Annotated in this window: 54 protein-coding genes, 1 tRNA gene and 1 riboswitch (2 of these 56 cut by a window edge); of the genes, 33 read left to right on the top strand and 22 right to left on the bottom strand. The window is 65.3% G+C overall.

Annotated elements, in window-relative coordinates; genetic code table 11:
- Window positions 1-221 carry the 5' portion of a TraB/GumN family protein gene (locus ACZ1I5_RS10975; protein ID WP_465173719.1) on the bottom strand. Its footprint begins 682 nt before the window's first position, so only the first 221 of its 903 coding nucleotides appear in the window; the start codon lies at window positions 219-221; its stop codon lies off the left edge, out of view.
- 230 nt (window positions 222-451) lie between these two features.
- On the opposite strand from ACZ1I5_RS10975, the gene ACZ1I5_RS10970 reads away from it, so the two are divergent.
- The 3 genes from ACZ1I5_RS10970 to ppdK all read left to right on the top strand — a co-directional run bounded on the left by ACZ1I5_RS10970 (window position 452) and on the right by ppdK (window position 6555).
- Complete coding sequence (locus tag ACZ1I5_RS10970) at window positions 452-1291, top strand: glycine--tRNA ligase subunit alpha (RefSeq protein WP_465173945.1); 840 nt, start codon at window positions 452-454, stop codon at window positions 1289-1291.
- Window positions 1292-1490: 199 nt separating this feature from the next.
- A complete protein-coding gene (glyS, locus tag ACZ1I5_RS10965; protein WP_465173718.1) occupies window positions 1491-3809 on the top strand; it encodes a glycine--tRNA ligase subunit beta in 2319 nt (772 codons plus the stop codon).
- Window positions 3810-3888: 79 nt separating this feature from the next.
- On the top strand, window positions 3889-6555 hold the full coding sequence (gene ppdK, locus ACZ1I5_RS10960) for a pyruvate, phosphate dikinase (RefSeq protein WP_465173717.1): 2667 nt from the start codon (window positions 3889-3891) through the stop codon (window positions 6553-6555).
- A 147-nt stretch (window positions 6556-6702) separates the two neighbouring features.
- Here the strand turns inward: ppdK and ACZ1I5_RS10955 are convergent, their stop codons facing one another.
- The 7 genes from ACZ1I5_RS10955 to ACZ1I5_RS10925 form a co-directional block, all read right to left on the bottom strand.
- Window positions 6703-7689 carry a type II secretion system F family protein gene (locus tag ACZ1I5_RS10955; RefSeq protein ID WP_465173716.1) on the bottom strand — a complete coding sequence of 329 codons (987 nt, stop codon included), beginning with the start codon at window positions 7687-7689 and terminating at the stop codon, window positions 6703-6705.
- Between the two features lie 22 nt (window positions 7690-7711).
- A complete protein-coding gene (locus ACZ1I5_RS10950; protein ID WP_465173715.1) occupies window positions 7712-8686 on the bottom strand; it encodes a type II secretion system F family protein in 975 nt (324 codons plus the stop codon).
- A gap of 102 nt (window positions 8687-8788) precedes the next feature.
- A complete protein-coding gene (locus tag ACZ1I5_RS10945) occupies window positions 8789-10075 on the bottom strand; it encodes a pilus assembly protein CpaE (RefSeq protein WP_465173714.1) in 1287 nt (428 codons plus the stop codon).
- A gap of 1 nt (window position 10076) precedes the next feature.
- Window positions 10077-10703 (bottom strand): CpaD family pilus assembly protein, encoded by a 627-nt coding sequence (locus ACZ1I5_RS10940; protein WP_465173713.1) that lies wholly within the window; start codon window positions 10701-10703, stop codon window positions 10077-10079.
- A 20-nt stretch (window positions 10704-10723) separates the two neighbouring features.
- Window positions 10724-12400: a type II and III secretion system protein family protein gene (locus ACZ1I5_RS10935; RefSeq protein ID WP_465173712.1), complete on the bottom strand. Its 1677-nt coding sequence runs from the start codon at window positions 12398-12400 to the stop codon at window positions 10724-10726.
- 1 nt (window position 12401) lies between these two features.
- Window positions 12402-13418: a Flp pilus assembly protein CpaB gene (gene cpaB, locus ACZ1I5_RS10930; protein ID WP_465173711.1), complete on the bottom strand. Its 1017-nt coding sequence runs from the start codon at window positions 13416-13418 to the stop codon at window positions 12402-12404.
- 49 nt (window positions 13419-13467) lie between these two features.
- Complete coding sequence (locus ACZ1I5_RS10925) at window positions 13468-13941, bottom strand: A24 family peptidase (RefSeq protein WP_465173710.1); 474 nt, start codon at window positions 13939-13941, stop codon at window positions 13468-13470.
- A 48-nt stretch (window positions 13942-13989) separates the two neighbouring features.
- Between ACZ1I5_RS10925 and ACZ1I5_RS10920 the strand changes: the two genes are divergently transcribed.
- Genes ACZ1I5_RS10920 through ACZ1I5_RS10910 form a run of 3 tightly spaced genes read left to right on the top strand, consistent with a single transcriptional unit; the run spans window position 13990 to window position 16263 of the window.
- A complete protein-coding gene (locus ACZ1I5_RS10920; protein ID WP_465173709.1) occupies window positions 13990-14931 on the top strand; it encodes an alpha/beta fold hydrolase in 942 nt (313 codons plus the stop codon).
- A gap of 19 nt (window positions 14932-14950) precedes the next feature.
- Window positions 14951-16042 (top strand): NAD(P)/FAD-dependent oxidoreductase, encoded by a 1092-nt coding sequence (locus ACZ1I5_RS10915; RefSeq protein ID WP_465173708.1) that lies wholly within the window; start codon window positions 14951-14953, stop codon window positions 16040-16042.
- Window positions 16043-16089: 47 nt separating this feature from the next.
- Complete coding sequence (locus ACZ1I5_RS10910) at window positions 16090-16263, top strand: YegP family protein (RefSeq protein WP_465173707.1); 174 nt, start codon at window positions 16090-16092, stop codon at window positions 16261-16263.
- Between the two features lie 418 nt (window positions 16264-16681).
- On the opposite strand, the gene rnhA is transcribed toward ACZ1I5_RS10910, so the two are convergent.
- Genes rnhA through ispH form a run of 3 tightly spaced genes read right to left on the bottom strand, consistent with a single transcriptional unit; the run spans window position 16682 to window position 19048 of the window.
- Window positions 16682-17134 (bottom strand): ribonuclease HI, encoded by a 453-nt coding sequence (gene rnhA / locus ACZ1I5_RS10905; protein WP_465173706.1) that lies wholly within the window; start codon window positions 17132-17134, stop codon window positions 16682-16684.
- A complete protein-coding gene (gene thrB / locus ACZ1I5_RS10900; protein WP_465173705.1) occupies window positions 17131-18087 on the bottom strand; it encodes a homoserine kinase in 957 nt (318 codons plus the stop codon). Before thrB ends, rnhA begins: the two co-directional genes overlap by 4 nt.
- Before the next feature lie 4 nt (window positions 18088-18091).
- Entirely contained in the window at window positions 18092-19048 is a 957-nt protein-coding gene (gene ispH, locus ACZ1I5_RS10895; protein ID WP_465173704.1) for a 4-hydroxy-3-methylbut-2-enyl diphosphate reductase, read from the bottom strand.
- A gap of 166 nt (window positions 19049-19214) precedes the next feature.
- On the opposite strand from ispH, the gene ACZ1I5_RS10890 reads away from it, so the two are divergent.
- The 8 genes from ACZ1I5_RS10890 to ACZ1I5_RS10855 all read left to right on the top strand — a co-directional run bounded on the left by ACZ1I5_RS10890 (window position 19215) and on the right by ACZ1I5_RS10855 (window position 26107).
- Window positions 19215-19820, top strand: coding sequence for a hypothetical protein (locus ACZ1I5_RS10890; RefSeq protein ID WP_465173944.1), 606 nt, complete (start codon window positions 19215-19217; stop codon window positions 19818-19820).
- The gene (locus ACZ1I5_RS10885) at window positions 19817-20464 is read left to right on the top strand and encodes an MOSC domain-containing protein (protein ID WP_465173703.1); all 648 of its coding nucleotides are present in this window, start codon (window positions 19817-19819) and stop codon (window positions 20462-20464) included. The genes ACZ1I5_RS10890 and ACZ1I5_RS10885 overlap by 4 nt, the downstream gene beginning before the upstream one ends.
- 78 nt (window positions 20465-20542) lie before the next feature.
- Window positions 20543-20675: riboswitch (glycine riboswitch) on the top strand.
- Window positions 20676-20845: 170 nt separating this feature from the next.
- Window positions 20846-21973, top strand: coding sequence for a glycine cleavage system aminomethyltransferase GcvT (gcvT, locus tag ACZ1I5_RS10880; RefSeq protein ID WP_465173702.1), 1128 nt, complete (start codon window positions 20846-20848; stop codon window positions 21971-21973).
- Between the two features lies 1 nt (window position 21974).
- On the top strand, window positions 21975-22346 hold the full coding sequence (gcvH, locus tag ACZ1I5_RS10875) for a glycine cleavage system protein GcvH (RefSeq protein WP_465173943.1): 372 nt from the start codon (window positions 21975-21977) through the stop codon (window positions 22344-22346).
- A gap of 132 nt (window positions 22347-22478) precedes the next feature.
- Window positions 22479-23837 (top strand): aminomethyl-transferring glycine dehydrogenase subunit GcvPA, encoded by a 1359-nt coding sequence (gene gcvPA, locus ACZ1I5_RS10870; protein WP_465173701.1) that lies wholly within the window; start codon window positions 22479-22481, stop codon window positions 23835-23837.
- The gene (locus tag ACZ1I5_RS10865; RefSeq protein WP_465173700.1) at window positions 23834-23962 is read left to right on the top strand and encodes a hypothetical protein; all 129 of its coding nucleotides are present in this window, start codon (window positions 23834-23836) and stop codon (window positions 23960-23962) included. Before gcvPA ends, ACZ1I5_RS10865 begins: the two co-directional genes overlap by 4 nt.
- Window positions 23959-25527, top strand: coding sequence for an aminomethyl-transferring glycine dehydrogenase subunit GcvPB (gene gcvPB / locus ACZ1I5_RS10860; protein WP_465173699.1), 1569 nt, complete (start codon window positions 23959-23961; stop codon window positions 25525-25527). Before ACZ1I5_RS10865 ends, gcvPB begins: the two co-directional genes overlap by 4 nt.
- Before the next feature lie 64 nt (window positions 25528-25591).
- A complete protein-coding gene (locus ACZ1I5_RS10855) occupies window positions 25592-26107 on the top strand; it encodes a CcdC protein domain-containing protein (protein ID WP_465173698.1) in 516 nt (171 codons plus the stop codon).
- Here ACZ1I5_RS10855 and ACZ1I5_RS10850 read toward each other — a convergent pair.
- Together ACZ1I5_RS10850 and ACZ1I5_RS10845 are read right to left on the bottom strand one after the other, a co-directional pair.
- Entirely contained in the window at window positions 26104-26571 is a 468-nt protein-coding gene (locus tag ACZ1I5_RS10850) for a methyltransferase family protein (RefSeq protein WP_465173697.1), read from the bottom strand. The two genes, ACZ1I5_RS10855 and ACZ1I5_RS10850, sit on opposite strands and share 4 nt — an antisense overlap.
- Before the next feature lie 64 nt (window positions 26572-26635).
- Window positions 26636-27529, bottom strand: coding sequence for a DMT family transporter (locus ACZ1I5_RS10845; RefSeq protein WP_465173696.1), 894 nt, complete (start codon window positions 27527-27529; stop codon window positions 26636-26638).
- A gap of 83 nt (window positions 27530-27612) precedes the next feature.
- Here ACZ1I5_RS10845 and proS point away from each other — a divergent pair, with 83 nt between their 5' ends.
- From proS to ACZ1I5_RS10825, 4 genes are all read left to right on the top strand, one after another.
- The gene (gene proS / locus ACZ1I5_RS10840; protein WP_465173695.1) at window positions 27613-29148 is read left to right on the top strand and encodes a proline--tRNA ligase; all 1536 of its coding nucleotides are present in this window, start codon (window positions 27613-27615) and stop codon (window positions 29146-29148) included.
- 924 nt (window positions 29149-30072) lie between these two features.
- On the top strand, window positions 30073-30303 hold the full coding sequence (locus ACZ1I5_RS10835) for a hypothetical protein (RefSeq protein ID WP_465173694.1): 231 nt from the start codon (window positions 30073-30075) through the stop codon (window positions 30301-30303).
- A gap of 161 nt (window positions 30304-30464) precedes the next feature.
- Complete coding sequence (locus ACZ1I5_RS10830) at window positions 30465-30737, top strand: hypothetical protein (RefSeq protein WP_465173693.1); 273 nt, start codon at window positions 30465-30467, stop codon at window positions 30735-30737.
- Between the two features lie 86 nt (window positions 30738-30823).
- The gene (locus ACZ1I5_RS10825) at window positions 30824-31543 is read left to right on the top strand and encodes a hypothetical protein (protein ID WP_465173692.1); all 720 of its coding nucleotides are present in this window, start codon (window positions 30824-30826) and stop codon (window positions 31541-31543) included.
- A gap of 57 nt (window positions 31544-31600) precedes the next feature.
- Here the strand turns inward: ACZ1I5_RS10825 and ACZ1I5_RS10820 are convergent, their stop codons facing one another.
- From ACZ1I5_RS10820 to ACZ1I5_RS10795, 6 genes are all read right to left on the bottom strand, one after another.
- Window positions 31601-32260: an ATP-binding cassette domain-containing protein gene (locus tag ACZ1I5_RS10820; RefSeq protein ID WP_465173691.1), complete on the bottom strand. Its 660-nt coding sequence runs from the start codon at window positions 32258-32260 to the stop codon at window positions 31601-31603.
- Window positions 32261-32676: 416 nt separating this feature from the next.
- Window positions 32677-33960 (bottom strand): homogentisate 1,2-dioxygenase, encoded by a 1284-nt coding sequence (gene hmgA / locus ACZ1I5_RS10815; RefSeq protein WP_465173690.1) that lies wholly within the window; start codon window positions 33958-33960, stop codon window positions 32677-32679.
- A 192-nt stretch (window positions 33961-34152) separates the two neighbouring features.
- Window positions 34153-35226, bottom strand: a complete 1074-nt coding sequence (gene hppD, locus ACZ1I5_RS10810; RefSeq protein ID WP_465173689.1) for a 4-hydroxyphenylpyruvate dioxygenase — start codon at window positions 35224-35226, stop codon at window positions 34153-34155.
- A 90-nt stretch (window positions 35227-35316) separates the two neighbouring features.
- Entirely contained in the window at window positions 35317-35697 is a 381-nt protein-coding gene (locus ACZ1I5_RS10805; protein ID WP_465173688.1) for a DUF427 domain-containing protein, read from the bottom strand.
- Between the two features lie 52 nt (window positions 35698-35749).
- The gene (locus tag ACZ1I5_RS10800; RefSeq protein WP_465173687.1) at window positions 35750-36499 is read right to left on the bottom strand and encodes an SDR family NAD(P)-dependent oxidoreductase; all 750 of its coding nucleotides are present in this window, start codon (window positions 36497-36499) and stop codon (window positions 35750-35752) included.
- A 159-nt stretch (window positions 36500-36658) separates the two neighbouring features.
- The gene (locus tag ACZ1I5_RS10795; RefSeq protein ID WP_465173686.1) at window positions 36659-37237 is read right to left on the bottom strand and encodes a TetR/AcrR family transcriptional regulator; all 579 of its coding nucleotides are present in this window, start codon (window positions 37235-37237) and stop codon (window positions 36659-36661) included.
- Between the two features lie 82 nt (window positions 37238-37319).
- Between ACZ1I5_RS10795 and ACZ1I5_RS10790 the strand changes: the two genes are divergently transcribed.
- The 6 genes from ACZ1I5_RS10790 (at window position 37320) to ACZ1I5_RS10765 (ending at window position 46388) form a co-directional block, all read left to right on the top strand.
- The gene (locus ACZ1I5_RS10790) at window positions 37320-37772 is read left to right on the top strand and encodes a MarR family winged helix-turn-helix transcriptional regulator (RefSeq protein WP_465173685.1); all 453 of its coding nucleotides are present in this window, start codon (window positions 37320-37322) and stop codon (window positions 37770-37772) included.
- Between the two features lie 72 nt (window positions 37773-37844).
- The gene (locus ACZ1I5_RS10785; RefSeq protein WP_465173684.1) at window positions 37845-39932 is read left to right on the top strand and encodes a malate synthase G; all 2088 of its coding nucleotides are present in this window, start codon (window positions 37845-37847) and stop codon (window positions 39930-39932) included.
- 81 nt (window positions 39933-40013) lie between these two features.
- Window positions 40014-41510: a flavin-containing monooxygenase gene (locus ACZ1I5_RS10780; RefSeq protein ID WP_465173683.1), complete on the top strand. Its 1497-nt coding sequence runs from the start codon at window positions 40014-40016 to the stop codon at window positions 41508-41510.
- 541 nt (window positions 41511-42051) lie between these two features.
- Entirely contained in the window at window positions 42052-43410 is a 1359-nt protein-coding gene (locus ACZ1I5_RS10775; protein WP_465173682.1) for an EAL domain-containing protein, read from the top strand.
- 62 nt (window positions 43411-43472) lie between these two features.
- Window positions 43473-45935: an ATP-binding protein gene (locus tag ACZ1I5_RS10770; protein ID WP_465173681.1), complete on the top strand. Its 2463-nt coding sequence runs from the start codon at window positions 43473-43475 to the stop codon at window positions 45933-45935.
- Between the two features lie 63 nt (window positions 45936-45998).
- Entirely contained in the window at window positions 45999-46388 is a 390-nt protein-coding gene (locus ACZ1I5_RS10765; RefSeq protein WP_465173680.1) for a response regulator, read from the top strand.
- Window positions 46389-46400: 12 nt separating this feature from the next.
- On the opposite strand, the gene ACZ1I5_RS10760 is transcribed toward ACZ1I5_RS10765, so the two are convergent.
- Window positions 46401-47243, bottom strand: coding sequence for a class I SAM-dependent methyltransferase (locus tag ACZ1I5_RS10760; protein WP_465173679.1), 843 nt, complete (start codon window positions 47241-47243; stop codon window positions 46401-46403).
- Window positions 47244-47287: 44 nt separating this feature from the next.
- Between ACZ1I5_RS10760 and ACZ1I5_RS10755 the strand changes: the two genes are divergently transcribed.
- The 5 genes from ACZ1I5_RS10755 (at window position 47288) to ACZ1I5_RS10735 (ending at window position 49881) form a co-directional block, all read left to right on the top strand.
- Window positions 47288-48022, top strand: coding sequence for a double zinc ribbon domain-containing protein (locus ACZ1I5_RS10755; RefSeq protein ID WP_465173678.1), 735 nt, complete (start codon window positions 47288-47290; stop codon window positions 48020-48022).
- Window positions 48023-48053: 31 nt separating this feature from the next.
- Window positions 48054-48311, top strand: coding sequence for a glutaredoxin 3 (grxC, locus tag ACZ1I5_RS10750; RefSeq protein ID WP_465173677.1), 258 nt, complete (start codon window positions 48054-48056; stop codon window positions 48309-48311).
- Entirely contained in the window at window positions 48308-49132 is an 825-nt protein-coding gene (locus tag ACZ1I5_RS10745; RefSeq protein ID WP_465173676.1) for a carbon-nitrogen hydrolase family protein, read from the top strand. Before grxC ends, ACZ1I5_RS10745 begins: the two co-directional genes overlap by 4 nt.
- Window positions 49129-49575, top strand: coding sequence for a DUF1178 family protein (locus ACZ1I5_RS10740; protein WP_465173675.1), 447 nt, complete (start codon window positions 49129-49131; stop codon window positions 49573-49575). Before ACZ1I5_RS10745 ends, ACZ1I5_RS10740 begins: the two co-directional genes overlap by 4 nt.
- 229 nt (window positions 49576-49804) lie before the next feature.
- Window positions 49805-49881 (top strand) — tRNA-Arg (locus ACZ1I5_RS10735).
- Window positions 49882-49927: 46 nt separating this feature from the next.
- Here ACZ1I5_RS10735 and ACZ1I5_RS10730 read toward each other — a convergent pair.
- Both ACZ1I5_RS10730 and ACZ1I5_RS10725 read right to left on the bottom strand, forming a co-directional pair.
- Window positions 49928-50200, bottom strand: a complete 273-nt coding sequence (locus ACZ1I5_RS10730) for an SWIB/MDM2 domain-containing protein (RefSeq protein WP_272627362.1) — start codon at window positions 50198-50200, stop codon at window positions 49928-49930.
- A 246-nt stretch (window positions 50201-50446) separates the two neighbouring features.
- Window positions 50447-52936: a TonB-dependent receptor gene (locus tag ACZ1I5_RS10725; RefSeq protein ID WP_465173674.1), complete on the bottom strand. Its 2490-nt coding sequence runs from the start codon at window positions 52934-52936 to the stop codon at window positions 50447-50449.
- Between the two features lie 230 nt (window positions 52937-53166).
- Between ACZ1I5_RS10725 and folE the strand changes: the two genes are divergently transcribed.
- The 4 genes from folE to ACZ1I5_RS10705 all read left to right on the top strand — a co-directional run.
- On the top strand, window positions 53167-53787 hold the full coding sequence (gene folE, locus ACZ1I5_RS10720) for a GTP cyclohydrolase I FolE (RefSeq protein ID WP_465173942.1): 621 nt from the start codon (window positions 53167-53169) through the stop codon (window positions 53785-53787).
- Window positions 53788-53793: 6 nt separating this feature from the next.
- A complete protein-coding gene (locus ACZ1I5_RS10715; RefSeq protein ID WP_465173673.1) occupies window positions 53794-54570 on the top strand; it encodes an SDR family oxidoreductase in 777 nt (258 codons plus the stop codon).
- A complete protein-coding gene (locus ACZ1I5_RS10710) occupies window positions 54563-54940 on the top strand; it encodes a dihydroneopterin aldolase (protein WP_465173672.1) in 378 nt (125 codons plus the stop codon). Before ACZ1I5_RS10715 ends, ACZ1I5_RS10710 begins: the two co-directional genes overlap by 8 nt.
- Window positions 54941-55481: 541 nt before the next feature.
- Window positions 55482-56078: the 5' portion of a phytanoyl-CoA dioxygenase family protein gene (locus tag ACZ1I5_RS10705; RefSeq protein WP_465173671.1), read on the top strand. 201 nt of this gene lie beyond the right edge of the window; 597 of the gene's 798 nt are visible here — the first part of the coding sequence; the start codon lies at window positions 55482-55484; its stop codon lies beyond the right edge, outside the window.

The raw sequence follows: 56078 nt of genomic DNA, 5'->3' as shown, positions 1-56078 counted from the left end.
GAATCGAACGCCTTCTTCACCCCGTCGTCGAACCAGCTCAGGCCGGGCTTCAGCACATGGATGGTGCCGAACAGATAGATAGTCGTGTCCTTGTCCCTGACCACCCACAGCGCCGGATCGGCATCGCGCGGGGCGACGGGGGCGGTGGGGGCAGGCTGGGCGCAGGCCGGCGCCGCGAACAACAGAGTCAACGGCGCGATCAGCTTGCCGAACATCTTCATAAGGGGGTTCCTGAAAGGGATCTGGCGCGTGCTTATCGGCAATCCGGGCGGCACTCCACCCGCTTAACCCCGATTTCGCGGATGGTGCGTCCGGCGCGCCTCAAAGCGTGACCGCCATAGCCGGGGGCGGTTGACCCTTTTCGGGGCATGCGCCAAAGCGGCGGAAAGAGTTATACTGCATCTGCGAAGGGTTTTCCCGCACCGTGACCGAGCCGCTGAGCTTCCAGCGCATGATCCTCACGCTCCATGACTATTGGAGTGAGCGCGGCTGCCTGATCCTGCAGCCTTACGACATGGAAATGGGGGCAGGGACCTTCCACACCGCAACGACGCTTCGTGCGCTCGGCCCGGACACATGGAATGCCGCCTTCGTCCAGCCCTGCCGCCGGCCGACCGACGGGCGTTACGGCGAGAATCCCAACCGGCTGCAGCATTATTACCAGTATCAGGTAATCCTGAAGCCGAGCCCGCCCGATTTGCAGGAACTCTATCTCGGGTCGCTCGCGGCGATCGGGATAGATTTCACGCGGCATGACATCCGCTTCGTCGAGGACGATTGGGAATCGCCGACGCTCGGCGCCTGGGGACTGGGCTGGGAAGTCTGGTGCGACGGCATGGAGGTGACCCAGTTCACCTATTTCCAGCAGATGGGCGGATTCGACTGCAAGCCGGTCGCCGGCGAGCTGACCTATGGGCTTGAGCGGCTGGCGCTGTACCTCCAGAACAAGGACAGCATCTACGACCTGGCCTATAATGATGCTGGCGTGACTTATGGGGACGTGTTCCTCGAAAACGAGATCGAGCAATCGACCTGGAATTTCGAGGTCGCGAACACCGAGGCGCTGTTCGACCTGTTCCGCAAGGCGACCGCCGAATGCGAGAATTGCCTGGAGGCGAAGCTGCCGATCCCGGCGTACGAGCAGGCGATCAAGGCGAGCCATGTGTTCAACCTGCTCCAGGCGCGGGGCGTGATCTCCGTGGCGGAACGCCAGGCTTATATGGGCCGGGTGCGCGATCTGGCGAAGGGTAGCTGCCAGGCGTGGATGGACAAGAACGGGTGGGCGGCGTGATGCGGCGCGCGACATCTCAGTTCCTCCCCGGAACGGGGAGGGGGACCATGCGTAGCATGGTGGAGGGGCTTGGAGCGCGGGCGGCTGCGTACCGAGTGTCGTCGCGAATTGAGATGGAAGCTCTGGAGCAAGCATATCGCGCTCCAATCCCCTCCACCGCCTTCGGCGGTCCCCCTCCCCGTTCCGGGGAGGAACTATAATGACCGACTTCCTCCTCGAACTCCGCTCGGAAGAAATCCCCGCGCGCATGCAGGACAAGGCGCGCGACGATCTCGCCCGCTTGTTCGCGGCCGAGCTCGGCAAGGCCGGCCTGCGCGCCGACGCGATCGTCACCTTCGTGACGTCGCGCCGCCTGACCCTGATCGCCCGCGACCTCCCGACCGAGACCGAAGCGACCAGCGAAGAACGCAAAGGCCCCCGCGCCGATGCGCCCGCCCAGGCGCTGGAAGGTTTCCTGCGCTCGACCGGCCTGACCCGCGACCAGCTCGAAGAGCGCGACGACGGCAAGGGCAACAAGGTCCTGTTCGCCGTCACGCAAAAGCCCGGCCGCGCCACCGCCGACGTGCTGGCCGAGGCGATCCCGGCGATCGTACGCGCTTTCCCCTGGCCGAAATCGATGCGCTGGGGCCACGCCTCCAGCTCGACCGAGAGCCTGAAATGGGTCCGCCCCCTGCAGGGCATCGTGGCGCTGCTCGGCGACGATGTCGTGCCGTTCGAGATCGCCGGCATCGCCAGCGGCGCCGCGACGGTCGGCCACCGCTTCCACCATCCGGGCGTGATCACCATCGGCAACGCCGGCGACTATGCCGACAAGCTGCGCGCCTGCCACGTCCTGGTCGACCAGGACGAACGCCGCACGATCATCCGTGACGGCGCGAAGGCGCTGGCGGCTGAGGCCGGGCTTGAGCTGATCGAGGACGAGGGTCTCGTTGCCGAGAATGCTGGCCTCACCGAATGGCCGGTGCCGCTGCTCGGCCGTTTCGATCCCGAATACCTGAGCGTCCCGCCCGAGGTGATCCAGCTAACCGCGCGGGTGAACCAGAAATATTTCGTCTGCCGCGGGGCGGACGGGAAGCTCGCCGACGCCTTCATCTGCACTGCCAATATCGACGCGGTCGATGGCGGCGCAAAGATCGTCGAGGGCAATCGCAAGGTGCTCGCCGCGCGGCTGTCGGACGCGAAGTTCTTCTACGAAACCGACCTCAAGGTGCCGCTCGATGAGCAGGCGAAGAAGCTCGAGAAGATCGTGTTTCATGAGAAGCTGGGAACGCTCGCCGACAAGGTCGAGCGCGTCGCGAAGCTGGCAAGGTGGCTGGTCGAAGAGGGGATTGTTAAGCCCCTCCCCTTCAGGGGAGGGGTTGGGGGTGGGGCCTCGCCACAAGCACCTGCGCCTGAGGATATGCCCCACCCCAACCCCTCCCCTGAAGGGGAGGGGCTTAACCTCGCCGACATGGCCGAACGCGCTGCGCGTCTGGCCAAGGCTGATCTCGTCACCGGCATGGTCGGCGAATTCCCCGAGCTTCAGGGCTTGATGGGGGGCTATTATGCGCGGGCGCAGGGTGAGGCGGAGGAGGTCGCTGATGCGGTCCGTGATCACTACAAGCCGGTTGGACAGGGTGATGACGTACCGACCACGCCCGTCACAATCGCGGTATCGCTGGCGGACAAGCTCGATACGTTGTTGGCATTCTTCGGGATTCGCGAGATGCCGTCAGGTTCTCGTGATCCCTTTGCTCTTCGAAGGGCCGCGTTAGCAGTTATCCGCGTTGTCCAGAGCAACCAAATTCGATTGCCTCTTGTGTTTGTAATTCAAAATTCCGTTCAGGGAACAATTGGTAAACGCTTACAAGCGGATGCCCAGGCACGTATGGCCTCAGACTTGGCGGTTCTCGCCAAATTGGCGCCGGGGCAACTTGAAAAGAATTTTGATGCGATCGTCTCGACCTACTCGAAGGATGAGCATCTTCAGTCAGAAATTAGGGTTGCCGTTTCCGCATCATTTCAGCTCATCTCATTCTTCGCCGACCGCCTAAAAGTCCAACAACGCGAAGCCGGCGTCCGCCACGACCTGATCGACGCCGTCTTCGCGCTCGGCGGCGAGGACGACCTCGTCCGCCTGCTCGCCCGCGTCCACGCCCTCCAGGCCTTCGTCACCACCGAGGACGGCGCCAACCTTCTCGCCGGCTACAAGCGCGCGTCCAATATCCTGAAGAAGGAGGGGTACATCCCTCTCCCGGCGGGAGAGGGGTCGTTGGGCTACACCCCCGAACCAGCCGAGGCCGCCCTCATCGCAGCGCTCGACGACGCCGCACCGCGTGCCGCAACAGCCGTCGCGGCCGAGGATTTCGAAGCCGCCATGGCCGCACTCGCTTCGCTCCGCGCCCCGATCGACCGCTTCTTCGACGACGTGACCGTCAACGACCCGGACCCCGCCAAACGCGAAGCGCGCCTCGCGCTTCTCGCGCGGGTCCGCGATGCGGTCCATTCGGTTGCCGACTTCTCCAAAATCGAGGGCTGACGACACGCATCTTCGCCCCCACCGACACCAGATTGCCTCGCCTCCCCAGCGAAAAACCAGGCACACAGAGGACTGAGCAATGACGCAGTACGTTTACCGCTTCGGCGGGGGTGTTTCCGATGGCGGCAAGGGCGACCGTAATCTGCTCGGCGGCAAGGGCGCGAACCTGGCGGAGATGGCCTCGATCGGCCTGCCGGTGCCCCCGGGCTTCACCATCTCGACCGACTTCTGCGCCGTCTATTATGACGAGGGCGGGCAATTCCCCCAAGGGCTGCGCGCTGAAGTCGCCACCGGCATCGGCCATATCGAGGGCGTGACCGGCAAGAAATTCGGCGACGCGGCCGATCCGTTGCTCGTCTCGGTCCGCTCCGGCGCTCGTGCCTCGATGCCGGGCATGATGGATACCGTGCTCAACCTCGGCCTCAACGACGCGACGGTGCAGGGCCTTGCCGAGACCTCGGGCGATGCGCGGTTCGCCTGGGACAGCTATCGCCGCTTCATCCAGATGTATTCCGACGTCGTGCTCGAGCTGGATCACCACAGCTTCGAGGAAGCGCTTGAAATCGCGAAGGAAGACAAGGGCTATTTCCTCGACACCGACATGACCGCCGAGGATCTCCAGGCACTGGTTGTCGAGTACAAGGCGCTGGTCGAAGCGCAGTGGCACAAGCCCTTCCCGCAGGACGTGCATGACCAGCTCTGGGGCGCGGTCGGCGCGGTGTTCGGATCGTGGCAGTCGGAGCGCGCCAAGGTCTATCGCCGCCTCAACGACATTCCCGCTGCCTGGGGCACCGCGGTCAACGTCCAGGCGATGGTGTTCGGCAATATGGGCGAGACCTCGGCCACCGGCGTCGCCTTCACGCGCGATCCGGCCAAGGGCGACCGCGCCTATTATGGCGAATTCCTGATCAACGCGCAGGGCGAGGACGTCGTCGCCGGCATCCGCACCCCGCAATATCTGACCAGGGCCGCCCGCGAGACCGCCGGCGCCAAGCCAGCCTCGATGGAAGAGGCAATGCCCGAGACCTTCACGGAACTCGCCAAGGTATTCGACCTGCTCGAGCTTCACTACCGCGACATGCAGGACATCGAGTTCACGGTGCAGCAGGGCAAGCTGTGGATGCTCCAGACCCGATCGGGCAAGCGCACTGCCAAGGCCGCGCTGAAGATCGCGGTCGACATGGCCGAGGAAGGCCTGATCACGCGCGAGGAAGCCGTCGCCCGGGTCGATCCCGCGGCGCTCGATCAGTTGCTCCACCCGACGCTCGATCCCGCCGCCGTGCGCGACGTCATCGCCAAGGGCCTGCCGGCCAGCCCCGGCGCTGCCTCGGGCGCGGCGGTGTTCGACAGCGACACGGCCGAGAAGCGCTCCAATGCCGGCGACAGCGTCATCCTGATCCGCGTCGAGACCTCGCCCGAGGACATTCACGGCATGCACGCCGCGCGGGGCATCCTGACGGCGCGCGGCGGCATGACCAGCCACGCGGCAGTGGTCGCGCGCGGCATGGGGCGCCCCTGCGTCTCGGGTGCCGGCACGATCGCGATCGACGCCAAGGCGGGGGTCATGCGCGTCGGCGGGCGCGAGGTGAAGGAAGGCGATATCGTCACCATCGACGGCTCGACCGGCGAAGTGATGATGGGTGCCGTGCCCACCGTTCAGCCCGAACTGGCCGGCGATTTCGGCACCCTGATGGTCTGGGCCGACGGCGTGCGCCGCCTGAAGGTCCGCGCCAATGCCGAGACGCCGCTCGACGCGCGGGTCGCGCGCGACTTCGGCGCCGAGGGCATCGGGCTGTGCCGTACCGAGCACATGTTCTTCGACGCCGCGCGCATCACCGCGGTGCGCCAGATGATCCTGGCCGAGGACGAGAAGGGCCGCCGTGTCGCGCTCGACCGGCTGCTGCCCGAGCAGCGCGCCGATTTCATCCAGCTGTTCGAGGTGATGGCGGGCCTGCCCGTCACCATCCGCCTGCTCGATCCGCCGCTGCACGAATTCCTGCCGCATGAAGAAGCCGAGTTTGCCGAGGTCGCCAGCGCGGCCGGTGTCGCGGTCGAAGTGCTCAAGCGTCGCGCGGCGGAGCTGCACGAGTTCAACCCGATGCTCGGCCATCGCGGTTGCCGCCTTGGCGTGACCTATCCCGAGATCTACGAGATGCAGGCCCGCGCCATCTTCGAGGCTGCGGTCGAAGTGGCCGAGAAATCGGGCGCCGCGCCGATCCCCGAGGTGATGATCCCGCTGGTTGCGACGCGCCGCGAACTCGAGCTGATGAAGGCCGTGGTCGACAAGGCCGCGGCGGCGGTGTTCGCCGACAAGGGCAGGACGATCGAGTATCTCGTCGGGACCATGATCGAATTGCCGCGCGCTGCCTTGAAGGCGGGCGAGATCGCGGAGGTTGGCGCCTTCTTCTCCTTCGGCACCAATGACCTGACGCAGACGACCCTCGGTGTCAGCCGTGATGACGCCGCGCGCTTCCTGACGACCTATGTCGAGCGGGGGATCTATCCGAAGGACCCGTTCGTCAGCCTCGATGTCGAGGGCGTCGGCGAACTGATCGAAATGGCGGCGGAGCGGGGCAGGGCGACACGGCCCGACATCAAGCTCGGCATCTGTGGCGAGCATGGCGGGGACCCGGCGAGCATCGCCTTCTGCGAGTCCATCGGGCTCGATTATGTGAGCGCGTCGCCATACCGGGTGCCGATTGCGCGGCTGGCGGCGGCGCAGGCCGCGCTGGCGGCACGGGGCTGAACCTTCCGGTTTCACTCCCGGAAGGGTGGTCAGCGATGCGCGGGGCTCAAGGCACTGCTCGGGGCTGCGGAACGTGGTGCAACGAGTCTTTTGGCCCGCGCACCCACCCCCGCCCCTCCCTTTCGGGACGGGGCGGGGGGGGACGCGTTATTTGAACGCGTCGGAGATCGAGCAGGCCGCGGGGCCGAGAATGACGATGAACAGCACCGGCAGGATGAACAGGATCAGCGGCACGGTCATGATCGCCGGGAGCCGGGCAGCCTTTTCCTCGGCGCGCATCATGCGTTCATTGCGAAACTCGGCGGAGAGCACGCGCAGCGCCGACGCGAGCGGCGTACCGTATTTCTCGGTCTGCACCATGGTGGTGACCACACCTTTCAGTGCGTCGAGCTTGACCCGCATGGCGAGGTTCTCGAACGCCTGGCGGCGCTCCGACAGAAAGCCCAGCTCGATCGCGGTGAGGGTGAATTCGTCGCCCAGTTCGGGATAGGCGCGGCCGAGCTCGCGGGCGACGCGGTTGAACGCGGCGTCCACGGTCAGTCCCGCCTCGGCGCAGATGACGAGCAGATCGAGCGCATCGGGCAGGCCTTTGCGGATTGCCTTGGAACGCTTGTCGATCTTGTTCTTCAGGAAGATGTCCGGCGCCTTGTAGCTCATGATGAAGCTGATCGCGACGATGCCGTAGCGCTTCAACGCGCTATATTCGGCGAACATGTCGGTGCCGTAGACGAGGTAGAGCATCAGCCCGCCGAAGATGATCGGCAGCACGAGGCGTCCGAAGATCACCGCGACGGCATATTCCTTGGATCGGATCCCGGCCTGCATCAGCTTGATCTGCGCGACCTTGACCTGGCTGTCCTGCAGCACCTTCAGGCCGGACAGGATCGACTTGATCCGGTCGGTCGTCTCGTTCTTGGTGACGAGTTTCGCGCGGCGTTTGGTCGAGGCGGTGATGCCGGCCTTGAGCTGCTCGCGGCGGTCGTTCAGCGCCTTGACGCGCTTGGCCATGGGGTCACGCGCGGTGGTGGCGGCATAGATCGCCAGCAGCACCGCGAACGCGGCGACACCGGAAAGCAGCGTCGCCACCCACATCACGTCGACCCCGAGGATCGTTGGTCCAGCCGTTTCGCCCATGGAAGTGCCGCGTCGCCCTTGTTCAGATTTCGAAGTTGATCATCTTGGCCATGATCCCGGCGCCGATGCCCATCCAGATCAGGCCGCCACCGCCCGCGACCATCAGCCGCTGGTCGATGAAGAAATTCTGCATATAGCTGCCGTTGATCATCCAGATCATGCCGAAGACGATGAAGGGCAGGGCGCCGATGATATAGGCCGACGCCTTGGATTCGGACGACATCGCCTTGATCTTCAGCTTCATCTGGCCGCGCATGCGCAGCACATTGGCGAGATTGGCGAGCGTTTCGGCGAGATTGCCGCCGGTTTCGCGCTGGATCGCGATGGTGATGACGAAGAACTGGAATTCGGGCGTGCCGAGCCGGTCAGCGGTTTCCTGCAGCGCGACGTCCATCGTCCGGCCGATCTTCATCTTGTCGGTGATCGACCGGAACTCGACGCCGACCGGGCCTTCGACCTCATGGCCGACCACACCGATGGTCTCGCTGATCGGCAGGCCGGAGCGCAGGCCCCGGACGAGCAGCTCGATTGCGTCAGGGAATTTCGCGTTGAACTTCGCGATGCGGCGTTTGATGAAAAAACTCACCGTGAAATGCGGGAGCCCGCCGCCGAGCATGATGCCGAGAAGCAGCGACAGCAGGATCGGCAGGCCCTGCAGCGCGAGCAGCAGGCCAAAGATCACGGTGATGCCCAATGTGGCCATGCCGTACTGGCCGACCGTCCAGGTCTTGCCCGTCATCGCCAGCCGCTTCTTGAGCAGGGCAGGGCGAGGGAGGAATCGCATCGCCGCCGCGTCCATCCGGGTCGCCCGGCTCGCGGTGATGCGGCGCATCTGCGCTTCGACCAGCGCGTTGGAAGACTCGCTGTGCCGCGCGCGGACGGCCGTCAGGCGACGTTCCCGCGCGCGTTCCGGTGAAGGCCCGGCAAGGGCGAACGCCATCAGCACCAGCACCGTGGCCGCGCCCCCGAACAGCATGATGAACGGCATCAGTTCCATCACGGTATCAAGCGCCCCGTTTCGTTGACGGACGGTTTACGTCCGCGCATTTTTTCGCCCGGCGGCGCGCGCCGGCACCATCCCGAGCAGGCACCGGCCAGCTCATTTCTTCGCCGGACGCTTTGGCATCATCGACTTGAGGTCGGCGAACTTGCCCATCAGCGATCCGCCCCGTTCAAGCGGCTTCTTGCGGGCCTCGTCCTTGCCGGCGGCTTCGCCGACGCCCATCAGCTTCGTCGCCAGCTCGACCATCGGCTGAGTCGTCTTGGATCCCTTGCCTGTCTCGGCGAAGGGTTTGCCCAGCTTGGCCGCCTGCGCGCCCAGCTTCTGGTCGAAGGGGATGACGAAATCGATCTTGCGCTCGATCGAGCCCTCGAAATCCTTGCGGCTGATCTCGAGCTGGCCGTTGACGTGCATCTTGTTGGCGACGACGAACACCTGGGTCTGGGGCGCGTTTGTCTTCAGCCAGGACAGGATCCGGATCGAATCCCGCGCCGCGGCCAGGGTGAGCTCAGTCACCACCACGGCGACCTGCACGTCAGTGATGAGATGCGGATGCTGGACCAGCATGTTGCGCGGCAGATCGACAATCGTGCACTCGAACGCGGCGCGCATCTCCTCCTGAAGCTGGTAGAACGCAGCGCCATCGGTCAGGACCGGGGCGTTGATCGGCGCCTCGGCGGACAGCACCGACAGCGTCTGGCTTGCCTTGACCATCGCGCGCTCGATGAACAGGCCGTCGATGCGGCTCGGGTTCTCGATCGCGTCGGTCAGCCCGCGGCCCGGTTCGAGGTCGAGCGCCAGGGCGCCGGTGCCGAAATGCACGTCGAGATCGAGCAGCGCGGTGGTCCGCGCGCCCTTTTCGCTGAGGATCCAGGCAACCGACGTCGCCAGCGTCGAGGCGCCGACGCCGCCGCGCGCGCCGATAAAGGCGGTGGAGCAATGGGCTCGTTCAGTGCCGGCATCGAGCAGCTTGGGTGCGTTGAGGATGGTCTGCGCGTGCGTGAATGCCTCGCGCAGCATGTCCGGGGTCAGCGGCTTGAGCAGATAGTCCTGGATGCCGCTGACCACGAGATCGCGGTAGAGGCGGACATCATTGACCTGGCCAGCGGCGATCACGACCGTGCCGGGCTCGCACACCTCGGCGAGCCCGTTGATGTCGGCCAGCGGATCGCTCGACTCGGACAGGTCGACGAACAGGATCTGGGGGCTGGCCGAGACCGACAGGGACTGGACTGCGTTGCGCAGCCCGCCCTTGTTCACCTTTTCCGCGACCCAGCCCATTTCGATGGCGACGGGGCGGACAGCCTCTGCCGTGGTTTCGTCGCAGACAAAGGCGACAAAGGGTTCGCGATGGCCGACGCGGCCGCTGTTGAAGGGGGCGTTCATATCATTTGCTCCCGGCATCTTTCAGGCCGCCCGTCCCGGTGGGCGTTGCCTTGCGATAGTTTCCAATGGCGCGGGTGGAGACCGCGGGGTCATTGACCTCGGCGCCGGGCTGGCCACGCACGAGATCGGCCGGATTGGCGACCATCGCCGCCAGGTTCGTGTTGATCGCGCATCCCTGATTGGACGAGGTGTTGCTCTCGAACTCGGGCTGGGAAGGGCGGCTGAAGTCCGGGCATCCGGGCACCGACGCCTTCATGCGGCTGACCACGATCCGCGCCGTGCCGGGGGCGACGGTCGCGCCGGTGACGGGCGCATCGTCCGACAGCAACAAGCCGTAATGCGCGATCTCGGCCGAGACCTCGTCGCGAATGCCACCCCCATAGGGGTTGGGATCGTCGATCGCGACGCGATCGCCGTAACCGAGCCGCAGCGAGGCCATCCAGCCGGCCAGGCGCTTCGCCTCGCCCGGGGCCAGCGTGTTTCCGCTGGTGTTGACGTCGAACACATAGTCGGTCCGGCTGACCACCGGCTGGTGGACCGATTCCAGGGCGCGGTTCGGCGTGCCGCACGCACCCAGAAACAGGGCCGGGGCGAAGGCGGTTGCGAGGAGGATCGTACGCTTGATCATGGGTCTATCCCTCGAGACGCTCAATTGAAGCTGAAACCGGGTGCGGCGCTCGCACCCTTTTTCGACCTTGGACTGGCTTCGGGCAGTGCGGAATTGCCGGCCTGTTCCTCGCGGCGTTGTTGCGGTGCAGGCGCGGGCACCACCGGGACCGGGGCCACCGCGCCGAGCGCGGGCGCGGCGCCGGTGGGCGGGGCCATGCTCGGCTTGGGCCGGGCGCCGCTAGGGGTGGTGCCGGTCAGCTGGCCAAGCAGGATGCGGTCCAGGTCGGTCGGCGCCTTGTAGCCGTCGGTCGGCAGGGCGATCTCGTTCGCATTGACCGGCTTCACCAGATACGGCGTGATGACGATCACCAGCTCGGTCTCGTTGCGCTGGAACGCGTTGGAGCGGAACAGGGCGCCGAGGATCGGGACGTCGCCGACACCCGGCGTCTTGTCGAACGAGTTGTTGTGGTTGTTCTGCAGCAGGCCGCCGATCATGAAGCTCTGGCCCGAACCTAACTCGACCGTGGTCTCCGCGCGGCGGGTGATGAAGCCGGGAACGCGCGTGGTGCCGATCGCGACCGCGTTCGAATAGTCAAGCTGCGACACCTCCGGCCGCACGCGCAGCGAGATCCGCCCGTCGGCCAGCACGGTCGGCGTATAGGCCAGGCTGACGCCATATTGCTTGAATTCAACCGTCGCCGTGCCGAGGCCCTGCGATATCGGGATCGGCACTTCGCCGCCGGCGAGGAAAGTGCCGGTTTCGCCCGACAGCGCGGTGAGGTTCGGATTGGCCAGCGTCGACACCTGGCCGATCGTCTCGCCCAGATCGATCGCGCTCAGCAGGTCGAGCCCGAACAGCTTGCCGGCAAGGCCGAGCGTCGTGCGCTGCGAGCCGTTCAGGAAAGTGAAGGACGTGCCGGTCCCCGGCGTCGTCGGGGTTGGCGGTACGCCAGGGGTGATCGTGCCGGGATCGCGGCCGGAGCCGATGCCGAACAGGAAGCCGCCTGTCGAGTCGAGCGACTTGAGGTTGACGCCGACATTCTTGATGAAGCTGCGGCTGACCTCGGCGAAGCGTACCTGCAGATTGACCTGCAGCGGGGTCGCGGTGCGGAGGCGATTGAACACGCCGATCTTGAGCGTCGCGCCGGGCGTCGAAGCGTCGACCCCGGGGTTGAGCAGCGACGTCACCAGCCGTTCCGCCTGAGCGCTGTCATCGGGCGCGGCGACGGTGCCGGTCAGCACGGCGATCTGTCCGGTGGTGGAGACATGGATATCGGCCTCCGGCATCGCGAGCTTGAGCATGCGATCGATCGAGGTGATGTTCTGGCTGACCCGGACGTTCGCCGAATAGATCACGCCGCCCGCCGCGTTGGTCGCGAACAGGGTCGCCTCGCCGAATTCCTTGCCGAAAAGGTGGATCTGGCGCGGGTTGCTGACATAGACGTCGGCTATGCCCGAGTTGGACACCCACACATCGGCGACGTCGGCCGGCAGGGTGATCAGTTCACCCTGGCCGATCGAGAGCAACACTTCGCGGGTCGGCCGCTGCGAGCCGACCGGCGGCCTGCCCACCCGGGCGGGACGCCCGGCGATCGAGCGCGGCTTGGCCTGGCCGGCCTTGGCGGCGCCCGCGATGGCGGTGGCCGGCAGGCTGGCGACCATGGCCGCCGCCGCCGTCACCGCAACCGAGCGGTGCAAGAGGTTCGTGATACGCATGCTACTTCTTCCCCCCGACCGGAACATCGGTCACCGAATTTCCCCGCGCGACGCGCACCATCGGGCCGACCGGCGCGGCGGCGCCCGGGAAAGCCCCGCTTCCACCTTCGGCCGGTGTTGCGGACGCCTTGCCGGGGACCGTGCTGCGCTGGAAGCGCGACACGTCGGCACCCGTGGCGATCGTCGAACTGCCCGCCTGGGGCTGACTCGCGACCTGCATCAGCATGGCCTTCTCCGCCTTGGGGTCATTGCCCTCGGGCACCGTGACGTCGCCATTGGCGATCGCTTCCTCGAGTTCGCTGGCATTGTCGGCGATCGAGCGCAGCGACAGGGAGAGCGAGCCGAGCGTCTGGGCGACCGCAATCTTCTCCGCGATCTTGGGCGTTGCCTCGATCGTCACGTTCGAGAAGGTGTGAACCACGGTCTTGCCGTCGTCGCCCACCGTATTGTCGGTGCGCTGGTCAGTCGCCAGCACGCGCAGGTTGCGCATCACCGTCTCGGCCACCTTGAGCGGCGGGCCGTCGCCGCCGCCAGGTACCGTCTGGGTCAGCACCAGATCGATCCGGTCACCCGGGAAGACGAAGCCGGCGACGCCGGTCTGCGCCGACACGGGGAAGGTGACGGCGCGCATGCCCGGCCCGAGCGCCGCCGCGAGGAAGCCGCGATCGCCCGGCTTGACGAGCGCGCCCTGCGTGACCGGCTGGCCAGCGGTGATCGCGTTGCGGACGACCGTGCCCTGCAGCGACTGCAGGTTGGTGTCCTTCTTGATGAAATAGGCATTGTCGACCAGCTCCTTGGGCCAGGGCTGGAACTTCAGCGCGGTGGCATCCAGGATCGTCCCGACCGGCAACGCGCGGGTGGCGACGAGCACCTCCGGTCCATCGACCGGCGCGGCGACCGCCGTGGCGGCACCAGCCTGGGGGGCGGCCCCGCCCAGGATCAGGCTGCGCGCCATGAACGCGGTGATCGCAGCGACGATCAGGGCGCCCACCAGGAGAATGATCTTGCGACTATCCATGACTTTTCAAGCCTTTCCGGCGCGGGACGATTGAACCCGCGTTAAGCATTCACAGGAACTGATTAAGAATCGGTTCGCGCAGCGTGAGCAGCGCGGCGACCGCGATCGCCACGCCGTAAGGGATTTCCGGCCGTTCGGTTTTCTTGCGGATCGCGCGCTCGATCATGAGCAGCAGCGTGAGCGCGCCGCCGAGCAGCGACATCACGATCAGCATCCAGACGAGCGTGTCGAACGGGAACCACAGGGCGAGCGCACCGATCATCTTGGTGTCGCCGCCGCCCATCCATCCCATGGCGAACGCGCCGATGAAAAAAGCGAAGACGATCGCCGCGACGCCGACCTGGATCGCGATGTCCGGCCAGATCGCCCAGCCATTGGCCCACCACCACAAGGGCGCGAGCAGCGCGATCGCGAGGTTCTTCCAATTGGCGATCTCGCGGGTGCGCGCATCCTGGATCCCCGCGGAAACAAGGAGCAGCGCAAGCGCGCCGATCAGCAAAGCGTTTGATATTCCCCCAACCATCAGCAATTTACCTAGACGACATGGCTTTCCAAAAAGTAACCAGCGTGAATGGTTTCCCCGCAGCTGTATCGCCGCGCGATTCCGGCCACCGCCCGGATCACGTTCTGGACCGCCCCGGACGGCTGGCGGCTGCGGCGTTTCGACTGGCCCGCCGAAGGGCATCCGCGCGGCAGCATCCTGTTCCAGGGCGGCCGGGGCGACATCTTCGAAAAATATCTCGAGGCGTTCGCGCACTGGCATGGCCAGGGCTGGTCGATCACCGCGTTCGACTGGCGCGGGCAGGGCGGATCCGGGCGGCTGTCACCCGACCAGCATGTCGGGCATATCGAGACCTTCGACACCTTCATCGACGATTTCGCCGCCTTCTGGACTGAATGGTCAGCCGAGGCGGAGGGTCCGCAGGTGCTGATGGGTCACTCGATGGGCGGGCACCTGGTGTTGCGTGCGCTGACCGAGGGTGTCGCGCGGCCCGCCGCGGCGGTGCTGGTCGCGCCAATGCTCGGTCTGCACAGTCCGCTCGGCGCCGGGATGGGCGAGCGGCTCGCCAGGGTTCTGAACCGAGTCGGCAATCCGGCGCGCGCCGCCTGGAAGGTCAATGAGCGTCCGGCGACCACCGCCACGCGCCAGGCGCTGCTGACTCACGACCCCGCCCGTTATGAGGACGAACTATATTGGCAAGCGAGCAAGCCCGAGCTCGTGCTTGGTCCGCCGAGCTGGCGCTGGGTGTTGAAGGCGTTCGAGTCGACCCGGCGCCTGCGCGACGATCCGCGACTCGCGACGATGAGGGTGCCGGTGCTGATGCTCGTCGCCGAGGCGGACAAGCTGGTCAGCGCCAAGGCCGCACTGCAGGTCGCCGAGCGATTGCCCGATGTGCAGGTCGAGCGGTTCGGGCTGGAATCGGCGCACGAAATCCTGCGCGAGGCAGACGGGGTGCGCAATCGCGCGATCAGCACGATCGACCTCTTCCTCGCCGCGCGCGTACAGCGCTGACGCTCGCGGGGACGGAATCGTGAAGCGGTACGATATCGCGATCGTCGGGGCCGGGATCGCCGGGGCGAGCCTTGCAGCGGCGGCGGCGCCCCATGCGTCGGTCCTGCTGATCGAGGGCGAGCATGCGCCGGGCTATCACGCCACCGGCCGCTCGGCTGCCTTCTGGTCGGAAAGCTATGGCGGCCCGGGCGTGCAGCCGCTTACCACTGCCTCGGGCCCAGTGCTGGAGGCGGGCGGTTTCCTGGCGCCGTTGGGGTCGCTCCATATCGGCCGGGCCAGGGACGCGGCGGCGATCGATACCTTTCTCGCCGAGTTCGAGGGGATCGTCGCGCTCGATCGCGTCGACCCGGCGACCCTCGTTCCCGGGTTGCGCGACGACTGGACGCTCGGCGTGATGGAGGCGAGCAGTGCCTATATCGACGTCGCCGCTCTTCATGCCGACTATATCGCCCGTGCCCGCCGCGCCGGTGCGGAGATGATCCTGAACGCACCGCTTCAAACCGCCGGACGCGCTGGCGGGCAGTGGCGGCTCACCACCCCCGCGGGAGACGTCGCCGCGGCGATCCTGGTCAATGCCGCCGGCGCATGGGCGGACGAGCTGGCGCGGATCGCGGGCGCGATGCCGGTCGGGATCCAGCCCTATCGCCGCACCATGACTCAATTGCGGACCCATCCTGCCGCGCCCGCCGGGCTGCCGCATGTTGCCGACATCTCGGGCAATTTCTATTTCAAGCCGGAGGCGGGCGGGCGCCTGTGGCTCAGCCCGCATGACGAGACCCGAGTCGCGCCGTGCGACGTCCAGCCCGAGGAAATCGATGTGGCGATCGCGATCGACCGGTTCGAGCAGGTGGTCGACTGGCGCGTGACCGCGGTCGAGCGGCGCTGGGCCGGCCTCAGGAGTTTCGCACCGGACCGGCTGCCCGTTTACGGGTTCGATCCGCGGCTTCCCGGCTTTTTCTGGTGCGCCGGACAGGGCGGGTTCGGCATCCAGACCGCGCCCGCCGGCGCGATGCTGGCGGCCGCGCTGCTGCTCGGGCGGCCGGCGGACCCGGCGGTCGCTGCGATCGATCCGGCCCGATATGCGCCGGACCGATTCGCCGCACTGGTATAACGGGGCAACCAAGCCTAACCTGCGTCAATCAGCCAGGGAGAGAAGACATGGCGCATAAGTTCGTGATCGAGCAGAACAAGGCCGGCGAGTATGTCGCCAAGTTCAAGTACAACAGCGAAATCATCTTCTGGACCGAGGGCTATTCGAGCAAGGCCGGCGCGAAGAACGCGATCGAGTCGGTGCTGAAGAATGGACCGGGCGCGCCGATCGAAGAGGGTTGAGTCTTTCCTGCCAATCGCGTGCTGCGATCGGCAGCCGATGGATCGACGATGGGACCACCGAAATTCCCTGTTCCGGCCACGGAACAGGGAATTTTTTGTTTTCGGGCCTGTTTTGGGCAGGCTGTCTGCGAAATATAAGTGCAAAAACAGAGTGTTGAAGATCGTTTCCCTGTTTCCGCAGAACAGGGAAATTCCGGCGCGGAACAGGGAATTGGTTGGGCTTGATCAGGGAATTGGCGCGCCGATGTAATCGAAGGGCTGCATTGGAGACGGGAGCATGCGCGGTCATCGCCCATGGATGGCAGATTCAGGCGTTGTGTTGAATCAAGCGGAGCGCTGGCGAATGCGACGCTACTCCTCATCGTCCAGATTTGCGGCGATCGGCCCCGGAACAAGTCCGGGGTGACACCAGGAGGCGCTAGCCTCGCCCCGCCGCCATCGCGGCGTCGCTGGCCAGCTTGTCGGCGCGTTCATTGTCGGGGTGCCCGGCATGGCCCTTCACCCAGAGCCATTCGATGCGGTGCGGCTTGGCGGCGGCCAGCAGCGCCTGCCAGAGGTCGGCATTCTTGACCGGCTGTTTGGCAGCGGTCTTCCAGCCATTCTTCTGCCAGCCTTTGATCCATTTGGTCAGGCCGTCCATGACATAGCGGCTGTCGGTCGAGAGGACGACATGGCACGGGCGCGTGAGCGCGTTCAGGCCCTCGATCGCTGCCCTGAGCTCCATCCGATTGTTGGTGGTCAGCTTTTCGCCGCCCGAAATGTCGCGCTCGCGCGTGCCGGCACGGATCACCGCGCCCCAGCCGCCCGGCCCCGGATTGCCCTTGCACGCGCCGTCGGTGGCGATTTCGACTTTGGTGAGTTCCGTCGTCATGCGAATTGCCCCGCGCCCTGTGTCTCATAGGCCCTGAGGCGGCGGAGATAGGCGAGCGGATCCTTCCGCGTGACCAGCGCATCAGCCGGCGTGTTGAGCCAGTCCCAGGCGCGCGACAAAAGGAAACGGATACAGGCGCCCTTGGCGAGATGGATCAGGGCTGCCCGTTCTTGGGGCGTGAGATCGATCGACTGCGTGTAGCCGTCGATCAGCGCGCGCCCGACCGCCCAATTGGCGTTGCTTCCGGTCGCGTCGAACGACCAGGCAGTGTGCATGACCGCAAGGTCATAGGCGCGGATGTCGGTGCAGGCGAAATAGAAGTCGATCAGCCCGGTCACGGCATCGCCGCGCATCAGGACATTGTCGGGGAACAGGTCCGCATGGATCGCGCCGACCGGAAGGTGGGTGGGCCAGGCGGCGAGAACCGCGTCGAGCGCGAAACCGACATCGTCGTACAGCCCCGGCGCGATGCCATCCAGGTCGCGGCCACAGCGTTCGAATAATGGCCGCCAGGTATCGACGCCCATCGAATTGGTGCGCGTCAGGGGGAAATCGGCCAGTGCCTCGTGCATCCGGCCCATCGCGGTGCCGGCGGCAAAGGCCTGTGGGATGGTGGGATGCGAGACCGAGACGCCGGTCAGGAACTCGATCAGGCAGGCGGGCCGGCCTTCGAGCTGATGGATCACGGTGCCGTCGCGGTCGGGCAGGGCGCGCGGCACCGGCAGGTCGTGTTTCCCGAGATGATCGATCATCGAAAAGAAGAAGGGCAGATCGTCCAGATGCACACGCTTTTCGTAGAGCGTCAGGATGAAGCGGCCGGCGGTCGTATCGACCAGGTAATTGCTGTTCTCCACGCCCTCGGCGATCCCCTTGGCGGAGACGAGTTCGCCATGGTCGAAACGCGACAGGAAGGCGCCCAGCGCCTCCGCTGAAACCTGAGTATATACCGCCATGAAGTCAGGCCGCGACTTCGAGGCCGCGGGGCAGTTTGAAGGAAATCGTCTCGCGCGTGGTCTCGACCTCGAACTCGCTGACCTCGAACCGCTCCGACAGCCGGTCGACGAGTTCGCGGACCAATACTTCGGGGGCCGAGGCTCCGGCGGTGATGCCGAGTGTCCGGACGCCTTCGAGGAAGTCGAAATTCAGATCGCTGGCGCGCTGCACGAGCAGGGCCGGCGTGCCCTCGCGTACCGCGACCTCGACCAGCCGGACCGAATTGGAGGAATTGGGCGCGCCGATCACCAGCATCGCGTCGCAAGCGCCGGCGATCTTCTTGACCGCGGCCTGACGGTTCGACGTGGCGTAGCAAATGTCCTCGCCACGCGGTGCCTGGATCGCGGGAAAGCGGCGCTGCAGCGCCTCGACGATGGCGGCGGTATCGTCGACCGACAGCGTCGTCTGAGTGAGGAAAGCGAGATTGGCGGGGTCGGACGGCGTCATCGTCTCGACATCGGCGACGGTTTCTACCAGCGACATCGATCCTTCGGGGACCTGGCCGAAGGTCCCGATCACCTCGGGATGGCCCTCATGACCGATGAAGACGATGTGGCGGCCGGCGGCGACCAGCCGTTCGGCCTGGCGATGCACCTTGGAGACGAGCGGGCAAGTGGCGTCGAGATAGGAGAGGCCGCGCTGCGCTGCCTTGGTCGGCACTGCCTTGGGCACGCCGTGCGCGGAAAAGACCACCGGCACGCCGTCCGGCACTTCGTCAAGCTCCTCGACGAAGATCGCGCCTTTCTCGCGCAGCGCGTCGACGACGAACTTGTTGTGGACGATCTCGTGCCGGACATAGACCGGCGCACCATATTTCTCGATCGCCAGCTCGACGATCTGGATCGCGCGGTCGACGCCAGCGCAAAAGCCGCGCGGCGCGGCAATGAGCAGTTCGAGTGGCGGTTTCTGGAGATCGGTCATCACGATGGGCTCTACGCGATTGCTTGCGTGCGCGAAAGCCGGTTCCTATGGTGCGCGTCGTTCCCGGGCCGGTGCGCGCAAGCGCGAGGCCCCTTCCTATGTGTTTCCATGTGATAAGGTGCGTGTGCCCGTGACAGCCCGGAAAATTGCCGTTCCCGCCATCCTGATGCTGCTGGCCGGCGGCTGCTCCACCACCGGAGACATTGACGAAACGGGTGGCATCACGGCGATCCGTTCGGCCTGTCCGACCGTCGGCGTTCCCGCGGCGACCGGCGATATCACCCTGTTCGATCCGCCGGCCAGTACCGTGGCGACCGCGATCGACGTTGCGGCGGTGATGACCAATGTCCGCTCCACCTGCGCCGATGCGACCGACGACATCGTCACCACCGTCACCTTCGATATCCAGGCGCGCCGGGCGCGCACCGATACGGCGCGCGACGTGAGTCTGCCCTATTTCATCACCGTCGTGCGGGGCGGCACCGCCGTTATCGCCAAGCGCGTCGGCCATGTCTCCGTGCATTTCAATGCCGGGCAGGACCGCGCGACGGCCAGCGGCCAGGCGAGCAGCACCATCTCCCGCGCGGCGGCCAGCCTTTCCGAAGATGTCCGCAAGAAGCTGACCGAAAAGCGCAAGGCGGGCGGCAGCGACGCCGCGGTCGACCCGCTGACTCGTCCGGAGATTCGCCAGGCCGTGCTGCGCGCCACCTTCGAGGCGCTGGTCGGCTTTCAGCTGACCGACGATCAGCTCAAGTACAACGCCACCCGGTGACCGAGGTCCGGGCCTTTGCCCTGCTGACGGGCAAGGCCCGGTACCTCGGGCGGGGCGAAAACAGCGCCATCGCCAAGTCTCCCGTCACCGGGCCGGTGAAGATCGGCTTTCTTGGGCTGGAAGGCGACGAGCAGGCCGATCCGACCGTTCATGGCGGGCCGGACAAGGCGCTGCATCATTATCCCCATGATCATTATGCGCGCTGGAGCGAGGACAGGGTGGACGATCCGGTGCTCGCGGCGCCGGGGGCCTTTGGCGAGAATATCGCGACGCTCGGGCTGACCGAAGATCAGGTCTGCATCGGCGACCGGTTCCGCCTGGGCCGCGCGCTGATCGAGATCAGCCAGGGCCGGCAACCCTGCTGGAAGCAGGCTGAACGGCTGCGCTGGCCGGCTCTCCCGGCACTGATGGTCAAGGAACGGCGCAGCGGATGGTATTACCGCGTGATCGAGGAAGGCGCCGCCGAGCCGGGCGAGGCCCTGGCGATGGTCGAGCGCCCCTTGCCAGGGTGGACAGTCCGCCGCGTCTTCGGTCTGCTCATCGCCGGGGACCATCGTCACGACCCGGCGGCGCTTCGTGACCTTGCGGTTATGGAACTGCTGTATGACGGATGGCGGCACCGTGCCCTCAAATTGATGGCTTAGCTAAAAGCGTTACCAAGGCCGATTGACTCGCATGCTGCACCGCGTCACACCGGGCATGTCGATGGAGGGCAACTTCCATAGGCACGCGCGGGAGAGACCCCGGACGTGGGACCCTTGTCAAAGCAATGGCTTGGCATGGAATCCCTGATCCAGGGCGCCGAAGGAGCAACCGCCCCGGAATCTCTCAGGCACACCGGACCGCGCGGGCTATCGACACTCTGGAAAGCGGCCGAGGCGATGTTTGCCCGGCCCACCGAAGGGGTAAGCCATCCTGCGCAAGCGGGTGGTCAAAGCTCTCAGGTTCCCGTGACAGAGGGGGCGGCGAAACGCGGCGTAAGATGCGCTGCGTAACGCCGTGACACCTTGTGACGGAGACCGGCATTGAGTGACAACGAAGGCCCCGAAATCGAGATCCAGACGCTGCCGCTCGATGCGTGGCACCGTGCGCGGGACGGCCGGATGGTCGAATTCGCCGGCTATCACATGCCCGTCCAGTATGAAGGCATCATGGCCGAGCATCTGTGGACGCGCGACTCCGCCGGTTTGTTCGACGTCAGCCATATGGGCCAGCTGCTCTTTACCGGCGACGGCGCCGATGCCGCGCTCGAAGCGCTGCTGCCGGGCGACATCAAGGGGCTTGCCCCTACGAAGATGCGCTATTCGCTGCTGCTCGCGGGGAATGGCGGCATTCTCGATGATCTGATGGTCACGCGCCGCGAGGACGGCATCTACATGGTCGTCAACGGCGCGACCAAATATGACGACATCTCCTATCTCCTCGATCACCTGCCCGAGGACATCACGATCAACATCATGGACGAGCAGGCGCTGCTCGCGCTGCAGGGGCCCAAGGCAGTCGATGTGCTGTCGCGGCTGGTACCGGGCGTCGAGGCGTTGGTGTTCATGACCGCGGGTGCGTTCGAGTGGAACGGCACGCCGCTGTGGATCAGCCGCTCGGGCTATACCGGTGAGGACGGGTTCGAGATTTCGGTGCCGGCCGAGGCTGCCGAGGCACTCGCCGATGCGCTGACCGCCGAGGCCGAAGTGAAGCCGATCGGGCTCGGCGCGCGCGATTCGCTGCGGCTCGAGGCCGGCTTGCCGCTCTACGGGCATGATCTCGATCCCAAGACCACGCCGGTGATGGCCGATCTCGGCTTCGCTTTGTCCAAGCGCCGTCGCGAGGAAGGCAATTTCATGGGCGCCGAGCGTATCCTGCTCGAGCGCGAGCAGGGCGCGGCGGTCAAGCGCGTCGGCCTGGTCGTCGAAGGCCGCCAGCCAGTGCGCGAGGGCGCGGCGGTGGTCGATGCGGAGGGTTCCGAGGTCGGCAAGGTCACCAGCGGCGGTTTCGCCCCGAGCTTCGGTGCGCCGATCGCCATGGCCTATGTGCCCGCCGCGATGGCGGCGATCGGCACCGTCATCCAGATTACGCAGCGCGGCAAGGTCCACCAGGCGACCGTCACCGCGATGCCGCTGATTCCACACCGCTATGTCCGAGCAGGAGGCAAGTAAGATGAGCCGTTACTTCACCGAAGATCATGAATGGGTCGATGTCGACGGCGACATCGGCACGGTCGGCATCAGCGAGTACGCGCAAGGCCAGCTCGGCGACATCGTGTTCGTCGACGTGCCGGCGGAGGGCAAGGAACTGGCGAAGGGCGACGAGGCCGCGGTGGTCGAATCGGTCAAGGCCGCATCGGACGTCTATTCGCCGGTCTCGGGCACCGTGCTTGAAGGTAATGCTGCGCTCGGCGACAATCCCGGGCTCGTCAACGAGGATCCCGAGGCCGAGGGCTGGTTCTTCAAACTGACGCTCAGCGATCCGGAAGAACTCAAGAGCCTGATGGATGAGGCGGCCTACGCCGCTTTCGTCGCGAAGCTTTGATGTGACGTACTCCCCTCCCGCTTGCGGGAGGGGTTGGGGGTGGGCTCGCGCTTTCCTCCAACGCTCCGCCCGGAATTGGCCGGGCGCCCACCCCCGACCCCTCCCGCAGGCGGGAGGGGGGAGATTGCTTGAATGCGGTATTTGCCCCTTACCGACAATGATCGTCAGGCGATGCTCGCCACGATCGGCGCCAGGTCGATCGACGATCTGTTCGTCGACGTGCCCGCCATTGCCCAACTCGACGGCCCGATCCACGGCCTTCCGGGCCATGCGAGCGAATTGGCGGTCGAACGCCACATGTCGGCGCTGGCGCGCAAGAATCTGGCGGCGGGCGACGCGCCCTTCTTCCTTGGCTGCGGTGCCTACAAGCATCATGTGCCGGCGAGCGTCGACCATCTGATCCAGCGCGGCGAATATCTGACGGCCTATACGCCGTATCAGCCCGAGATCGCGCAGGGCACGCTGCAGATGCTGTTCGAGTTCCAGACCCAGGTCGCGCGGCTGCTCGGCACCGATGTGGCGAACGCGTCGATGTACGATGGCTCGACCGCCTGCTGGGAAGCGATCGGCATGGCGCGGCGGGTGACCAAGCGGGCCAAGGCGATCCTGTCGACCGGGCTTCACCCGCATTATGTTTCCGTCGCGAAGACCATGGCGAAGTTCACCGGTGATGTGCTGGAAACCGGCACACCGTCGCTGTCGGCCGGGACCGACATCGCCGACCTGATCGCGGCGATCGACAACGATACGTCCTGTGTCGTCGTCCAGTATCCCGATATCCTCGGCCGGATCGACGACCTGTCCGAGCTGGCCGCCGCTTGCCACGCCAAGAAGGCGCTGCTGATCGCCGTGGTCACCGAGCCCGTGGCGCTGGGTGCGATCAAGTCGCCGGGCGAGATGGATGCGGATATCGTCGTGGGCGAAGGCCAGTCGATCGGCGTCGGGCTTCAGTTCGGCGGGCCCTATGTCGGGCTGTTCGGCTGCAAGGAAAAATATGTCCGCCAGATGCCGGGCCGGCTCTGCGGGGAGACGCAGGACGCGGACGGCCGTCGCGGTTTCGTGCTGACGCTGTCGACGCGCGAGCAGCATATCCGCCGCGAAAAGGCGACGTCGAACATCTGCACCAATTCCGGTCTCTGCGCGCTGGCCTTCTCGATCCACATGACCCTGCTCGGCGAGGCCGGACTGCGCGCGCTGGCCGAGACCAACCACGCCGGTGCGGTCGCCGCAGCGGAGCGGCTCGCGCAAATACCGGGCGTCGAACTGGTCAACGAGACCTTCTTCAACGAATTCACCCTGAAGCTGCCGGTCGAGGCGCGGCCCGTGGTGCGGACGCTGGCCGATCGCGGCATCCTGGCCGGCGTGTCGCTCGGGCGGCTCTATCCCGGCGAGAGCGATCTGGCGAACGGCCTGGTCGTCGCGGTGACCGAGACGACCACCATGGAGGATGTCGAGACACTTGCCTCCGCGCTCCAGGAGGTGCTGGCATGACCACTCCTCCTTCCGTTCGCCCTGAGCTTGTCGAAGGGCTGTTCTTTTCTTTCAACCGTTCAAAAGAAGGGCTGGGCTTCGACAAGCTCAGCCCGAACGGGTTTGTGCGAGGAACCCAGGCATGACGATCAACGCAAGCGGCTGGCGCCCGGAGCGCCCCGAGGCCGGTTCCGCCACGGCCCCGACCTTCACCGGCAACAAGGCGCTGATGCTGGAAGAGGCGCTGATCTTCGAGATCGGCTCGACCGGGACCACGGGTGTGGAAGTTGCGGCCCCGGCCAAGGTCGCCTCGCGGCTTGGCAACCTGAGTCGGTCGGCGCCGATTGGCCTTCCGGGCCTGTCCGAGCCCGAAGCGGTGCGCCACTACACGCGCCTGTCGCGGCAGAATTACGCGATCGACCTCGGCCTGTTCCCGCTCGGTTCGTGCACGATGAAGCACAACCCGCGGCTCAACGAGAAGATGGCGCGGCTGCCCGGTTTCGCCGATATCCACCCGCTCGCGCCGGTCGATACGGTGCAGGGCGCGCTCGAGGTGATCCACCAGCTCGCGCACTGGCTGGTGACGCTGACCGGCATGCATTCCGTCGCGATGAGCCCCAAGGCGGGCGCGCATGGTGAGCTTTGCGGGATCCTGGCGATCCGCGCGGCGTTGGAAGCGCGGGGCGAGGGGCACCGCAAGGTGATCCTGGTGCCGGAGAGCGCGCATGGCACCAACCCGGCGACCGCGGCCTTTGCCGGCTATTCGGTCGAGGATATCCCCGCGACCAGCGAAGGCCGGGTCGATCTGGCGGCGCTGACCGCGCGGCTGGGGCCGGACGTGGCCGGGGTGATGATCACCAACCCCAATACCTGCGGGCTGTTCGAGCGGGACATGCGCAAGATCTCGGACGCGGTCCACGCGGCGGGCGGCCTGGTCTATTGCGACGGGGCGAACTTCAACGCGATCGTCGGGCGTGTGCGTCCGGGCGATCTCGGCATCGACGCGATGCACATCAACCTGCACAAGACCTTCTCCACGCCGCATGGCGGCGGCGGACCGGGTTCGGGGCCGGTGGTGTTCTCGGAAGCGCTGGCGCCCTATGCGCCACTGCCCTTCGTCGAGAAGACGGCGGACGGCTTCCGCCTCGTCGAGGAAGAGACCGCCGAGGAGCATCATGCGGGCAGCTTCGGGCGCATGGTCGCCTTCCAGGGGCAGATGGGCATGTTCACCCGCGCGCTGACCTATATCCTCAGCCACGGCGCCGATGGCCTGCGGCAGGTGGCGGAGGATGCGGTGCTCAACGCGAACTATATCCTGCGCTCGCTCGACGGCACGCTCGATGCACCGTTCGGGGCGTCGGGGCCGTGCATGCATGAGGCCCTGTTCTCGGATTCGAACCTGGCCGAGGGTTTCTCGACGATCGACGTCGCCAAGGGGCTGATCGACGAGGGCTATCATCCGATGACGATGTATTTTCCGCTGGTGGTGCACGGCGCGATGCTGGTCGAGCCGACCGAGACCGAGAGCAAAGCGGCGCTCGATCAGTTCATCGGCGCGCTGCGTTCGGTGGCGGAGCGGGCCAAGGCGGGCGATGTCGCGCTGAAATCGGCGCCGCATTTTGCGCCGCGCAGCCGGCTCGACGAAACGCTGGCCGCGCGCAAGCCGGTACTGGTGTGGAAGGATCAGGAGCTCGCGCAAGCGGCGGAGTAAGGGCGGTCACGAACCCGTCACAGTGACGGGGCATCGTGGGGCGCATAGGGAGTGGGGGACGGGGATGCAGGTTCATACCGGGCAGCCGCAAGGCTGGATGCAATATGCCATCCCGATCGCGATCTTCGTTCTGGTCTTCGCCTTTCGCGCCCGGCGGCTGAGCCAGCTTCGACCGCTTCGGATCGAGCGGCTATGGATTTTCCCGGCCATCTATCTGGTGGTCTGCCTCGGCATGCTGGTCCAGTTTCCGCCGACGCCGGTGGGATGGGGGCTGTGCGCGGTCGCGCTGGCGGTCGGCGCCGCGCTCGGCTGGCAGCGCGGCAAGACGATGCGGATCACCGTCGATCCCGACACGCATCAACTCAACCAGAAGGCGTCGCTGGCCGGCATCGCCTTTCTGTTCGGGATCGTAGGGCTGCGTGCCGCTGCGAGGGCGGGGAGCAGCGCGTTGCACCTGAACGTCGCGATGCTGACGGATATGCTCGTCGTCCTGGCGCTCGGCCTGTTCGCCGTGCAGCGCGTCGAGATGTATCTGCGCGCGACGCGGCTGCTCGATGAGGCGCGGGCGGCGAAGGTCTAGAACCAGCGCGGGACGTCCTGCTTGTAGGCGTCATAATCGGCCCCGAACTTGCCGAGCAGATAGCGTTCCTCGCGCGCGATGACCTGGGTGCGGATCAGCAGGATCGCGACCGGCAACAGCAGGAGCGCGGTGAAACTGTCGAACAGGATGGCCAACCCGGCATGGAGGATCGCCATGCCGAGATACATCGGGTTACGCGTGACGCGGTAGATGCCGGTCGTGACCAGGCTGGTCGAGGATCGCCAGGGCCTCGTCGCGGTGCCCAGCCTGCGGAATCGTTCCGAGCCCGCCAGAATCACGCCGGCACCGAGGAGGAGGAGCGTCCCGCCGGTCATGATCGACAGCGTGCCGGCGGGGCCGAGCCGGCCGGTCAGGCCGGTCCAGGCGAACCCCAGGAGAAGCACGCCGAGATAGATGAGAGGGGGCGGGAAGCCCACTTTCGCGCTGTCCGGATCAATTCGCATGGCTCTCTCCGATGATCGCCGCGCATCATGCGGGGAGGGATGCAGCGAACGCAAGGCCCTGGCGCTAGACGATCGCCTGCTCGGTCTCGGTCTGCCGTCGGACATGTTCGCGCCACACGATATAGAGCCCGCTGCCGATGACGATCGGCGCCCCGATCCAGGTCGAGAGGCTGGGAAATGTCCCGAACAGGAGCCAGCCGTAAAGCGTCGCCCAGAGCAGCGACGAATAATCCATCGGCACCACGATCGAGACCGGCCCGAGCTTGAGCGCGGTGGTCAGCGCGATCTGGCCGAGATTGCCGATCACGCCCACGCCGATCAGCAGGAGCCAGACCTCCAGCGCGTGCTTCTGGTGATCCATCGCATAGACGATGCTCAGCGGGATCATGGACAGCGTCGCGAACCAGAAGACCGTGGTGTAGGGACTTTCCGTCCGCCCGATCCTGCGCAGCTGGATCGAGACGATCGCGGCGAGGAACCCGGCGGAGAGGCCAGCGACCGTGCCCCAGAGGACGAAATGGCCCGTCCCCGGACGCGCGACGATCAGCACGCCGACGAATCCCGCGACGACCGCGAGCCAGCGATGCCAGCCGGTCGGCTCGCCCAGCACCAGCGCGCCGAGGATCGTGGCGAAGATCGGCACGGTGAACTGCAAGGTGGTCGATTCGGCGAGCGGCAACAGCGTCACCGCGATGAACAGGCAGCTCATGCTGCTCAGGCCGACCACGGCGCGGAAGACATGCGCCCCGAGCTGGGCGGTGCGGATCGTCGCGAGCCCGGGGCCCAGCGCGATCACCGTCGCGACCAGCGGAACCCCGACCGCCTGGCGGAAGAACAGGATCTCGGACAGGTGGGCGCCGCGATATTCCGCGAGCTTGATCAGCGCCGTCATCGTCGCGAGGCACACCACTGACAGGAGGCGGAGCGCGATGGCGGGAAGGATGCGGTCAGTGGTCATCTGGTCGCTCGCTCTTGCGGAAGAGTGAGCCGAGGAACAAGTCCGGGGTGACGGATTAATCCGGAGCCGCTATCCGGCCTCGCATGATCAAGCATGCTCTCCCCGTCACCCGCGAGGCCGATTTCTCGGCCTGGTACCAGTCCGTCATTTCGGAAGCCGATCTTGCCGAGGAATCCGGCGTGCGCGGCTGCATGGTCATTCGGCCATGGGGGTATGGCATCTGGGAGCGGATCCAGCGCCTGCTCGACGACCGGATCAAGGCGACCGGCCATGAGAATTGCTATTTCCCGCTGTTCATCCCGCTGTCCTATTTCGAGAAGGAAGCGGAGCATGTCGAAGGGTTCGCCAAGGAGATGGCGGTCGTCACGCATCACCGGCTGGTGAGCGACGGCAAGGGCGGGCTGATGCCCGATCCGACCGCGAAGCTGGAAGAGCCCCTGGTCGTGCGGCCGACATCGGAGACGGTGATCGGCACCGCCTTTGCGCGCTGGGTGCAGTCGTGGCGCGACCTGCCCGTGCTGATCAACCAATGGGCGAACGTCGTGCGCTGGGAAATGCGCACGCGCATGTTCCTGCGCACCAGCGAGTTTCTCTGGCAGGAAGGGCATACCGCGCATGCCACCGCCGAGGAGGCGCGCGAAGAGACGCTGAAGATGCTGGAGGTCTATCGCAGCTTCGCCGAGGATTGCCTGGCGCTGCCGGTCGTCGCGGGCGAGAAGCCGGAGAATGAGCGCTTCCCCGGCGCCGTCGCGACCTATTCGATCGAGGCGATGATGCAGGACGGCAAGGCGCTCCAGGCGGGCACCAGCCATTTTCTCGGCACCAATTTCGCGAGCGCGCAGGGCATTCGTTTCCAGAATGCCGCGGGCGAGCTGGAGCTGGCCAATACGACGAGCTGGGGCGTCTCCACGCGCATGATCGGCGGCGTGATCATGGTGCATGGCGATGACGACGGCCTGCGCGTGCCGCCGCGTATCGCGCCGTGGCAGATCGTGATCGTGCCGATGCTGCGCGACCAGCCCGAGGACGCGGAGATCGTCGATTATTGCAAGGCGCTGCAGGCCGAACTGGCAAAGCTGTCGGCGTTCGGCGAGCCGGTGCGCGCGCTGCTCGATCTCAAGCCGGCCAAGGCAGCGACCAAGCGCTGGGGCTGGGTGAAGAAGGGCGCGCCGATCGTGATCGAAGTCGGCGGCCGCGATGTGGCGGGCGGCAACGTCTCGGTGATCCGGCGCGACCGGCTGTACCGCGAGGACGGCAAGCTCGACAGCGCCGTGGTGGCGCAGGCCGATTTTGTCAGCGATGCGGTAGCTATGCTGGAGGGCATCCAGACGAGCCTGCATGCCGAGGCACGCGGACGGCTCGAGGCGAACATTGCGCGCGATGTGGCCGATTTCGCCGGGATCGAGCGGGTGTTCGCCGAGAGCGAGAAGAACCCGGGCTGGGTCGAAGTGCAATGGTCGAAGCCGACCGGCGCCGCGCTCGACAAGGTGGTGGAGCGGCTGAAGGCGCTCAAGCTGACGATCCGCAACGCGCCGATGGATGCGGCGGCGATCGATGGCGCGTGCCTGTTCACCGGCGAGCCGGCGGTGGAACGGGTTTTGGTGGGGCGGTCCTACTAGGGCCTCACCTTTCCTGTCGCACCGCCGGCACTCCGTAGCGCCGCGCGTGATGCGGTAATGGATCGGTCATGGGAAAGAGCGGGACAGGATGATGCTCACGCGCCATCCTGCCTCGTCTTTGCATGCATGGTGGTGCCGTTGAATCGATCGGTGGTCGAAGCGGGTTGAGTCACGATTTTCGCGATGTATCCGGCGATCCGGATGCAGCCGATTGGCCGCGGGGCCGCCAGTGCGACAGTGATCGTGCCGGCTGTTGGAGCCACGGCGCAGTATCGCGGTAGAACAGCTGTCGGACATTGCGCTGATGTGTTCGATTTCGGCAAATAACCGGCGATTTATGCGAGGCACCTGCGAACGGGGCGGAATCGAGCGGTTCTTGGTGGTCGTGCGAGAATTATTACGTGGCGCGGGTTGCGAGGTGCGTGGGGACTGGGAATGCAGGGCATAGGAGGGCGTAGCGTATTGCGACGATATTGTTGTCTTACTCGCAGAATTTTGCAGGGGGTATCGATTTTTCATCGCGCTTTTCTTTGTGCTGAAATCGGATACTTGGCGGCTCGCTCCAAATTGGGCTGGCTTGGTGGTTCGGGAGATTCCAGCACAAAGGGGCGGGAGGTTGAATCGGCGTTGGTGGGGCGGTGATGTCTGTCATGGGCCGATTGGCGGCGGTGTGTTGGGTTGCGGCAGGCCGCTAGCGGCCCTGTTGAAAGTCGCTTCCAGTTATGGCTGGAAGTGGAAGGTTAGCGGACGGGCAGTTCGGGAGCGCTGGAAGGCGAAGCGGACATTCGTCTAGGGAGTTCGCGGTGCCAGAAGACCCAATGGCAGTCACTCGCGGCGCCTTATAGTCTTCCCAACTTCCGACGTTCATTCATCGGTCTGCAGTCAACCTGCAGCGCCGCGGGATTGGCGAAAACCGGGACTTTCATGCCGGCCGGCGCCGCCGAGGACTTCATCGCCGAATGCGAGCGGCTGAAAATCGACCCGCCGACATTGTTCACCACCGCGCCCCCCGCCACGGCAACGCGCGAGAACATTCCCGAGATGATCGACTATCTGGAGATGATGGCTTTGCGGCGGCGGCCAAGCGGGGGCCTAGCCTATCACAAACCCGCTTTATTGACGGCGCTGGTCGCGCTGCCTGCCATGGCTGCATGATCAATCCGGCCAAAGCCGGAGATCGTCGTGCCCACGCCGGCGAAGCTACACCACGAGGTGGGACGCGATCGAATTCAGCACGAAGACTGCCCTCCTAAGCGGCAGGGAAATGCGCGCCTGACAGCGCCGACTAATCGGTGCGACGGGCAAACTGGCAGTTCATGCAAACCATGTATCCCAACTCCGCTTTGTCGGTGGACTATCGGAACTACATCCAGATCAACTGGACGCCCGGTCAGGGAACAATTCGCGATTTGATCATCAACAACTCGCCCTATAACGGCAACAACACTACGTCGTATATCAATCAGGTGGCCGGCAGCCTCGGCGTTTCGCCTGGCACTATGTACAGCAGCCTTACGCCTGCCCAGCAGGCCACCGTTCTGGTCCAGATTGCCAATATCGAGGGCTATTACGCTAACGGCGGGAAATAGTATTTGCGCCGACGGATCGCCGGACGGCTGACGGCCAATTACAGGGCTGATCAACCTTCCGGCGAAGGTGCAGGAGTATGCGTTCGGTGACGAAAAATCTTACCTTGGTGATCGTCGGCGCGCTCGCCGCGATCACATGTCGCGGCGATTCCCTTGCCGCCCGGCAAACCGGTGGTGTCGCGGCCACGGCCGAGATGGCGTGCGCAGCGTCTATCCGCGGCAGGTTGCAGGCCGCGGCTGGCATGCAGACGGAGAGGATGCCGCCGGCCTGCTACAGCTTTGACGGGGGCGCTCTCGGTGAACAGGTCACCGGCCTGTTCAGCGGATTGGGGACGCCCGATGCGCTGTCCTATTCGTCCGGCTTTCTTCGGTCGCCCGACGGCAAGGTCTTTCGGGGGACCCTGGAAGTCGCCTACCTATTCCCGCGAACACTCAACCGGGACCTGAGGGCACGCCCCGTCGACAAGGCGCATTATACAGTGCTTACCCTGCTCACCAGGGACGGCACCGTCCGCGCCGGCGATGTCCAGAGCTTCGCGGGTTTGCGGGTCGGCGATCCCTTGTCGAGAGTCTATAGCATGCTCGGCAAGCCATCCCGTTCGAACCGGCCCGGTGACATGCTCTTCTACGATCCCCTGCTGTACTACGTCGGTATCGACGAAACGACCAAGAGAGTTTCGGGATTCCGGATCTGGCTGGCGCCGGGCGATGAAGAGCAGATCGTGGGCCCGACGGCTTTTGCGTCGCGGAACGGCAACGGCAAACTTGTCGGCGTTTCCCTGCTCTATGCGGGGGTGCATCCGTAACGATACACGCCGTTGTCGCGTGAGCGAGCGGACGGCGAGACCAGCGAATGTGCCGCGTTACGCCTCGTCGTTGACCGCGCCGTTCCCGCCCGGCGCGTCGGCAGGTTGCTGGATTTCGGTCAACCGCCCCTCGGCGATCATCAGGATCCGGCTGGCAGATGCGAGGGTACGCGGCTGGTGCGCGACAAGAATCCTCGTACACTTCACCGACCTAATCATGGCCGAGACGCGTATCTCGCTCTGCGGATCCAGATGCGACGTGGCTTCGTCCAGAAACATCGCATATCCTAGTGGGCGAGGCGGGGGATTGATCAAGACCGCAGCCATCGAATCTAGTTTGAGGTCGGCCAAAACCCCGGCAAAAAGCTGGTTCGTGAATGACAAGATTGGAATCGAGCGCCTGGAAGCGTTTTTGAAACGTCCATGATAACTGACCGACAGGAGTTCCCTCCCATCCGAAAATCGGCGCAATAGCACAATATTGACGTCGCCGCCTTGCTCCAGCGGGGATTGCCGGTCGGCCAGCAGCGAAAGTTCAAGTTGGCGATGCTTCGGAAACCAGTCGATAGCCACCCAGAGGGCGCCGACCAAAACGATTGCTAAGTTAGTGAGCGCTACTCCGCGGTCAAAGTTCCAGAACTTGTTAGGGAGAGTCGGATTGGGTGGGGCGGCGGGCACGGATTCGGCGAAGAACTCATAGTAACTCCTCGGGGTCATCGAAATGGTTAATAATCGCGCGAGATTCGTCGACCATTTTCTCCGCAATTGCCACCGCGGCTCCATCGATTAGCCGTGCATAGATCTATCAAATAAGACCGCCAAGGACTCAGAGGCGCCGCCCGGCAGACCGTGCAGGCTGGGCTTTTCTAGCGCGGCGGCTTTTGAACAGTACTGCGCTGCTGCCGAATGACCGATTATGGGGCGCGTAGCTGCCGCGCCGAACCACGCCAACGAACGTCTGTTTACCTTGGATTACCGCTCCAAAGCGGCCATTCCGCTTTCCACCAGACGTGCACGTCGAATCGCCTGAACGAACGGCGGCTTCCGGGATTTTCCGTTGGTCTGCGGACGGCCGGCTTAGGGCGCAAAACAGTCGTTCGTCCTGTGGTGTTCCGTCGTCCCCGCAGGCACGCCTATCCCGGCAGTTCCGCCTTGGGAAACCCCGTCCACACCTGATCATAATCCTCATCCAGCGCCCCTGTCTCCAGCGCATAGTCGGTAGGATGGAACACCCAGCGGCTCTCGATCATGAAGGCCATGGTGCCGTCGATCTTATGCGGCTTCAGCTCCGCCTCGCTTGCGCCCTTCCAGCTCGCGACGTCGGGGCCGTGGCCGCTCATCTGGTTGTGCAGCGACAGCGCGCCCGGGTTGAAGCCGTCGGCCTTGGCGTCATAGGCGCCCGAGATCAGGCCCATGCATTCGCTCATCGTGTTGCGGTGGAACCAGGGCGGGCGGAAGGTATTCTCGGCGACCATCCAGCGCGGCGGGAAGATCACGAAATCGACATTCGCGGTGCCGGGCACGTCGCTGGGCGAGGTCAGGACGGTGAAGATCGAGGGATCGGGGTGGTCGAAGCTGACCGAGCCGATCGTGTTGAAGCGGGCGAGATCGTATTTCCACGGCGCGTAATTGCCGTGCCAGGCGACGACATCCATCGGCGAGCGGCCGAGATTGGTGGTCCAGAGCGATCCCAGGAATTTCTGCACCAATTCGACATCGCCCTCGCGGTCCTCGAACCAGGCGACCGGCGTCTCGAAATCGCGCGGGTTGGCGAGGCCGTTGGCGCCGATCGGGCCGAGATCGGGCAGGCGGAAGGGGACGCCGTGATTCTCGGCGACATAGCCGCGCGCCTTGCCGTCGGGCAGCACGACGCGGAAGCGTATGCCGCGCGGGATCAGGGCGATCTCGCCGGGTTTCACGTCGATGCGGCCGAGCTCGGTGAACAGGGTGAGGGTGCCCATCTCGGGCAGGATCAGCATCTCGCCGTCCGCCGAGACGAAGGCGCGGTCGACCATGTCCTTTGCGCAGCGGTAGATGTGCATCGCGACGCCGGCCTGGCTCTTCGGGCCGTCGCCGGCGACGACCATCGTCGTCAGGCTGTCGAGCCAGTCGGTGTCTTCGAGGTCGAGCGGGCCCCAGCGCAGGCGGTTGGGGGCGAGGGGTTGCTGGCTGATGCCGGGGGCGAAGCGATTGGCGCCGGTATAGCGCGTGAAGGCAGGGTGCGCGGCGGAGGGGCGCAGGCGGTAGAGCCAGGAGCGGCGATTCTCGTGGCGTGGGGCGGTGAAGGCGCTGCCGCTGAGTTGCTCGGTGTAGAGGCCGAACGGGGGCTTTTGGGGCGAGTTGCGGCCGATGGGGAGGGCGCCGGGGACTGCCTCGGTCGCGAAATGGTTGCCGAAGCCGGTTTGGTAGTCGGACATCGCGTTATCCTTCTCTCATGCCACCGCAACGGACTGTGTAGGGAAGCGAGGTTGCCGACATTGCACCGTCATGCCGGACTTGTTCCGGCATCCATGTTTCCGCTGGCGCCGCCAGCGGTGCGTGTGCGGAACGATGGACCCCGGAACAAGTCCGGGGTGACGGTGTGGAGTGCAAGCAACCCTTCGGGGTCTTTACGGCTCGACCTTACCCGGCACCACACCGCGCCTGATCTGGTCCAGTTCGATACTCTCGAACAGCGCTTTGAAATTGCCCTCGCCGAAGCCGTCATTGCCCTTGCGCTGGATGATCTCGAAGAAGATCGGGCCGACCATGTTCTCGGTGAAGATCTGCAGCAACAGGCCGCCGCCCGTTTCCGGCGCGCCGTCGATCAGGATGTCGCGCTTGCGCATTTCCTCGACGTCGTGGTTGTGGCCGGGCAGGCGCTTGTCGATCAGGTCGAAATAGGTCTGCGGCGTCGTCTGGAAGCGGATGCCGTTGGCGCGCAGCGCATCGACGGTGGCGAAGATGTCGTCGGTCGCCAGCGCGAGATGCTGGATGCCTTCGCCACGATAGTCCTTGATGAACTCCTCGATCTGCGAATGCTCGTCCTGGCTTTCATTGAGCGGGATGCGGATCTTGTCGTCGGGCGCGGTCATCGCCTTGGAGAACAGGCCGGTGGCCTGGCCCTCGATGTCGAAATAGCGGATCTGGCGGAAGTTGAAGATGCTCTCGTAATAATTTGCCCAATAATCCATCCGGCCGCGCTGGAGATTATGGGTGAGATGGTCGAGCGTGTGCAGGCCGACACTATGCTGGTCGGGCGAAGCGCCCTCGACAGGCTCGAAATCGATGTCGTAGATCGTCGCCGCGCCGCGCCGGTCGACCAGATAGAGGTTCGCGCCGCCAATGCCCTCGATCGCGGGAATGTTGAGCTCGGCCGGGCCGACCTTGCCCTCCACCGCGACCGCGCCGCGCTCGACCGCGAGCTTCAGCGCCTTGGCGGCATCGGCGACGCGGAAGGCCATGGCATTGGCCGATGGGCCATGCTGCTCGCGGAAATTCGCGACCTGGCCGTTCCCATCCATGTTGAGCAGGAAGTTGATGTCGCCCTGGGCATAGCGGCGGACATTCTTGGAGCGGTGCGTGCCGACATGCGTGAAGCCCATCTTCACGAACAGGTCCGCCAGCGCATCGGGATCGGGCCCGGTGAACTCGACGAACTCGAAGCCGTCCAGGCCCATGGGATTGTCTTGGCGGTCGGTCATCGCGAATCTCCGAGGAGCAAAGTGGTAACAGATGAAACTACATAGAGCAGCCTCATCCGTTCGTCCACCTCTCAACGCGGCGATGCGCGATCAGGACGCGGGCAGATGCTCGATCGTGACGCGGTCCGTGTAGAAAGCGAGGTGATCCTTGATCCCGGCCACTGCGTCATAGGGGGATTCATAGGTCCAGATCGCGTTCTCCGCCTTGTCGATGCCGGCGGGGAGCGAGAAATAGGCGGCATCACCCTTGTACGGGCAATAGGTCGCATGATCGGTGCGCGTGAGTAGCGCCAGGTTGGCGTCCTTGCGCGGAATGTAGAAGACGGCCGGATAACTGGCCTCGCGCAGGACGAGCGCCTCGGTCGTGTCGGCGATCACCTGGCCGCCCGCCGTCACTTTCACCCGCCCCGTGCCGGGCTCGACGGTGATGGGATGATCGGGGCCGGGGATTCGGATCGGCTTGTCGGTCATGGCGTTATCCTCATGAAAAAGGGCGGCCCCGAAGGACCGCCCGAGATTGTCATCAGAGGGCGGCGCGCTTGCCGCCATCGACGTTGACGACATGGCCGGTGATGAACGAGGCCTTGTCGGAGGCGAGGAACACCACTGCCTGGGCGATCTCGTCCGGGGCGCCGGTGCGGGCGAGCGGGATGGTGGAGGCGAGGCCGGCCTTGCCTTCTTCGCCGCCGGTGAAGCGGTCGAGCATCGGGGTGTCGATCGGTCCTGGGGCGACGGCATTGACGCGCACCCCGAACGGGGCGCCCTCGAGTGCCGCGGCCTTGGTCAGGCCTTCCACGGCATGCTTGCTGGCGGTGTAGAGCGCGGCATTGGCATAAGCGGCCTGGCCGAGCACCGAGGAGATGTTGATGATCGAGCCGGAACCCTGGGCCTGGAGCACGCGGAGTTCGTGCTTCATGCTGAGCAGCACGCCGAGCACGTTGGTGTCGAACATCGCGGCATAGCTTTCCGGGGTCTGGTCAGTGATCGGGCCGAACTGGCCCTCGGTTCCGGCATTGTTGACCGCGACGTCGAGGCGGCCGAATTTGGCGACGGTGCCGTCGACCAGCGCGCGCAGATCGTCCTCGTGGCGAACGTCAGCGCGGATGAAATGAACCTCGCCACCGAGATTGCTCAGCTCGGCGGCGACCGCTTCGCCGGTTTCGGCATTGCGGCCCGAGATGACGACCTTCGCGCCCTCACGGGCAAAGGCTTCGGCGGTGGCGCGGCCGATGCCGCTAAGGGCGCCGGTGACGAGGACGACGGGTGCTGTCATGGTAGTGATCCCTGATGAACGCTGGCGGAGCGGAGTGCCCTGCGGACCATCAAATATGTACGTACGTATTATCTGCAAGGGTGCGGACTATGTCCGTACGTATTTATTTCACAAGAGACTGAGAAGCAGTGATTTTTAATTCGACTGAGTAGGGGCGTATCAGCGCAGCAGGCTGTTCAGGGTAATCCGCTTGAGCCGTTTCAGCGGCTCCGCGTTGCGCTCGACCTTGGCGAGCAGGTTCGATCCCTGCAGCGCCGAGACCAGGAAAGCGGCGATGTCGTCGCAATCGAGATCGGCGCGAACTTCGCCCGCCGCCACCGCCGCCGCGAGGCAATAAGAGATCGCCTTTGCCACTTCGCCGAAATTCTCAACGAGATGGGGCCGGATGCTATCGTTGCCGCTGGTCTCGATGGCGAAATTGCCCATCATGCAGCCATTGCACCCGGTCTCGCCGGCGGCGCGCGCGATATTGGCGTCGAGAAAGGCCTCGAAGCGTTGGAGCGGCGGGAGCGCGTCATTGCGCAGCGTTTCGGCAATGAGCGTGAGCCCTTGCTGGAAATACATATCCAGCACTTCGAGCCCGAACGCCTCCTTCGAGACGAAATGATTGGTGAAGGAGCCCTGCGGCACGCCGGCCGCCTGGACGATATCGCGCACGCTCGCGCCGCCAAAGCCGCGCTCATGCACGACCCGGATGCCCGCCGAGAGAATCTTGTCGCGGTTCGAGACCTTTGCCATGGCAATAATATGGACGCCCATAGTTTAGTGTCAAGTGTTACAACGGGGTGACGGCGCGGCTGGAGCGCGCTAGCGAAGGCGCATGCCAAGCCTGAAGCTCGATCAGTTCCTGCCGTATCGCCTGTCGATCGCGTCGAACCGCGTCTCCTCGGCGATCGCGACGGCCTATCAGTCGCTGTTCGGCCTGCGCATCCCCGAATGGCGGCTGATCGCGGTGATCGCCGAGAGCGACGGACTGACTCAACAGGCGCTCGGTGTGGCCACGCGGATGGACAAGGTAACCGTCAGCCGCGCCGCGATCGCCCTGGTCGACCGCGGGCTGGTGCAGCGGCGGCCCAATCCCGACGACCAGCGATCGCACCTGTTGTCGCTGACCATGGCCGGGCAGGCGCTGTACGAGAGCGTCGCGCCCAAGGCGCTCGAACTCGAAGCGCGGGTCTTTGCGGGTTTTTCCACAGCGGAAATCGCCGCGTTCCGGGCGATGCTCGACCGGATCGAAGCATCGGCCGCACCGCTTGATCCCGAACAGGCTTGATGACTGGCCCCGGCCTGTCCTAAGCGCGGGTCAGCTTCTCCCCAGGCAGTCGCGACTTTTCCAGGAGGCCCAATGCCCGAAATGCTCGATCGTGCCGGTTTGTCCGTTGCTCCGCAGCTTGCGTCCTTCGTGGAGGAGCAGGTGCTCCCGCCGCTCGGGATCGATCCCGGCATCTGGTGGCAGGGTGTCGCCGATATATTCGCGCTGTTCTCGCCCGAAAATGTCGCGCTGCTGGCGAAACGCGATGAACTGCAGGAACGAATCGATTCGCGCTACGCCGCGGGTGGTACGGCTGACGAAGCCTTTCTGCGCCAGATCGGCTATCTCGTGCCCGAGCCTGCGCCCTTCACCATCGGCACCACCAATGTCGACCCCGAGATCGCGACCATGGCCGGGCCCCAGCTGGTGGTTCCGGTGCTCAACGCGCGCTTCGTGCTGAATGCGGCCAATGCGCGCTGGGGCAGCCTGTACGATGCGCTTTACGGCACCGACGCGCTGCCCGGCATGGCGGTGCCCGGCGGGTATGATCCGGTGCGCGGCGCCCAGGTGATCGATTATGCCAAAGCGTTCCTTGACCAGGCGGTGCCGCTGGCGGGCGAAAGCTGGACCGCGTATCGCGGCGGCACGCCCGACCTGGTGGATCCGGCGCAGCTGGTCGGCCGCAAGGGTGACTCGCTACTGCTCAGGCACAATGGCCTGCATATCGAGGTGGTGATCGACCGGACTTCCGTGATCGGTGGCGGGGATATCGGCGGTATCGCCGACGTCATCCTCGAATCGGCGATCACGACGATCGTCGATCTCGAGGATTCGATCGCGGCGGTCGATGCCGAGGACAAGGTTGCGGCCTATGCCAACTGGCTCGGGCTGATGCGCGGCGACCTGGTCGAGAGCTTCGACAAGGGCGGCAAGACGATCACGCGCAAGCTGAACGCTGACCGCACGTATGATTCGATTGAAGAGGGCTCACTCACCCTGCCGGGCCGCAGCCTGTTGTTCGTGCGTAATGTCGGTCATCTGATGACCACGCCCGCGGTGAGGCTGGCGGAAGGGAACGAGGCGCCGGAGGGTGTGCTCGATGCGATCATGACCGCGACGATCGCGCTCCACGACCTGCGCGGGCTGGGCCAGCACCGCAACAGCCGCACCGGCTCCTTCTATGTCGTGAAGCCCAAGATGCATGGGCCAGTGGAAGTCGGCTTCACCAACCGGCTGTTCGATGCGGTCGAGGACCTGCTCGACCTGGAGCGCCACACCATCAAGGTTGGGGTGATGGACGAGGAGCGCCGGACCTCGGCCAATCTCGCCGCCTGTATCGAAGCGGTGAAGGACCGCATCGTCTTCATCAACACCGGCTTCCTCGATCGCACCGGCGACGAGATGCACACAGCGATGCGCGCCGGGCCGATGATCCCCAAGGCCGAGATGAAGGCGAGCGACTGGATCAAGGCCTATGAGGACCGCAATGTCCGCATCGGCCTTGCGCATGGCTTTTCGGGCAGGGCGCAGATCGGCAAGGGCATGTGGGCAGCGCCGGATCGCATGGCCGACATGATGGAACAGAAGATCGGTCACCCGAAATCGGGCGCGAACACCGCCTGGGTGCCGAGCCCGACCGCGGCGACCTTGCACGCGATGCACTATCACCAGGTCGATGTGTTCGCGCGGCGCGAGGAGATCGCGCGCGAGGCCATTCCGGGCCTGACGCCGCTGCTGACCGTGCCGGTCGCCAAGGGGCGCAACTGGACACCGGACGAGGTGCGGGCCGAACTCGACAATAATGCCCAGGGTATCCTCGGCTATGTCGTGCGCTGGATCGATCAGGGTGTGGGCTGCTCCAAGGTGCCCGACATCCACGATATCGGCCTGATGGAAGACCGCGCCACCTTGCGCATCTCTTCGCAGCACATGGCCAACTGGCTGCTCCACGGGGTCGCAACCCAGGCGGATATCGACGCGGCCTTTGCGCGCATGGCCGCCAAGGTCGACGTGCAGAATGCCGGCGACCCGCTGTACAAGCCGATGTCGGGGCATGAGGCGACCAGCCTCGCCTATCAGGCAGCGCGGGCGCTGGTGTTCGAAGGGCTGACTCAGCCCAACGGCTATACCGAGCCGCTGCTCCACGCCTATCGCGCGCGAGCCAAGGTGGAGGCCGTATAGCCGCTGAAAGCATTGCGGATCGAAACTGATCTTTGCGTCTCCGCGAAAAATCGAATATCGGGTATCGCGGGAGAGCGATACATGGCCCTTGAGCATTTCGACGTCGTGGTGGTCGGTGCCGGCATTTCCGGCATCGGTGCGGGCTATCATCTGCGGAAGCTGTGCCCCGATCGCAGCTATGTGATCCTCGAAGGCCGCGCGGCGATGGGCGGGACCTGGGACCTGTTCCGCTACCCCGGCATCCGCTCCGATTCCGACATGTACACGCTCGGCTATTCCTTCCGCCCCTGGACCGAGGCCAAGGCCATCGCCGATGGTCCGTCGATCCTGAAGTATGTCAACGACACCGCGCGCGACGCCGGAATCGACCGGCACATCCGCTATCGCCACCATGTGAAGCAGGCGGCCTGGTCGACCCCGGACGCGCGCTGGACGGTCGAGGCCGAAGGGCCGGACGGGCCCGTCCAGTTCACCTGCAATTTCCTCTTCATGTGCAGCGGCTATTATAATTACGCCCGTGGCCACACGCCCGACTTCCCGGACGTGGAAAGCTTCGGCGGGCGCATCGTCCATCCGCAATTCTGGCCCGAGGAGCTGGACTATAGCGGCAAGAATGTCGTGGTGATCGGTAGTGGGGCGACCGCGGTTACCCTGGTGCCGGCGATGGCCAACAAGGCCGCGCATGTGACGATGCTGCAGCGATCGCCGACCTATGTCGTGTCGCGCCCGGCCGAGGATGGATTCGCCAACTGGCTGCGGCGCAAGCTACCGGCGATGCTGGCTTACGACATCACGCGCTGGCGCAACGTGCTGTTCCAGATGCTGTTTTACAATCTCGCGCGGAAACGACCGGAAAAGACCAAGGCGCGCCTGCTCGACATGGTGCGCGCCGAGCTTGGCCCGGATTATGACGTCGCGACGCATTTCACCCCGCGCTACAATCCCTGGGACCAGCGCCTGTGCCTGGTGCCCGATGGCGACCTGTTCGCGTCCCTCAAGAAGGGTACGGCCTCGGTCGTCACCGACACGATCGAGCGCTTCACCCCTGCGGGCATCAGGCTGAGCTCCGGCGCGGAACTACCCGCCGATGTGATCGTCACCGCGACCGGGCTCGAGCTGCAATTGCTGAGCGACGTTGCCTTCAGCGTCGACGGTGCAGCCGTCGATCTGGCGCAGACGTTCAACTACAAGGGCATGATGTACAGCGACGTGCCGAACCTGGCCTCGTCCTTCGGCTATACCAATGCGTCCTGGACGCTGAAGGCCGATCTCACCTGCGCCTATGTCTGCCGGCTGCTCAATACGATGAAGAAGCGCGGGCTGCGCCAGGCGACGCCGCGGATCGGCGACGAGGTGCTGACGCCCGAGCCATTCCTCAGCTTCACCTCGGGCTATGTCACGCGGGCGATGGAGAAGTTTCCCAAGCAGGGCAGCAAGAAGCCCTGGAAGCTGTATCAGAACTACGCGAAGGACGTGGTCTCGCTTCGCTTCGGCTCAGTCGATGACGGCATGGAATTCTCCAATCCCGTGCCGCGTTCGCAACCGGCTGCGCCGGTACGCGAGCCCGTGACCGCCTGAGGCGCGTCCATCCAATATTCCGGCCCGTCCGGACGGAGAAATAACCGATCTGGACGCAAAGCCTACCGGATTTCCACGACACCCGTATCGGGATGGGAGCGGTATCGCCATCGTTGGCGATTCGTCATGTGCATTCTGGGAGGGGCAAAGTGGGATATCGACCCGACCTCCGACCAACCTTCGCTAAAGTCAGGCCGCTTCAGTCGGAGATCGGGTCGGGTGACTGGTTACCAGGGACGAATGCCCTCGCCGTAGATCAGCGCAATAATGAACTTAAGCACTTGCTTTCTCCCTTGTGCACTCAGGCGAGTGCATGGATTAATTAACGAAAAATTAAGGATAAGGCAATCGGATTTCCGGGGTTTTTGCGGTCCGCCGCGGCAGGTTTAAGAGTTCGTTTAGCCATCGGCGGCTATCGCTGACGGTCATGGGGCGCGGCTCACGTACATATATCCCGGTAAACGGGCCCAGGGCGCGGGGCGCGCGATTGCCCTTGTCCGTGGCGCTTCGCCATCGTGCCGACCGCGATGACGGCGCTACCATGGCATTTACCGAGCTGCCGTCCGCTGGCTTCGGGCATCTGGAGAACCATGAGCCGTCGATGCCGGAAGCCCTGGTGGCATCGTCGGATGAGAACGCCACCATCGCGCGACCCCGGCCAAAAGCCTGGCAGTTCCTTTGCCTCGCCGAGATCGCCAATTTCCCGGCGCTGCGCCGCCATCTCGGCCGCTACGACGCCGACCGCCTGCCGGTCGCCGTTCGCGAACGGATTGGCGCCAGTCTGGAGGGTGCCCGCGTCGAGGTGATCGGGCGCAATGTCGTCGAGATCCTCTTCGAAGGGGATTCGCTGACTGATCTTGCTGCGGCGCTTGGCTGTTTGACCGCCGATTTCGATCTGCCGCTCGACCTCGATGGAGAACAGCATCGGCTGGACATGCATTTCGGCGCCGCCGCGGCACCGCTCGACGGTGCCGAGGATGTGCGGCTCGCGGAAGAGGCCGAGAGCGCGCTCGAGCAGGCCCGGGGCGAGGCCCATGCTGTCATCCGCGATCTTTCCGCTGGCACGCCGGCCTTCGACCGGCTGACGCTGACGCGCGAGCTGCCGGCCGCGATCTGCAATGGCGAGATGTTCCTGCAATATCAGCCCAAGGTGCATGTCCGCCGCCAGGAGATCGCGAGCGCCGAGGCGCTGGTGCGCTGGCAGCATCCGACCCGCGGGCTGATCCTTCCGGGAGACTTCATCACCGTCGCCGAGGAAGCGCGCGAAATTGCCGCGCTGACGCTGTGGACGCTCGACCAGGTGATCGCCGACCAGCGGTTGCTCGCCGCCGACGGCAACGACCTGACCATCTTCCTCAACATCTCCGGCCAGCTGCTGGCCGATGTGCGGTTCGTGAAGCTGGCCTGCGCCAAGGTGCTCGAAAGCGGCGCACGGATCGGTTTCGAGATCACCGAGACGTCGGTCATTCGCGATCCGCAAAGCGCCATCTTCAACCTCAGGGCGTTTGCCGATGTCGGCATCACCATCGCGATCGACGATTATGGCGCCGGTCTGTCGTCGCTCGCCTATCTGAAACAGCTCCCGGCCAAGGAGCTGAAAATCGACAAGATGTTCGTGCTCCAGCTGACGAGCAGCAACCGCGACCCGCTGATCGTGCGCTCGACCATCGATCTCGCGCATGCGCTGGAGATGGAGGTGACCGCCGAGGGGGTCGAGACCCAGGCGGCGATGGCGCTGCTCAGCGTGATGGGCTGCGACATGGTGCAGGGCTATCTGATCAGCCGCCCCGTCTCGATCGAAGCGTTCCGCCAGTATCTGCGCGACGACAAGGCGCGCCTGCCCGAACGGCCGGGCCATGCGATGTTCCGGCGCCCGGCCAGTTTCTGGAAAAGCGCCTGAGCCATCGTCATCCCGCGCCTTAGCGCGTATTTAACATGTCCCGTCCACACAGGCGCTCGATCATGGGGCTCATTTTTCGTACCTTGATGGCCGCAGCGCTGCTTGCGCTGATGAGTCACGGCGCGCCCGCCATGGCGCAGGTGCCGGATGCGGGCGCTCGCTTCGACGCCATGGTGGCCGATGCCAAGGCGATGATGCTGGTCGATCCCGGCAAGACGATCGACAAGGCCAGGGCGGCCGAAGTCGCGGCCGGATCCTTGCAGCGCCGCCAGCGGACCGTCGCGGTCGCCACCGCGCAATGGCTCCAGGGCGAGGCCTATCTCCGCCTCAACGACGTGGACCACGCCAAGCCCCTAATCGACCGCGCTTATGCGGCGGTCGCGGGCGGCACGCCGACCAAGCTCACTGGCGACATCCTGCTGTCGCGGGGCGGCCTGCACACCGCCAAGGCCGATGTCGCGGCGGCGCTTGCGGATTATCAGGCAGCGCATGCCGTGTTCCGCGATCTTGGCGAAACGCGCAGCCGCGCGGTCGCGCTGCTGAGCATCGCGCTGCTCTACCAGGAGGCCAAGGATTATGAGAACGGCCTGCGCTATTCCAGCCAGGCGATCGAGGTCTATCATGGCGACCCGTCCCTGCTGTTGGCGATCTACAATAATCGCGGCGTGTGCCTGAAGGAGCTCGGCCGCTTCGCCGAGGCCGAGAAGCAATATAACGAGGCGCTGTCGCTCGCGCGGACGATGAAGAGCCCCGGCCGCGAGGTGCAGATCCTGCGGAACATCGCGCGCGCGCAGCTCGCCACCGACAATCTTGCCGCCGCGGATCGCACCATCGCCGATGTGTCGCGGGTTTCGCGGGCCGCCGGCATGCGGACCGACAGCCAGGACCTGGGGCTGGAGGCCCAAGCCGCGCTTCAGCATGGCGATCCCGCGCGGGCGGCGGCGCTGATCGAACGCAGCTTCGCGGGAGTCGACCTGCGCACGACCACGCTCGCGTTTCGCGAAGGACATCAGACCGCCTATACGCTGTTCAAGAGGACCGGCGACGAGACGCGGGCGCTGCTTCATCTCGAAGCGCTGAAACGTCTCGACGACCAGACGTCGACGCTCGCCGCGTCGACCAACACCGCGCTTGCCGCGGCCCGTTTCGATTTCGCCAATCAGGAACTCAAGATCACCCGGCTGCAGGCGGCGGAGGCGCAGCGCAAATATGAGGCCGAACAGGCCCGCGTGCAGACTCAGCGGATCATTTTCACCGGTGCCGCGCTGGCGACCGCCATCATCGTTTCGATGCTCGGCGTCGGTCTCTTCACCATCCGCCGCAGCCGCAACGAGGTGCGCGCGGCGAACATCGATCTCGCTGCGACCAACAGCGCGCTGGAAAAGGCGCTGGCGGCGAAAACCGAGTTCCTCGCGACCACCAGCCACGAGATCCGCACACCGCTCAACGGTATCCTCGGCATGACTCAGGTGATGCTGGCGGACGAGAAGCTCGGCGAGCCGATGCGCGACCGGATCGGGGTGGTGCACGGTGCGGGGCTCAGCATGCGCGCGCTGGTCGACGACATTCTCGACGTCGCCAAGATGGAAACCGGCAACATGACGATCGAGCGCGAGGCGTTCGACCTCAAGGACGCGCTGCGCGACGTGGCGTGCATGTGGGAGGAGCAGGCGCGGGGCCGCGGCATCGCGTTCGCGCTCGATCTCGCCGATTGTCCGGACAGGATCGACGGCGATGTCGGCCGGTTGCGCCAGATCATCTTCAACCTTCTGTCCAATGCGCTGAAGTTCACCGACAGCGGTGCGGTGAGCGTGCGGGCCTTTGCCGACGACCGGGACGGCGCGTCGAGACTGAAGGTCGAGGTGACCGATACCGGCATCGGCATCCCGAGCGACAAATATGAACTGATCTTCGAATCCTTCCGCCAGGTGGACGCGGGCACGGCGCGCAAATTTGGCGGCACCGGCCTGGGCCTCGCCATTTGCCGGAATCTTGCCCGGGCGATGGGCGGCGACGTGACGGTGCGCAGCGCGGTGGGCAGCGGCTCGAACTTTACCCTCGACCTGCCGCTGGTTCGCGCCGCCGCGGCGGAAGCGGCCGGGATGGGGGCCGACATCCGCGCGCTGGTGATCCTCGATCGCAACCCGATTTCGCGCAGCATGCTGCGTGCCGTGCTCGAGGCGCGATCCGGGAACATTGTTTTCGCGGGGACGGTCGATGAGGCGATCGGGCTTATCGTCGCGGGCAGCATTTCCCGGCTGCTGGTCGACGACGCGACTCTGAAGGCAAACGCCGATATGTCGGGCGCGATATCGGCGCTGGTCGCGGCGGCGCGCGATGCCGGTGTCGTCTCGGCGCTGCTCTGGCCAGCCCCGAGCGAGCAACAGAAAGCGGAATTCGCCACCGCGGGATTCGATATCGTGATCGCCAAGCCGATCTCTGGCGCGGCGTTGGCCGAAACGCTCTTCCCTGCGGGTAAAAGCGACGGCGACAACGTCAGCCATCTTGTAACGCGTGCGGCATGATCAGATAGAGACATCCATTATGGTTCTATTTTTCCAGTCGGCCAGCGCCGCGGCCTCCAAGCCATGAACATCCTCTTCATTGAGGATGATCCGATGAATCGTCGGGTTGTGAAGGACATGCTCGATGTGGCCGGTGCGTCGATGGTCGGTGCGGAAAGCGGAGAGATCGGTCTTCAACTCATCGACGAGCAGGATTTCGACATTGTCCTGGTCGACCTTCGAATGCCCGGAATGGATGGATTCGAGGCAATCAGGCACATCCGCGGCCGCACCGATGCCAAGGCAAGGCTGCCGATCATCGTCGTGACTGCTGATACCGCGATCGATCTTCGCCAACGCTGCCTGAGCGGGGGCGCCGACGAAGTGTTGTTCAAACCCGTTGCAATGGATTCGCTGTTCGACGCGATTGGCCGCATGCTCGCCCGGGGTTCGGGTGACGCCGTGATCGGCTAGCGAGCCGTTGCCCTAGGCGGGCGGCATGCGCTTGAGCGCTTCCGCCAGCGAGGCCGTCGCGCTGCCGCGTCGGGCCGGCTGAGGTTGGGACGGGGCGGGGGCCCAGCCCGTGAGAAAGACGATCTCGAAACGCTCAGCCACGCGCCCGTCCGGGTCAGCCAGTGCCGCAAAGGCATCGGCCGCGCGGGCGAGCGTATCGCGGCGAAGCGGCGTGCGACCGACCAGCAGGTTCGTCGCCGCCATGCCGCGCAGGTCCGCCAACAGTCCGGCGAGCCCGGCGTAACGGACGGTCAGCGATTCCACATCCGCGACGGGCAGCGCGAATCCAGCCCGAACGAGCAGGTCGCCGGCCGACCGAACGTCGATCTGCGGGTGGATGCGGGCGGCAGGGCGGTCACGTTCGGCCTCGCGCAGGGCAGCGCGCAGGGTCGACAGGCTGCCCGCGCCAGTGAAGGCGGCGACGAACAGGCCGTCGGGCCTCAGCGCGCGCCGGATCAGGCTCAGCGCGCCCGGCAGGTCGTTGACGCTGTCGAGCACGCCGGCGGAGACGACCAGGTCGAACGAGCCATCCGCGAAAGGCAGCCGATCCTCATCGGCCTGAACCCCCGAGGCCGAGCGCGCAAAGGCCAGGCCAGCGTCGCAGCGGACGATGCGCGTACCCGGCGGAGGCAGGAACGCACCGTCGAAGCAGCCGAGATCGAGCACGTCCCCGAAGGCGCGCACGACGGCGCCGAGCCGCTCCTGGATACCGTCGAGCATCGCCGCCCGCAGAAAATCATGCCCGGCAAACCCGTCGGCGGCGCGGTCGCGGCGGATGCGCCGGGCGGTACGGTCAAAGATATCGGGGACGCTCACCGCCCGGGCTTGTGCCGCCGGACGGGCGGCGCGACAAGAGGGACGTGAAGCGGCTCCTCGCTCCCCTTCGTGTCGCCGCCGATCTCGCGCTGCCGCCGCGATGCCCCGGTTGCGGCGCGGTGACCGGGGAGGACCATCGCTTCTGCGCTGCCTGCTGGGGTGAATTGCGCTTCCTCGGCCCGCCCTGGTGCGCTGCGTGTCATGCGCCCTTCTCCTATGATCGCGGATCCGGGGCGCTTTGCGGCGCGTGCCATGAGCGGCCGCCGCGCCATGCCGGCGTGCGCGCGGCGGTCGCTTATGGCGATGTCGCCCGCACCGTCGCGCTGCGCCTCAAATATGGCGGGCGCACTGCCTTTGCCGAGACGGTGGCGCGGCAAATGGCCCGACTGATGCCGGACGGTGCCGATCTGCTCGTGCCGGTTCCGTTGCATCGCTGGCGGATCTGGTCGCGCGGGTTCAACCAGGCAGCGCTGATCGCGCGCGCGCTGACTCGCGCCACCGGCGTGGCGAACGACCCGATGCTGCTGCGCCGGGCGCGTGCCACCCCGCCGCTCCGTGGAATGGGCGCACGGGGCAGGGCAAAGGCGGTCGCGGGCGCCTTTCGCGTTCAGCCGGGGGCGAAGCAGCTGCTGAAGGGCAAGGCGGTGGTGCTGATCGACGACATCCATACCAGCGGCGCGACCAGTGACGCCTGCACGCGCGTTCTCCTGCAAGCGGGCGCAGCCAGCGTGACCATATTGTGCTGGGCGCGGGTGCTCGATCCGGCAGCGGACGATTGACAAGCGGCGGGGTCGCCCACATTTCAGAATCATGGCAAAGATCGAAATCTACACCAAGGCCTTCTGCCCCTATTGTACGCGGGCGATGCGGTTGCTCGACAGCAAGGGTGTGGAGGTCGAGGAATTCGACATCACCATGGGCGGGCCGAAACGCGCCGAGATGCTGCAGCGCGCGAACGGCCGCAGCACCGTCCCGCAGATTTTCATCGACGGGCGGCATGTCGGCGGATCGGACGATCTGGCGGCGCTGGAACGCGAGGGCAAGCTCGACGCCTTGCTTGCGGCATGAGGATCGCGCTGCTGCAGATGACGACGGGGATCGACCCGGTCGCCAATGCCAATAGCCTCACCCAGGCGGTTGCCGATGCGGCAAAGGGTGGCGCGGCGATGCTCTTCACACCCGAAATGTCCGGCCTGCTCGACAGCAATCGCGCGCGGGCCGCGGCCAATCTCCATCCCGAAGCTGAGGATCCCGTCCTGTCGGCGGTACGCAAGGCAGCATCTGAGCACGGCATCTGGGTTCATCTCGGCTCGCTCGCGGTGCGCGGCGACGACGGCAAGCTGGCGAACCGCGCCTATGTGATCGACCCCGAGGGCAAGATCCGGGCGCGCTACGACAAGCTTCATCTGTTCGACGTCGATCTGCCGACCGGCGAGAGCTGGCGCGAATCCGCTTCCTATACGCCGGGCAGCGGCGCCGTGGTGGTCGATACGCCGGTCGGGCAGGTCGGACTGGCGATCTGCTACGACATGCGCTTCCCCGACCTGTTCCGGGCGCTGAGCGATGCCGGCGCGACCATATTGGCGGTGCCGGCGGCGTTCACGCGGCCGACGGGTGCTGCGCACTGGCATATATTGTTGCGGGCCCGGGCGATCGAGGCAGCGGCCTTTGTCGTCGCCGCGGCGCAGACTGGCGTGCACGAGGACGGTCGCGCGACCTATGGCCATTCGCTGGTGATCGATCCCTGGGGCGAAGTGCTGCTCGACATGGGCGAGGACGCCGGCCTCGGGTTCGCCGAGATCGATCCGGCGCGCACCGCCGATGCCCGCGCGCGCATCCCGGTGCTGGCGCATCGCCGCGCGATCCCGGCGGTCGAGATCGCGCCATGATCGTCTTCGACCTGCGCTGTTCGCGTGAGCATGTGTTCGAGGCATGGTTCGGCTCGAGCGGGGCGTTCGAGGACCAGCACGCGCGAGGGCTGTTGTCCTGCCCGCTATGCGGCGACGGCGACGTGGGCAAGGCGGTGATGGCGCCGAACATCCCGGCCAAGGGCAACCGGCAAAACGCGCCCGTCCAGAACGAGACGCCGTCGCCCGATGTGATGAAGGCAGCGATCCGCGCGCTGGCCGAGGCGCAGGCCAGGGCGCTGGAAAAGTCCGAATGGGTGGGCAGGGCCTTTGCCGACCGTGCCCGCGCGATGCATGCCGGCGAGACCGATCATGCGCCAATCCATGGCGAGGCGACGGTGGGGGAGGCGAAGGCGCTGGCGGATGAAGGCGTGGCGATCGCGCCGCTGCCGTTCCCAGTGGTACCGCCCGAGGCGATCAACTGAGGCACCAGCCCGCGCGAATGACCGTGAATTCAGTCGATCCGGAGAGGCGCTGGAGTAAAGCGCGGTTTCATGACCGCACATCAATTCCGTCTGAGAGCTGTAGCGACAGGAACGCCTGGTCCGTCCGTGCTGGTCCGGGGCAGCTTTCCCCGAGCTCTTTGTTCCGGGCCGGTTTCCGTTGCGTTGTCGATTGACCGGAGAGTTGGGGAAATCTAGGGCTTTGGGCGCTGCCCCCGTAGCTCAGCAGGATAGAGCGACGGTTTCCTAAACCGCAGGCCGGTGGTTCGAGTCCACTCGGGGGCACCAGCACCGCTTGCGCAGGCGATGCCACCCGGAGTGGCCCGTTGAGCGCTTACGCCTTGACGTGCTGCGCGATGTACTTGTTCATTTCGAACATCGTGACCTTGTCACGACCGAACACCTTCTTCAGCTTGTCGTCAGCGAGGATCTCCCGCTTGTTCGCCGGGTTCTGCAGGTTGTTGGACTTGATATAGTCCCACACCTTGCTGATGACCTGGCTGCGCGGCAGCTTGTCGTTGCCGACGATCGCGCCCAGCTCGGGGGACGGCTGCACCGGCGCATGGATGCCGCCGGTTTTCGGAGCTGCCGTGGGTTCTTTCGCCATAAATTGTCCTTCCTGATGTGTCGTTCATGTCGACATCGGTTTCACGCCTGCTTCAGCGTGCGTCGCTTGTGCGCCGCCTTTTTGGGATTGTCACGCCTTACAGTGCCGGATTCCCCTTCGTAGCGGCTGATATCGGCCGGTTTTCGACAGGGATGCGACGACCCGCGCCGTTTTGGGATCGGGGACAAGGAAAAACCCCCTCTTCCGCGAGGAAGAGGGGGCCGATTCCCTGGCGTGCGCCTGTGGTCAGAAGCTCTTGCGGAGCGTCGCGCCATAGGTGCGGGGCTGGTTGGGATAGCCGCTATAGCTGCCGTCCTGCGCGACCGTCGGGAAGGTCGAGATCAGGAAGTTGTTCTTGGTCAGGTTGCGGACCCAGAACATCAGCTCGAGCTTGTTGGCCTTGCTCTCGATGCCGAGGCTGGCGTTGACGTTCTGCTGGCCATAGGTCGACAGGTTCGGCGGCGTCGTCTCGGTGAGCTGGAACTTGCTCATATAATCGAACTCGCCGCGGATATAGGCGCTGATGTCGCCCGTGAAGTCGTGCGACAGGGTGGCCGAGGTCGAGAAGCTCCAGGTCGGGATGCCGGCCGGCTTCTCCCCGGACAGGTTGCGGAACGACGGACGAAGGCCCGTTGCCGGATTGACCGGGCAGCGCACCGTATCATAGTTCACGCAGGCCGCGCCGGTGAAGGAATCATATTTCGGGTCGAGATAGGTGACCGCGCCGGTAAGGGCGAGGGCGGGGACGGGATTGTAGGCCGCGTCCACTTCGAAGCCGCGCACCGATTCCTTGCCGGCGTTGACCAGGCTGTAGCCGAGACCGGTAAAGGCGTTGGACTGGAAGCCCTTGATCTCCTGCTTGAACACCGCGAGGTTGAAATAGCCGCCGCGGAACTTTGCCTTGGCGCCCGCTTCATAGACGGTGACTTCCTCCGGCGCGGCCGAGCGGCCCACGCCGTTCAGCGGCGGGCGGCTGTCCGACGAAAGGTTGATCGCGCTCGCCTTCCAGCCCGTCGAATAGCTGGCATAGACGTTCACGAAATCGAGGTCATAGGCGATCCGGGCGGCATAGGTGACCTTGTCACCCTTGATGATGCCCGATTCATTGGCGTTCGGATAATTGACCGGGCCGTGGTTCGGGGTGTTGGCGTAGAAAAACTGAACCGCTCCAAGCGCGCCGAACAGATTGGTGGGAATTTTCGCTCCGGGCGGCGCTGCGGGATTGAGGATGGTGAGCGGCAGGAAGCCAAGCTCGGGAACGTTTTGCAGGTTGAGCGAGGAAAACGGATCCTGCAGCACGACAAAGGACTGTGCCGCCTTGCGGTCGTTGAGATAGGCGAGGCCGCCGGTGAGGGTCAGGCGCTGGGTAATCTTGTAATCGACCTGGCCGAACAGCGAGTAGGAGGTTTGTTTCAGCTTATAGTTGTCCGCAATGCCATTTCCTTCCTGGAAATAGGTCAGGCCGGGCCGAATGGCCGGATTGACGAGCGATTGCAGCGTCTCGAGCTGGGTCACTGCGCCCCCGGTGAGGGCATTGACGAAAGCGCGGGTATTCTTGCCGAACCGGATGTCACGGCCGGTCTGGAGTTTTTCGTTCTGATAGAAGCCGCCGATCAGCCAGCTGAGCGGCCCGTCGCCGGTCGACGAGAGGCGGAGTTCCTGCGTGAAAGTCTTGGCCTCGTTGGCGGTCCGGTTCCTCGAGATGGCCGCGCCGGTGAAATCGATGTCCTGGTCGGACTGGTTGACCTGGTTGCGATAGGCCGTGATGGAAGTCAGCTTCGCGAAGCCGACATTCCAGTCGACCTGGCCTGAAACGCCCTTGCCGACGATGCGGTTATAGGGATCCTCGTTGAAGATGACGTTGCGGTCGAAGATCTTGGTCGTGTCGGAAACCGCAAAGCCCAGGGATTTGATCGCCAGCGTGGCGGGGCCGTTGAAGATCGAGGTGACGCCGCAGCAGATCTCCTTGATCATGTTATAGTCGCCGATGACGCGGATCGAGAAGTCCGACGACGGCTCGAACAGGATATCGCCGCGGACCGACCAGCGATGACGATCATTGACGCCGGTGCCGGTCGTCAGGTTCTTGAAATAGCCGTCGCGCTCATTGAGGCTGCCGGACACGCGAAAGGCGAGGCTGTCGGTCAGGGGGCCGGTGAGCGTCGCCTTGGTCTGCATCTGGCTGTAATTGCCGACGGTGATCTCGGCCTTGCCGCCCCATTCGAACGACGGGCGTTTGGTGACGATGCTGATCGCGCCAGCCGACACGTTCTTGCCGAACAGGGTCGATTGCGGACCGCGCAGCACCTCGACACGCTCGATCTCGGGAAGATCGTCCAGCGCCGACGCCGATCGCGAGCGATAGACGCCGTCGATGAAGACGCCGACCGAGCTTTCGATACCGTCATTGCCATTGCCGTTGCCGAAGCCGCGGATGATGAAGTTGGTCTGGCCGGCGGCGTTGAACTGCGCGACCTTGAGCGAGGGCACGACCGACTGGAGATCGATCAGGTCGCGGATCTGTGCCTTTTCGATCGTCGCGGCGCCGGTGACGGACACCGAGATCGGCACGTCCTGCAGCGTCTGTTCGCGCTTGGTGGCGGTAACGATGATGTCGTCGCTGTCGTTGAGGACGGCCTCGTCCTGGGCGGCCGGCACGGGAGCCTCTTGCGCCAGCGCTGGCGTGGCGTAGAGCAGCGCGATAGCCGACGCTGCGAGCAGTTCGAATTTCTTCATGGATGATCCCCTCTTGGCCAGCCCGTCGGTTCTATGCCAACTGAGCGTCGTTCGTATTCTCGGTATGCGAATTCTGCGTCCACCTGAATCAACCGTCAATGCCGGAATCGTAGGAAAACAGCGGGGTTGCGCAGTTGTTGCCCAAATGAGACAGTTTCGAAATCGAACTGAACTGGCTCAAAGCAAGGTTGCCGTAACGTCAGGTTCGAATAAGGCGTAATGAAATGAGTATGGAACATCGTCCGGGCGGACCCGAAAATGGCGATCTCGTCGCCGAGACGCCCAAAATCCCGGTCCCGGACGAAGTAGCCGAGGCCGTCCGGACCCTGATCCGCTGGTCCGGGGACGATCCGGCGCGCGAAGGATTGCTCGATACGCCACAGCGCGTCGCGCGCGCGTGGAAGGAATATTGCTCGGGTTATCGCGATGATCCCGCGCATCATCTGTCGCGCGTCTTCGAGGAAGTCGGCGGTTACGACGAGATCGTGCTGCTCAAGGACATCCCGTTCCAGTCGCATTGCGAGCATCACATGGCGCCGATCATCGGCAAGGCGCACATCGCGTACCTGCCGGGCAATTATGTCGTCGGTATCTCCAAGCTCGCCCGCGTGCTGCATGCCTTTGCCCGCCGCCTGCAGGTGCAGGAACGGTTGACCGCCGAGGTGGCCGACTGCATCTGGGAGAATCTGAAGCCGGTCGGCGTCGCGGTGGTGATCGAGGCGAGCCATGCCTGCATGACCGCGCGGGGCGTGCGCACGCCCGGCGTCTCGATGGTGACGAGCCGGATGATGGGCGTGTTCCGCGAGGACGATCGCAGCCGCAAGGAAGTGCTCGCGCTGATGGGTTATTGAGTCGCCGTGAAGGAGGCCGACCGCACCATATTGGTTACCGGCGCGCCGCGGCGGATCGGCGCGGCGATCGCGCGGCATCTGGCGGGACAGGGATGGCGGGTCGCGATCCACCATCATCATTCGCCCGAGGCGGCGGAGGCGCTCGCCGCCGAACTGCCCGGAGCGTGCGTGCTGACCGGCGATCTCGCCTTGCCGGAGACGCCCGCCCATCTGGTGAAGCAGGCGCGCGCCGCCTTTGACGGGCCGCTGACGGCGTTGGTCAACAACGCCTCGCTGTTCGCCTATGACCGGCCGCCGCTCGCCGAGCCCGGGATGCTGCGCGATCATCTCGCGGTGAACCTCGACGCGCCGGCGCTGCTCGCCTCGGCGCTCGCGGCGCAGGAGGATCTCGCGGCGGGCGCGGTGGTCAATATCCTCGACCAGAAGATCGCCAATCTGAACCCGGATTTCTTCTCGTACAGTTGCGGCAAGATCGCGCTGGCGGGCGCGACCGTGATGCTTGCCCAGGCATTGGGGCCGCGCGTCCGGGTCAACGCCGTGTCGCCGGGGCTGTCGCTGCCGAGCCTCGACCAGAGCGACGCGGAATTCCGCGCGGTGGCATCGGAGAATCTGCTGCGACGCCCGGTCGAGGTGACGGCGATCGCCGAAGCGGTCGATTTCCTGCTGACGGCACGGGGCATCACCGGGCAGAACCTGTTCGTGGACAATGGCCAGCATTTCCTGCCGCGCGACAGCGACGTGATGTTCGAGACGCGCCGGGGAAACAGGCACGCACATGGCTGAGGGCGTGCGCTTCGCCACGATCCTGGAGGGGCTCGAACTGGTCATGGGCCTGGGGATCCATGCCGAGGAGCTGGCCGGGCCGCAGCGGGTGATCGTCAACGTACGGATGGAGGTCGACTATCCCGCGCCGCCGTCCGACGACCGGATCGAGGAAGTGCTCGATTACGACTTCATCCGCGACGACATCCGGGCGCTGGTCGCCGGGCGGCATTTCCATCTGCAGGAGACCTTGTGCGAGGCGATCGCGGGCCTGTGCCTCAAGGATCGCCGCGTCGCGCTGGTGACGGTGCGATCGATGAAGCCCGATATCTACCCGGATGCGGCGGTCGGCTGCGAAATCATGCGCGGCAGGAGTGCAGCCTCCCAGTAACGCGCATGACGCGGTGTTGGAGACTGTCGCGACCCGCACAAAACCGCCAAGCATTCGCCGATTTTTGCGACCTACCTGCGAGAGGGACGAATCGGAGCGATTCTTGCCAGCTGCGCCGCGATTATTGAAGGTCGCTACCACAGGTCTAACCCATTATCAGGCGACGGCGGCCGTAACCGTCGATCTCAATTGCGCGTTTTCTACACGAGTTTTTGAATATTTCAGCGAGGGGTATCGGATTTTCTTCCGGCTTTACTTGGACTGACATGGCACGCTCCTCCTGCCCATCCCGGTTCAACCGGGGGCTGCGAGAGTTCAGCAGGGAATGCGGCCAGATTGAATCAGCTCGGGCGCGCGCGCCGGATCGTGCTTTCCCCTTCGCCCTCCGCTGGTTTAGAATGGCGACATCATGACGATCTTCGCTCTCTCCTTCGCGGCCGCGTTTCCGCTGGCCTGACCGGCCAGCCGAACCCGATCCCGTCGCCTTGATCGAGGCTCCGCGCGGAGGCGCGGGGCGCGGTCGCTTATTCGAGAGTTTCCCATGACCCATGATCCCGCGCGCTCGCTGAGCGCGGGCAGCATCCACGCCTTCATCGCTGACGGCCTCGTCCGCATCGATCACGCCTTTCCGCGTAGCCTGGCTGACGAAGCGCGTGCCATTTTGTGGCGCGACACCGGCTGCGATCCGGACCACCCGACGAGCTGGACCAGGCCAGTGATCAGGCTCGGCCATTATGGCCAGCGGCCGTTTCGCGAGGCCGCCAACACGCCCGTCCTGCACCGCGCGTTCGACCAGCTTGTCGGCCCGGGCCGCTGGCTGGCGCCGCGCGCACTCGGCACCTTCCCGGTGCGTTTCCCGTCGCCGGACGATCCGGGGGACGCGGGCTGGCATGTGGATGTGAGCTTCGGGACCGAGCATCCCGATTTCCTCGACTGGCGCGCCAATGTGGAGAGCCGGGGGCGGGCGCTGCTGATGCTCTTCCTGTTCTCCGATGTCGGCGAGGACGATGCGCCGACGCGAATCCGGCTGGGGTCGCACCGCGACATCGCCCGGCAACTGGCGCCGGCGGGCGCGGCGGGGCTGACCTTGCGGGAACTGGCGGCGGACGGCTTTGCCGGATCGGCCGGCCGGCCCGAG

It is taken from the genome of Sphingomonas sp. BL-S-30 (assembly GCF_055521475.1).
This window is presented reverse-complemented; position numbering and strand designations above follow the sequence as displayed.

Excerpts from the sequence above, each read along its gene's own strand:
- ACZ1I5_RS10970 (WP_465173945.1), top strand. The coding sequence starts at position 452 with ATGATCCTCACGCTCCATGACTATTGGAGTGAGCGCGGCTGCCTGATC.
- glyS (WP_465173718.1), top strand. The coding sequence starts at position 1,491 with ATGACCGACTTCCTCCTCGAACTCCGCTCGGAAGAAATCCCCGCGCGC.
- ppdK (WP_465173717.1), top strand. The coding sequence starts at position 3,889 with ATGACGCAGTACGTTTACCGCTTCGGCGGGGGTGTTTCCGATGGCGGC.
- ACZ1I5_RS10955 (WP_465173716.1), bottom strand. The coding sequence starts at position 7,689 with ATGGGCGAAACGGCTGGACCAACGATCCTCGGGGTCGACGTGATGTGG.
- ACZ1I5_RS10950 (WP_465173715.1), bottom strand. The coding sequence starts at position 8,686 with ATGGAACTGATGCCGTTCATCATGCTGTTCGGGGGCGCGGCCACGGTG.
- ACZ1I5_RS10945 (WP_465173714.1), bottom strand. The coding sequence starts at position 10,075 with ATGAACGCCCCCTTCAACAGCGGCCGCGTCGGCCATCGCGAACCCTTT.
- ACZ1I5_RS10940 (WP_465173713.1), bottom strand. The coding sequence starts at position 10,703 with ATGATCAAGCGTACGATCCTCCTCGCAACCGCCTTCGCCCCGGCCCTG.
- ACZ1I5_RS10935 (WP_465173712.1), bottom strand. The coding sequence starts at position 12,400 with ATGCGTATCACGAACCTCTTGCACCGCTCGGTTGCGGTGACGGCGGCG.
- cpaB (WP_465173711.1), bottom strand. The coding sequence starts at position 13,418 with ATGGATAGTCGCAAGATCATTCTCCTGGTGGGCGCCCTGATCGTCGCT.
- ACZ1I5_RS10925 (WP_465173710.1), bottom strand. The coding sequence starts at position 13,941 with ATGGTTGGGGGAATATCAAACGCTTTGCTGATCGGCGCGCTTGCGCTG.
- ACZ1I5_RS10920 (WP_465173709.1), top strand. The coding sequence starts at position 13,990 with ATGGTTTCCCCGCAGCTGTATCGCCGCGCGATTCCGGCCACCGCCCGG.
- ACZ1I5_RS10910 (WP_465173707.1), top strand. The coding sequence starts at position 16,090 with ATGGCGCATAAGTTCGTGATCGAGCAGAACAAGGCCGGCGAGTATGTC.
- rnhA (WP_465173706.1), bottom strand. The coding sequence starts at position 17,134 with ATGACGACGGAACTCACCAAAGTCGAAATCGCCACCGACGGCGCGTGC.
- thrB (WP_465173705.1), bottom strand. The coding sequence starts at position 18,087 with ATGGCGGTATATACTCAGGTTTCAGCGGAGGCGCTGGGCGCCTTCCTG.
- ispH (WP_465173704.1), bottom strand. The coding sequence starts at position 19,048 with ATGACCGATCTCCAGAAACCGCCACTCGAACTGCTCATTGCCGCGCCG.
- ACZ1I5_RS10890 (WP_465173944.1), top strand. The coding sequence starts at position 19,215 with ATGCTGCTGGCCGGCGGCTGCTCCACCACCGGAGACATTGACGAAACG.
- gcvH (WP_465173943.1), top strand. The coding sequence starts at position 21,975 with ATGAGCCGTTACTTCACCGAAGATCATGAATGGGTCGATGTCGACGGC.
- gcvPA (WP_465173701.1), top strand. The coding sequence starts at position 22,479 with ATGCGGTATTTGCCCCTTACCGACAATGATCGTCAGGCGATGCTCGCC.
- ACZ1I5_RS10865 (WP_465173700.1), top strand. The coding sequence starts at position 23,834 with ATGACCACTCCTCCTTCCGTTCGCCCTGAGCTTGTCGAAGGGCTGTTC.
- gcvPB (WP_465173699.1), top strand. The coding sequence starts at position 23,959 with ATGACGATCAACGCAAGCGGCTGGCGCCCGGAGCGCCCCGAGGCCGGT.
- ACZ1I5_RS10855 (WP_465173698.1), top strand. The coding sequence starts at position 25,592 with ATGCAGGTTCATACCGGGCAGCCGCAAGGCTGGATGCAATATGCCATC.
- ACZ1I5_RS10850 (WP_465173697.1), bottom strand. The coding sequence starts at position 26,571 with ATGCGAATTGATCCGGACAGCGCGAAAGTGGGCTTCCCGCCCCCTCTC.
- ACZ1I5_RS10845 (WP_465173696.1), bottom strand. The coding sequence starts at position 27,529 with ATGACCACTGACCGCATCCTTCCCGCCATCGCGCTCCGCCTCCTGTCA.
- proS (WP_465173695.1), top strand. The coding sequence starts at position 27,613 with ATGATCAAGCATGCTCTCCCCGTCACCCGCGAGGCCGATTTCTCGGCC.
- ACZ1I5_RS10835 (WP_465173694.1), top strand. The coding sequence starts at position 30,073 with ATGCCGGCCGGCGCCGCCGAGGACTTCATCGCCGAATGCGAGCGGCTG.
- ACZ1I5_RS10830 (WP_465173693.1), top strand. The coding sequence starts at position 30,465 with ATGCAAACCATGTATCCCAACTCCGCTTTGTCGGTGGACTATCGGAAC.
- ACZ1I5_RS10820 (WP_465173691.1), bottom strand. The coding sequence starts at position 32,260 with ATGACCCCGAGGAGTTACTATGAGTTCTTCGCCGAATCCGTGCCCGCC.
- hmgA (WP_465173690.1), bottom strand. The coding sequence starts at position 33,960 with ATGTCCGACTACCAAACCGGCTTCGGCAACCATTTCGCGACCGAGGCA.
- hppD (WP_465173689.1), bottom strand. The coding sequence starts at position 35,226 with ATGACCGACCGCCAAGACAATCCCATGGGCCTGGACGGCTTCGAGTTC.
- ACZ1I5_RS10805 (WP_465173688.1), bottom strand. The coding sequence starts at position 35,697 with ATGACCGACAAGCCGATCCGAATCCCCGGCCCCGATCATCCCATCACC.
- ACZ1I5_RS10800 (WP_465173687.1), bottom strand. The coding sequence starts at position 36,499 with ATGACAGCACCCGTCGTCCTCGTCACCGGCGCCCTTAGCGGCATCGGC.
- ACZ1I5_RS10795 (WP_465173686.1), bottom strand. The coding sequence starts at position 37,237 with ATGGCAAAGGTCTCGAACCGCGACAAGATTCTCTCGGCGGGCATCCGG.
- ACZ1I5_RS10790 (WP_465173685.1), top strand. The coding sequence starts at position 37,320 with ATGCCAAGCCTGAAGCTCGATCAGTTCCTGCCGTATCGCCTGTCGATC.
- ACZ1I5_RS10785 (WP_465173684.1), top strand. The coding sequence starts at position 37,845 with ATGCCCGAAATGCTCGATCGTGCCGGTTTGTCCGTTGCTCCGCAGCTT.
- ACZ1I5_RS10780 (WP_465173683.1), top strand. The coding sequence starts at position 40,014 with ATGGCCCTTGAGCATTTCGACGTCGTGGTGGTCGGTGCCGGCATTTCC.
- ACZ1I5_RS10775 (WP_465173682.1), top strand. The coding sequence starts at position 42,052 with ATGGCATTTACCGAGCTGCCGTCCGCTGGCTTCGGGCATCTGGAGAAC.
- ACZ1I5_RS10770 (WP_465173681.1), top strand. The coding sequence starts at position 43,473 with ATGGGGCTCATTTTTCGTACCTTGATGGCCGCAGCGCTGCTTGCGCTG.
- ACZ1I5_RS10765 (WP_465173680.1), top strand. The coding sequence starts at position 45,999 with ATGAACATCCTCTTCATTGAGGATGATCCGATGAATCGTCGGGTTGTG.
- grxC (WP_465173677.1), top strand. The coding sequence starts at position 48,054 with ATGGCAAAGATCGAAATCTACACCAAGGCCTTCTGCCCCTATTGTACG.
- ACZ1I5_RS10745 (WP_465173676.1), top strand. The coding sequence starts at position 48,308 with ATGAGGATCGCGCTGCTGCAGATGACGACGGGGATCGACCCGGTCGCC.
- ACZ1I5_RS10740 (WP_465173675.1), top strand. The coding sequence starts at position 49,129 with ATGATCGTCTTCGACCTGCGCTGTTCGCGTGAGCATGTGTTCGAGGCA.
- ACZ1I5_RS10730 (WP_272627362.1), bottom strand. The coding sequence starts at position 50,200 with ATGGCGAAAGAACCCACGGCAGCTCCGAAAACCGGCGGCATCCATGCG.
- ACZ1I5_RS10725 (WP_465173674.1), bottom strand. The coding sequence starts at position 52,936 with ATGAAGAAATTCGAACTGCTCGCAGCGTCGGCTATCGCGCTGCTCTAC.
- folE (WP_465173942.1), top strand. The coding sequence starts at position 53,167 with ATGGAACATCGTCCGGGCGGACCCGAAAATGGCGATCTCGTCGCCGAG.
- ACZ1I5_RS10710 (WP_465173672.1), top strand. The coding sequence starts at position 54,563 with ATGGCTGAGGGCGTGCGCTTCGCCACGATCCTGGAGGGGCTCGAACTG.